This is a genomic window from Collinsella aerofaciens (assembly GCF_015561195.1).
In the GTDB taxonomy this organism is placed as follows: Bacteria; Actinomycetota; Coriobacteriia; order Coriobacteriales; family Coriobacteriaceae; genus Collinsella; species Collinsella aerofaciens_AC.
The window spans coordinates 115,344-172,797 of the sequence record NZ_JADMSU010000001.1 but is presented as its reverse complement, the minus strand read 5'-3'; the positions used below and the strand labels follow the sequence as shown (position 1 = coordinate 172,797).

The window sequence follows — 57,454 nt, the reverse complement described above, 5'->3', positions numbered from 1 at the left end:
TCCCGTCGTTCCACCGCTCTGGGTATCCGCTGGATCGTCAACTTCTCCCGCGCTCGCAAGGAGAAGACCATGGCCGAGCGTCTCGCCAACGAGATCCTCGACGCCTCCAACGGCCTGGGCGCTTCCGTCAAGAAGCGTGAGGACGTCTTCAAGATGGCCGAGGCCAACCGCGCGTTCTCTCACTATCGTTGGTAAGTTAAGGTAAGGAACTAACATGGCTAAGCCTAAGTACAAGCTTTCCGATACCCGTAACATCGGCATCATGGCTCACATCGATGCCGGTAAGACCACCACGACCGAGCGTATTCTTTACTACACCGGTAAGACCCACAAGATCGGTGAGGTCCATGAGGGCGCTGCCACCATGGACTGGATGGTTCAGGAGCAGGAGCGCGGCGTAACCATTACCTCCGCTGCCACCACGTGCTTCTGGAAGAAGGACGGTACCGACTACCGCATCCAGATCATCGACACCCCGGGCCACGTTGACTTCACCGCCGAGGTCGAGCGCTGCCTGCGCGTCCTCGATGGCGCTGTCGCCGTCTTCGACGCCGTTGCCGGCGTTCAGCCCCAGTCTGAGACCGTTTGGCGTCAGGCTTCTACCTTCAACGTCCCCCGTATCGCCTTCATCAACAAGTATGACCGCGTGGGCGCTGACTTCTTCAACGCTATCGAGACCATGAAGGATCGTCTCGACGCCAACGCCGTGGCCGCTCAGGTCCCGATGGGCGCCGAGGACAACTTCTGGGGCGTCATCGACCTGGTCACCATGACTGCATGGGACTTCAAGGCCGACGAGAAGGGCATGACCTACCCCGAGCCGATGGACGAGATCCCGGCTGAGTTCGCCGACATCGCTGCCACCAAGCGCGAGGAGCTCCTCGACGCTGCTGCCAGCTTTGACGACGAGCTCATGGAGAAGATCCTCATGGAGGAGGACTTCACCGTCGAGGAGCTCAAGGCTGCTCTGCGCAAGGGCGTTCTGGCCAACGAGCTCAACCTCGTCTTCGTGGGCTCCGCCTACAAGAACAAGGGCGTTCAGGAGCTGCTCGACGCTGTCGTCGACTACCTGCCCAGCCCGATCGACGTCGAGGCCGTCACCGGTACCGATCCGGACACCGGCGAGGAGATCGAGCGTCATCCCTCCTTCGACGAGCCCTTCTCCGGCCTGGTCTTCAAGATCATGACCGACCCGTTCGTCGGTAAGCTCACCTACGTCCGCGTTTACTCCGGCCGTGCCGAGTCCGGCTCCTACGTGATCAACGCTTCCAACGGTCAGCGCGAGCGTCTCGGCCGCATCCTCGAGATGAACGCTGCCGAGCGTATCGACCGTGACGACGCTGCCGCCGGCGACATCGTCGCTTGCGTCGGCTTCAAGAACTCCACCACCGGTGACACCCTGTGCGCCGAGGGCAAGGAGATCGTCCTCGAGAAGATCGAGTTCGCTAAGCCCGTTATCGACGTTGCCATCGAGCCCAAGACCAAGGCCGAGCAGGACAAGATGTCCCTGGCTCTGACCAAGCTCGCCGAGGAGGACCCGACCTTCACGGTGTCCACCAACCACGAGACCGGCCAGACCATCATTGCCGGCATGGGCGAGCTGCACCTCGAGATCATCGTCGACCGTCTGCTCCGTGAGTTCAAGGTTGACGCTAACGTTGGTAAGCCCCAGGTCGCCTACCGCGAGACCGCTGGTCACGACGTCGAGAAGGCTGAGGGCAAGTTCGTCCGTCAGTCCGGCGGTCGCGGTCAGTACGGCCACGCCGTCATCAAGCTCGAGAAGATGGAGGAGGGCTTCGGCTACGAGTTCGTCAACGCTATCGTCGGCGGCGTCGTGCCCAAGGAGTACATCCCGTCCATCGACAAGGGCATCCAGGAGGCCCTGAACACCGGTGTTATCGCCGGCTTCCCGGTCCTCGACGTTAAGGTCACCCTGTTCGACGGTTCTTACCACGAGGTCGACTCCTCCGAGGCCGCCTTCAAGATCGCCGGTTCCATGGCTATCAAGGACGCCCTCAAGAAGTCCGATCCGCAGCTGCTCGAGCCGATCATGGCTGTCGAGGTCGAGACCCCCGAGCAGTACATGGGCGACGTTATGGGCAACCTCTCCGGTCGCCGCGGCAAGATCGAGGGCATGGAGGATCGCAAGAACACCAAGCTCATCCGTGCCAAGGTGCCGCTGGGCGAGATGTTCGGTTACGCTACCGACCTTCGCTCCCAGACCCAGGGCCGTGCATCCTACACGATGCAGTTCGACTCTTATGAGCCCGCGCCCAAGTCCATCGTGGACGAGGTCATGAGCAAGAACGCCTAAGTTCGAGCTCCCTGTTACGTAATCCGCGAGAACATCTCTCGCACTCTTTGGAGGTTTAAGTTGGCTACCCAGAAGATCCGCATTCGCCTCAAGGGCTATGATCACGAGGTCGTCGATCAGTCCGCGAAGCTCATCGTCGAGACCGCTCAGAAGACCGGCGCTCGCGTTTCCGGTCCTGTCCCCCTGCCCACCGAGCGCAACCTGTACACGGTTATCCGCTCGCCGCACGTGAACAAGGACTCCCGTGAGCAGTTCGAGATGCGCACCCACAAGCGTCTCATCGACATCCTCGACCCCACCTCGGGCACCGTTGATTCGCTCATGCGTCTCGACCTCCCCGCTGGCGTTGACATCGACATCAAGCTCTAAGCGATATCGCTCATAGCTTACAGAGCCCCGCTGCCATGTTGGTAGCGGGGCTCTTTTGTTTTGAATGATGGTTTGGACTGCCGGGTAATGCTGCCGAGCAGGTGCCTGCGGCGCCCTATTCGTTCAAGGGGCGCAGCGATGCCTCCTCAAAATGGAAGGATCGCAAGCCGTCTTCCGTTTCGATACACGCGCGTCCAAAGGCATCGACGGTTTTAAAGATGCCTCGCGCCAGCTCGTCCCGAGCGGGGGAGCGGGCGATAACGTGCTCCCCAATCCAATTGAGGTGAGCGATATATTCGCCTTGGACGGGCGCGAGCGGTCCGGTGTCTTCTTCCATGGCCTTGAGATGCTCTGCCCACGCATCTACGGCGTTCACGACCGCGTGATAGACCTCCTTGAGTAACACATCGACGGCGGGAACGTTCTCGTTGAGATCCGAGAGGCCGATTGCCGGCAGGCCGCCATCGGGAACCTTTGAGGGCACATAGTTCACATTGACGCCAATGCCGCAGACGGCGAAGGGTTTGCCTTCGTTATCGCGTGCCGCCTCGACCAAGATGCCGCCGAGTTTGCACCCTCGCGCGACCAGGTCGTTGGGCCATTTGAGGCCAATCTCGTTTGCAAGACCTTGCGTTTCGAGCGCCTCGAGCACCGCTAGGCCGCTGACGGCGGCAAGACCAGAGTACTTTGCAGGATTAACGCATGGACGCAGGACAATCGAAAGCAATAAGTTGCCGGCGGTTGAATCCCATTTGTGCCCGCGCCGGCCGCGTCCTGCTGTCTGAGCCCGGGCGGCAAGCCCTGTGCCGTGCGGCGCTCCCTGTTTACCTGCTTCGAGCAGGTCATCGTTGGTCGATCCGGTTACGTCGACTATCGTTAATTTGGCATCCATAACGGCTGCTACCTCCTAAGTTGATAAGGCAATCGCGCAATGGTGTCGAGAGATAGACACAATGTGAAGCCTTTGTCGCATTTGGACATTTTAATGTTAACACGTCAACAACGACTAATATGCGCTATCCTCTCTTGGTCGATGTAAACACGTCAACAACTCAAAGGAGGTTAGTGATGGGTTTCACGATTCTTGGAACAGGCTCGGCGCTTCCCAAGCGCAGTGTTTCCAATGACGAGCTGTCCGAGTTCCTCGATACCTCGGATGAGTGGATTTTTACCCGCACAGGCATCAAGAGCCGCCATGTGTGCACCACCGAGTCACTCGACGACCTTGCCGTGGCAGCGAGCGAGCAAGCGCTCCAGACGTCCGGAATCGATGCGAGCCAGCTGGATCTGATCGTCTGCTCGACGACGACGGGTGACCACCTTGTTCCCGCTGAGGCGTGTGCCGTTGCTGAGCGACTAGGCGCGACGTGCCCTGCTTTCGATGTCTCGGCTGCCTGCGCCGGCTTCGTATTTGCGCTCGATGTCGCCGAGGGCTATACCGCCCGAGGACGAGCCAAGCATGTGCTTGTCGTTGCTGCCGAGCAGATGACGCGCGCGCTCGACTGGACCGACCGCGCCACCTGCGTGCTTTTTGGCGATGGTGCAGGCGCCGCAGTGATAGAGACTGGGGGAGACAACCCCCTTGCTGTTGAGCTTTCGACGGCGCCCGACGTCGAGACGTTGCGCGTTCCCGGTCTGGTCGGCACCTCGCCGTTTAAGGCTTCCGCAGATAGCGAGAGCGTGCTGTCCATGAACGGTCGTCGTGTGTTCAAGTTCGGCGTCAATGCCATCTGCGACACGGTCCATAGGCTTGTGAGCGATGCGGGCATTTCGGTCGAAGACATCAATCATTTTGTATTCCATCAGGCTAACGAACGAATCCTGAGTCAGGCGGTCAAGCGCCTCGGTGTGCCAGACGAGCGCGTGGTTCGAACGCTACGCGAGACCGGCAACATTTCGAGCGCCTGCATTCCCTTTGCGCTTGACCGGCTGGCACGCACTGACGTACTGAATGCGGGCGACACCATCGCCCTCGTTGGATTTGGCGCCGGCCTGGATATAGGTGGCTATCTGCTTCGTTGGAAGTAGTCGCACATAGGAAATAAAAACGCCCCTAGGGCACAAACAAAGGAGAACTACCATGGCAGATCAGAAGACCTTCGAGCGCGTTTGCGACGTTATCCGCGAGACCGCTGGCCTTGACGACGTCGAGATGAAGCCCGAGTCCACGCTCGAGGAGATTGGTCTCGACAGTCTGGGCACCGTCGAGATCCTCGTCGCCGTCGAGGACGAGTTTGGCATCCAGCTCGATACCGAGGAGAACCCCAAGACGGTCGGCGAGTTCGCCGATACGGTCGAGGCGGCATTGGAGAAGTAGTGATGCTCAAGTCTCCTCTTTGCGATCTACTCGGCATCGAAAAGCCCGTGTTCCAGGGCGGTATGGCCTGGATTGCCGACGCCTCGCTGGCGTCCGCTGTGTCCGAGGCGGGCGGCTTAGGGATCATCGCGGCCATGAACGCCGACGCCAACTGGCTGCGCGACCAGATTCACGAGCTGCGCGCCAGGACGGATAAGCCCTTTGGTGTCAACGTCATGCTCATGAGCCCGTTTGCCGACGAGGTCGCGCAGGTCGTTATTGACGAGCGAGTGCCGGTCGTCGTGACAGGCGCCGGAAATCCCACCAAGTACATGAAGGCGTGGAACGAGGCGGGCGTCAAGGTCATCCCGGTTGTTGCATCTGTGGCGCTGGCGCGTCTCGTGGCGCGTCGCGGAGCCACTGCCGTGGTTGCCGAGGGCACCGAATCGGGCGGCCATATTGGCGAGACCTCGACGATGGCACTGGTGCCGCAGGTCGTCGATGCAGTCGACATTCCCGTCGTGGCTGCCGGCGGCATCGCCGATGGCCGTGGTGTGGCGGCCGCCTTTATGCTCGGCGCTGCCGGCGTCCAGGTGGGAACACGCTTTCTGGTCGCAAACGAGTGCACCGTATCCGAACAGTACAAAGAGCTGGTGCTCAAGGCAGGCGATACGTCGACGCGTGCGACCGGTCGCTCGACGGGGCATCCGGTTCGCGCCCTCAAGAGCCCCTTCACCAACGCGTATGCCAAGAACGAGGCGGCGGGCGCAAGCCCCGAGGAGCTCGGGGCCATGGGCACGGGCGCGCTTCGTAAAGCCGCAAAGGACGGCAATTACGAAGAGGGCTCGTTTTTGTGTGGACAGATTGCCGGCATGGTCAACGAACGCCAAAGTGCACGTGAAATCGTTGACGACCTGGTCGATGGCGCCGAGCGCGTCCTGAAGGGTGCGTGCGCATGGGTGGCGTAGCGTTTCTGTTTGCCGGCCAGGGCGCCCAGCACCCCGCGATGGGCGTCGACCTGATCGAGGCATCGCCGGCGGCCGCCGAGGTGTTCGCCATTGCCGACGAGGTGCGCCCGGGGACCAGTGAGCAGTGCCGAAGCGCCTCCAAGGAGGAACTCTCGCAGACCGAGAACACGCAGCCGTGCGTGTTCGTTCACGATCTGGCAGCGGCTGCCGCTCTGCGTGAGCGCGGCGTGGTACCTGCCGCCTGTGCGGGATTCTCGCTGGGCGAGGTCGCAGCGCTCACCTTCGCGGGGGCATTCGATACGCGAGCGGGTTTTGAGCTCGTGTGTGAGCGCGCGGCATTGATGGCCACGGCGGCCGAGCGTCACCCCGGCGGCATGCGCGCCGTCATCAAACTCGATGCGGCGCAAGTCGAGGGCCTGGCAAAACAGGCCGGCGAGGACTGCTGGCCAGTCAACTACAACAGTCCGCAGCAGACGGTTGTTGCCGGAGCGCCTGAGGCGCTGCAGGAGCTCGACGTCCTAGTAAAAGAGGCTGGCGGCCGCGCTATGAAAGTCGCGGTGTCGGGTGCATTTCATAGCCCCTATATGGCCGAGGCGACTGAGGGGCTGGCGACGTATATCCAAGACGGCCACGCGCCGTCTCCGCTGCTGATTCCGGTCATGGCAAACATGACGGCGGCGCCCTATCCGGCGGACCCGCGAGCGGCATCGGATGTCTTGGCCAACCAGGTGAGTCATGCCGTTCGCTGGGCCGACACGCTGCATACTCTGCAGGATCAGGGCATCGACACGTTTATTGAGGTCGGTCCTGGCAAAACGCTGTCGGGCCTGGTCAAGCGTACGCTGAGCGACGTTCGCGTGTATTCGTGCGAAACGGCCGAACAGGTCGCAGCTATTGCCGACGAGCTCGCATAGCCCACAGAGCTGTAACCCGAAAGGAATGACATGGGCAACTTGAACAACGGCGCGCTCGAGCGCAACGACTCGCGTCGCGTGGCGCTGGTCACGGGCGGCTCGCGTGGTATCGGCCGCGCTTGTGCCGTGGGCCTGGCGGAGGATGGCTACGATATCGCCGTCGTCTATGCCGGCAGCGTCGATGCGGCACGCGAGACGTGCGAAGCCTGTGAGGCGGCTGGCGCCACGGCGCGTGCATATCAATGTGACGTGGCCGACCCCGATGCCGTCAACGCGTGCGTGGAGACGGTCTTCAACGACTTTGGCTCCATTTGGGCGCTTGTCAACAACGCCGGCATCACCCGCGATGGCCTGCTCATGCGCATGGGCGACGATACCTTCGACCGCGTGCTCGATGTCAATCTCAAGGGCACGTTCAACACGACGCGTGCGCTCACCAAGACCTTTATGCGCCAGCGCGGCGGTTGCGTCATCAACATGAGCTCGGTTGTGGGCCTGATGGGCAATGCCGGGCAGGCCAACTATGCTGCCTCCAAGGCGGGCGTCATCGGCCTGACCAAGGCGGTGGCGCGCGAGCTTGCGCCCCGCGGCGTACGAGTGAACGCGGTCGCTCCTGGGTTTGTCGAGACCGATATGACGGCAAAGCTCTCGGAGAAGGTGCGTGTGGCAACCGAGGAGCAGATTCCCCTTAAGCGCATGGCACGCCCCGAGGAAGTGGCCGGCGTGGTGCGCTTTTTGGCGAGCGATGCGGCTGCCTACATTACGGGCGAGGTCGTGCGCGTCGATGGCGGAATGGCGATGTAGAAACCAGGGCCGAAGAACGGCTTGGATGAGGAGACCATGATGGAACAGAGAGTTGCAATCACCGGCATCGGTGCCGTTTCGCCGCTCGGCAACACCGCGCTTGCCACCTGGGCGGCAATGTGCGCCGGCACGTGCGGCATCGGCCCGATCACGCACTTCGATACGGATGCGTTTGCCGTCAAGGTGGCGGCCGAGGTCAAGGGCTTTGACGGCAACGACTACTTTGGCAAGCACGATGCCAAGCACCTGGACCCCTGCGTTCAGTTTGCACTGGCGGCGTCGGACGAGGCCATGCACGATGCGGGCTTTGATGTCGAAGGCGCCATCGATCGCGAGCGCCTGGGCGTCTACGTGGGTTCAGGTGTGGGCGGCATGCAAACGCTCGTCGACAACGTCCACACGATCGCCGATCGTGGGCCCCGCCGCGCATCGCCATACATGATTGCGATGATGATCCCCAATATGGCTTCGGGCAATATCGCAATCCGCCACAAGGCAAAGGGCCCGACCCTGCCCGTGGTGACCGCGTGCGCGACCTCGGCCCATGCGGTGGGCGAGGCGTTCCGTGCCATCAAGCACGGCTATGCCGACGCGATCCTCGCGGGCGGCGCCGAGGCGGCCATTATCCCCGATGCCGTTGCGGGCTTTACGTCCTGCCGCGCATTGACTACCAACCCCGATCCCGCGACGGCCTGCCGCCCGTTCGACGCAGACCGCGATGGCTTTGTGATGGGTGAGGGCGCCTGCGTGCTCGTGCTCGAGAGCATGGAGCATGCGCAGGCGCGCGGTGCGCACATTTATGCCGAGGTCGTGGGCTACGGCAACACCGATGATGCCTATCACATTACGAGCCCCGACCCCGATGCCGCGGGCATTGCCCGTGCGATATCGCTGGCGGTAGCCGAGGGCGACGTCAAGCCTTCCGAGGGCCTCTACATCAACGCCCACGGTACCTCGACCAAGCTCAACGATTCGTCCGAGACGGCGGGCATTAAGCGGGCGCTCGGCGAGGACGCGGCACGCGCCGCACATGTCTCGTCGACCAAGTCGATGACCGGGCACATGATCGGTGCCACGGGTGCCATCGAGGTCATGGCCTGTGCCATGGCGCTCGAGCAGGGCGTGGTGCCCCCGACCATTAACTACCACACGCCCGATCCCGCCTGCGATCTTGATTACACGCCTAATCGCGCGGTTCGCGCCGACCTTACCTGGGCGCTTTCGACCAACCTGGGCTTTGGCGGGCACAACGCCGCCATCGCGCTGCGTAGATATGCAAGGAGCTAGAGCATGGATTCCAAAAGACTTGCCGAGATAGCCGATGTTATGGAGGACCGCGGCCTCACGCGCGTACGCGTTGAGGAGCCCGATGGCACCGCGGTCGAACTCGAGCGCGCGAGTGCCGCGCAGCCGGTTGCCGTGCCCATGCCTATGCCGGGTGCCGTGACTGCTTCGGCGGTGGCTCCTGTCGCCATGCCTGCCGCCGCACCGGAGCCCAAGGGCACCGAGGTGACCGCTCCCATGGTCGGCGTTTTCTATGCTGCCCCGGCGCCGGGCGACGAGCCGTTTGTGCGCGTGGGCTCCAAGGTCAAGGCCGGCGAGACCCTCTGCATCATCGAGGCCATGAAGGTTCTCAACGAGGTGACGGCCGAGGCAGACGGTGAGGTGCTCGAGATCTGCGTGGCCGACGGCGACCTCGTGGAGTTTGGCAGCTGCCTCATGAGGATCGGATAGGTGATATCCATGAACAAAGAAGAGCTCAAGAAGCTGTTACCGCATCGCGAGCCGATGCTTTTGCTCGACGAAGCCGAGCTGGTGGGCGACGAGGCCCACGGCAAGATCACGATTACAGGCGACGAGTACTTTTTGCAGGGACATTTTCCGGGAAACCCGGTCGTTCCCGGCGTGATTCAGTGCGAGATGCTCGCCCAGAACTGCTGCGTGCTGCTGATGGGCGATGAGGAGGCGCGCGGCGCGACGCCGTTCTACACGAGTCTGGACAAGGTGCGCTTTAAGCGTCCGGTGCGCCCGGGCGACACGGTGGATCTAGTGTGCTCCATCACGCGTGCGCGCGGGCCGTTCCGCTTTGCGACGGGTATTGCGAGCGTCAACGGTGAGGTTTGCTGCCGCGCCGATATGTCTTTTGCACTCATGCACGAAAGTTAAGGAAGGCTCCATGTTCGACAAAGTGCTCATCGCCAACCGCGGCGAAGTCGCGGTCCGTGTTATCCGCGCGTGCCGCGATATGGGCATCAAGACCGTCGCCGTTTATTCCACGGCCGATGCGGACGCGCTACACGTGCAGCTTGCCGACGAGGCGTATTGCATCGGCGGCCCGCGTCTTGCCGAGAGCTACCTCAACGACGATGCCGTGCTCACCTGTGCCGTAAAGTCGGGAGCTAAGGCAATTCATCCCGGCTATGGCTTCTTTTCCGAGAAGGCGAGCTTCGTGCGCGACTGCGACAAGTTCGGTCTGGCGTTTGTCGGTCCTTCGGCCGAGGTGATCGACAGCATGGGCGACAAGGACGCCGCACGCCGAACGGCTGCTGCCGCGGGCGTGCCCATCGTGCCGGGCTGCGATTTGCTCAAAAGCCCCGAGGAGGCGACGGCCGAGGCCGAGCGCATCGGCTGTCCCGTGCTCATCAAGGCGCGTGCCGGCGGTGGCGGTCGCGGTATTCGCAAGGTCGAGCGCGTGGAAGACGCGGCAAAGGCGTTCATCGAGGCGCGTGCCGAGGGCGAGGCCGTTTTTGGCGACGGCGAGTGCTACATGGAGAAGTTCGTCGCGCCGGCGCATCACGTTGAGGTACAGATTATGGCCGATAAGCAGGGCCATGTGTTTTCACTCGGCGAGCGCGAGTGCTCGGTGCAGCGCCGCAACCAAAAGCTGATCGAGGAGAGCCCCGCGCCGTGCCTCGACGGACGCGACGATATTCGTGCCCGTATGCACAAGGCGGCGCGCGACTTGGCTCGTGCCGTCGGTTATGAGGGCGCTGGCACCATCGAGTTTCTGTACTCGGACGACGGCAATTTCTACTTTATGGAAATGAACACGCGCTTGCAGGTGGAGCATCCGGTTACAGAGTTTGTAACCGATACCGACTTGGTCAAGTGGCAGCTGCGCGTGGCAGCCGGCCAGCCTCTGCCCTTTGAGCAGGAGGACATGCCGGTGCGCAACCACGCCATGGAGTGCCGCATCAATGCCGAAACGCCGGACTTTCTGCCGTCGTGCGGAACGGTCACCGCGTTGCGTGTGCCGGGTGGCCCGCGCGTGCGCTGGGATTCCGCCATGTTTACCGGTGCGAAAGTTCCGCCGTACTACGACTCCATGCTCGGCAAGCTCATCGTGTGTGCGCCCACGCGTGACGGCGCCATTCGCAAGATGCGCTCGGCCCTGGGCGAGCTCGTGATTGGGGGCGTGAGCGAAAACAGCGAGCTTCAGCTCGACGTGCTGGCAAACGACGAGTTCTTGTCGGGCATGTATCACACCGATCTGATGGGGCATCTCTATGCTGATGAATAGGAAAGCGAAGACGGTCAACGTCCTCGAGGGGCCGATGACCGAGTCATGCGCCGAGTTTCCCGCGCGCCACGTGTTTATCAAGTGCCCGGAGTGCCGCCGTGTGATCGATGAGGCACGCCTGCACGACAACCTCGAGGTGTGCCCCCGTTGCGGCAAGCACTTTCGCGTGAGTGGGCGCGACCGTATGCGCATGACGGTCGACGAGGGCACGTTTGAGGAATGGGATGCTAATCTGGCGTCGGAGGACTTCCTCTCGTTTCCCGGTTATGCCGACAAACTCAAGAGCGTGAGCGAGCGTTCGGGCGAGCGCGATGCCGTTGTGTGCGGCAGGGGCAAAATCTGCGGTTGCGATACCGCACTCTTCTTTATGGATGCCAACTTTATGATGGGCTCGATGGGCTCCGTGGTGGGCGAGAAGATCTGTCGCACATTTGAGCATGCGACCGAGCTGGGATTGCCAGTTGTCGGCTTTACCGTTTCGGGCGGTGCGCGCATGCAAGAGGGCGTGACATCGCTTATGCAGATGGCCAAGATTTCTGCGGCGGTTAGGCGCCACAGCGAGGCGGGCGGCCTGTATATCACGGTGCTCACCGACCCCACGACCGGCGGCGTAACCGCGAGCTTTGCCATGGAGGGCGACATTATCCTGGCCGAGCCCGATGCCCTGACGGCATTTGCCGGCCCGCGCGTGATCGAGCAGAACATGCACAAGCGCCTGCCCAAGGGATTTCAGCGCTCCGAGTTTTTGCTGGAGCACGGCTTTTGCGATGCCGTTGTTCTGCGTGGCGAGATTGCGCTCACGGTAGGCGAGCTGCTGGCGCTGCACGAAGGGCGCGCGCCCGGCCTAGGGGCTCCGCATGAGATCGTGCATATGGGTCGTCGCGGCAAAAAGCTGGGACACTTGTTTAAGCGCTCGGCGGCACCAAAAACCGCGCTCGAGATTGTCAAGCAGACCCGCTCGGCAGATCGCGCCACGGCAGGCGAGATGATCTCGCTGGGCCTGGATGGATTTGTGGAGCTGCACGGCGACCGTTACTTTGGTGACGACGCCGCCGTGGTGGGTGGCATTGGCTGGAAAGACGGACGTCCCGTGACGGTTATCGCTATCGAGCGCGGCACCACGACCAAAGAGCGCATGCGCCGCAACTTTGGCATGGCGCATCCCGAGGGCTACCGCAAAGCGCGTCGCCTTATTCGCCAGGCCGAAAAGTTTGGTCGACCGGTTCTGTGCCTGGTCGATACTTCGGGCGCGTTTTGCGGCATCGGTGCCGAGGAGCGCGGCCAGGGCGAGGCGATTGCCCAGAATCTCATGGAGATGAGCGGCCTTAAGACGCCGATTGTCTCGGTTGTGACAGGCGAGGGTGGCTCTGGTGGCGCGCTGGCGCTGTCCGTGGCCGACCGCATCCTGATGCTCTCGAGCTCGGCCTATTCGGTCGTGAGCCCCGAGGCCTGTGCGTCGATCCTGTGGAAGGATACCGAGCGCGCGAATGAGGCCGCCGAGGCGCTTAAGCTCACGGCCCCCGATCTGTTGGCGCTCGGCATTATCGATGGCATTGTTGACGATAGGGGCCTGTCGCATGAGGAGATCGCCGGTGCCGTCATGTCCTCGGCATTTGATGCCTTCGATACGCTTGGGCAGCTCGACGACGCGACCCTCACAAACCTCCGCTACGAAAAGTACCGCGCAATCGGTCAGTACCGCACGATGTGACAAAGGGACAGCCCGCATGTCACATTGGGAAAGGCGTTCCATGTCACAAGTTTCTAACACCTCGTTTACAACGACGGTTTCATCAAACGCCATGGCCGTGGTGGACTATCTGTCCAAAAGCATGATGTCGGCGCTGCCGTTTATTGTTTGCGCGGCGTTGTTCCGCACCGCCGCCGTCATTATGGGCGAAGGCATGCTGGGCCTGTGGTCTGCCGATTCCGAAATCTATCGCCTGTTCTACAGTTGGCTCTATAACGCCGGCTACTACTTTTTGCCCATTTATCTTGGTTGGGCGGCCGCCCGCCAGCTCGGTTGCTCGGAGCAGCTGGGCATGATGCTGGGCGGCGTATTGATTGCGCCCGATCTGCTTAAGCTCGTCGATGCCGCATCGACGACGGGGGCAGCGATGACTTTCGTGTATGGTCTGCTTCCCGCGCCGGTCAACGATTACACGACGACTGTTATTCCGGTTCTCATCTCGGTGCCCGTGCTATGGCAGGTGGAGCGTTTCTTTAAGCGCACTATCCCTCAGGCTGTGGCGTTTTCGTTTGTTCCGTTTGCAACCATGCTCGTCATGGTTCCGGTCTCGCTGTGTATTACGGCGCCGGCGGGCAGCTATCTGGGCATGCTGTTGGGACAGCTTATGTTTATGCTTGGCAATTCCGGTGGCATCGTGTCGCTGCTCACGCTTATGGGGCTTGCCGCGGGTTGGGAGTTTCTTAAGATCGCGGGTGTCAGCAACGTTGTCCTATCGCTCGCCTATGCGCAGTTTATGAGTGTGGGAACGGATTCGTGCATTCTGATCGCTGCGACGATGGCGACGTTTGCCGTTTGGGGCATGCCCTTTGGCGCGTCGCTCCGCGTTGTGGATAAGGACGAGAAGGCGCTCATGCTGGGCTATTCGATCTCGGGCGTGCTTGGCGGCGTAAGCGAGCCGGCGCTGTACGGCTGCGGCTTTAAATATGGCAGGTGTCTGACATGCATGGCCATTGGCGGCGCCGTCGGAGGCCTTGTTGCGGCCGTGGGCCACGTTACGGCCTATACCATCGGCATGACGAATGTCCTTATGGTCATTGGCTTTGCCACGGGCGGCATTTCGGACCTGCTGTGGTGCTGCGCTGCCGGTGGCACGGCATTTGCGGTGTCTGCGGCGCTGAGCTGCTGTTTTGGCGTGGTGCCGACAAAGGTGCAGGCGGCAGAAGACGAAGTTGATTCGCTCGAAACAGTGGCGAGCGCTGCTGAAGCAAGCGCATAAATCTGTGCGACAAAAGGACGATTCCTTTGTCATATTCCAAGGCTGCGGCCCGTGTGGGTTGCGGCCTTTTTGTATCTGGGGGACAAAGTGGCTACACTACAATCCGTTTGAGCAATAGATATATAGGTAGTACCGTGGGGGCGGATGCAGATGGTCGAGTGGATTGTTCGTCGTGCGCAGGGCGACCGTGCACGCGTGGGAACGTTGACGGGCATGGTGTGTATTCTCGCCAATGTGGCACTATGCGCTGCGAAGGGTGCAATTGGCGTGCTGTCGGGATCGGTTTCGATTGTGGCGGACGCTATGAACAACCTGTCTGATGCCAGCTCGAACATCGTGAGCGTGCTTGGCTTTAAGCTGGCGGGCAAGCCGGCCGACCCCGAGCATCCTTACGGCCATGGCCGCTACGAGTATCTCTCGGGTCTGGTCGTGGCGGCGCTCGTGCTGCTGATCGGCCTTGAGCTTATCAAGTCCTCGGTTGAGCGCGTCATCCACCCCGAACCTGTCGAGTTCTCGCTTGCCCTGGTGGCAGTCCTTGCGCTTTCGATGGTCGTAAAGCTTTGGATGGCGGCCCTCAACCAAAAACTCGGCGATCGCATTGAGTCCGAGACGCTGCATGCGACCGCGCAGGATTCCAAGAACGATGTTCTAGCCACGGGCGCCGTGTTGGCGTGCGCGATTGTTTCGCAGGTGACGCATATCAATCTAGATGCATGGGTCGGCCTTGCCGTTGGCGCCTATATTGGCTGGAGCGGCTTTGAACTCATCCAGGATACGATGAGCCCGCTTTTGGGCCAGGCGCCCGATCCTAAGCTGGTCAAGCACATTCGAGACAAAATCATGAGCTACCCCGGCGTTTTGGGCGTTCACGATTTGATGGTTCACGACTACGGCCCAGGCAGAAAGTTCGCAAGCGCTCACGCCGAGATGGCAGCCGAGGCCAGCCCGCTGGAAAGTCACGACACGCTCGATAACATCGAGCAGTCGTTTAGGGTCGAAGACGGCATGATCGTCACGCTCCATTACGATCCCATCGTGACCGACGATCCAAAGGTGGCGAGCATGCGTCTGCGCATCAACGCTATGGCTCAAGAGATTGATAGCCGCCTCTCGATCCACGACCTACGCTGTGTTCCGGGCCCCACGCATACCAACGTGATCTTTGACTGCGTACGTCCCTCGGATTTGGCGATGAGCGCCGAGGACCTGAAGCGCGCGCTGGCGAAACGGGTCGAATCGGAATATCCCAAGTCGGTCGCCAAGATCACGATCGACGAAGACTACGTAGGCCATACCCACGAGTAGGGCTGTGCCAGCAAAGCAAGTTATACAGAAGGGGAGAGCATGAAGCGTCTATATCTACTCCGCCACGGTCAGACAGAATTCAACGTTAAAAAGCTCGTCCAGGGCCGCTGCGATTCTCCGTTGACCGACCTGGGTCGTCAGCAAGCCGGGATGGCAGCCGCGTGGCTCAAAGCCCACAACGTCGTTCCCGACAAAGTGGTCTCTTCGCCCTTAGGCCGAGCCATGGACACGGCAAGTCTCGTCGCAACCGAACTCCTCGGCCGGGATGCAGCAGTCGAGCCCTGCGAAGGCATCATCGAGCGCAGCTACGGCACCTTCGAAGAAGGCCCCCACGACGCCCTACCAACCGACGTCTGGGATCCAGGCGAGGACTTGGTCCCCTTCGGAGGAGAAGGAAGCCGCGCGCTGCAAGAGCGCATGGTAGGCACCCTCACCAATCTCATGGGCTCTGAGGGCATCGAAACCCTTCTAGCAGTAAGCCACGGCAGCGCCAGCCGCCAATTCATCAAGGCTGCAGCCCCAGAGGGCTTCGAGCTCCCAACAAAACTCCCCAACTGCGCCATTATGATTTTCGATTTTGATGAGGCGGAGCCACAAGTAGAGGGCGAGCCAATGCAATGCAAGTTCACCCTCCAGCAAATAGTGGACCCCCAACAAAGTCATTAGCCTGAGCGAGCAGAGTTAAGCAGACATCAACGTGTCGTCTCCCGAGCACGGCGGAGGGCCGGAGAAATATATTAAGGTCCCTGCTCTACAGTCCTGCGCAAGACGGAGAGCACATTAAGTGCTCTCCTTTGCGTGCGGAACTCGCGATGACCTTAATATATTTCTCCGGCCCTCCGCCGTGCTCGGGAGCCATCCACGCACTTTACCTGCGTAAACAATGTGAGTGAAATATGAATCTCGATGGATACGCCCGCAGCCGTGTATACTAAACAGCTGTGTGTAACCAGGGGAGTATTCTGGCTGGACAAAATGCCTGCTTAATAGGGTTGTCAGGTAGTCCGGGCGCAATACAAGACTGGGGAGCACGTCGTGTAAGTAGTGGTCCTCTAGGGGCGTACGCTCGGTGGTGTACGCATTGTCCCAAGACCACGCGAGAGTTGGGATCATATCTTGATCAGCATGATTCTCGGCCGCAAGATTGGCATGACCCAGGTTTGGGACGAGGACGATAACGTCGTTCCCGTCACGGTCATCCAGGCTGGCCCCTGCGCTGTCTCGCAGGTTAAAACTCAGGCAACCGACGGCTATGACGCCGTCCAGATCGGTTTCGGCGACATCAAGGCCAAGAACGTGAACAAGCCCATGGCTGGTCACTTCGCCAAGGCTGGCGTCGAGCCTGTCCGCTTCCTTCGTGAGGTCCGCGTCGAGAACGGCGAGGAGCACAAGGTCGGCGAGGTCGTCACCGTCGCTGATTTCGCTGATGTCGAGAAGGTCGACGTCATCGGTACCTCCAAGGGTAAGGGCTTCCAGGGTCGCATCAAGCGCTGGGGTCAGCGCCGCGGTCCTATGACGCATGGTTCTCACTTCCAGCGTCACCCCGGTTCTATCGGTCAGTGCGCCTATCCTGCGCGCGTCCTCAAGGGCGTCAAGATGGCCGGTCACATGGGTAACGAGCGCGTTACCGTCAAGAACCTTTCCGTTGTCCGCATCGATGCCGAGCAGAACCTCATCTTGGTCAAGGGCGCTGTCCCGGGTGCCAAGAATGGTCTCGTCGCCATCCGTATGGCCTAAGGGCCCAGCCCATTTAGCCCAGCGTCATACCAAGGAGAACACTTAAATGGCAAAGTTTGAAGTAAAGAACAGCGAGGGCAAGAAGGTCGCCGAGGCCGAGCTCGCCGCTGAGGTGTACGGCATCGAGCCGAACATCCACGTTATGCACCACATCGTCAAGTGCCAGATGGCCTCTTGGCGTCAGGGCACCCAGTCTGCTAAGGGCCGCTCTGAGGTTTCCGGTGGCGGCAAGAAGCCTTGGCGTCAGAAGGGCACCGGCCGTGCCCGCCAGGGTTCCATCCGTGCTGCCCAGTGGCGTCACGGTGGCGTTGTCTTCGCCCCCAAGCCCCGTTCCTACGCTAAGCGTATGAACAACAAGGAGGTCAAGCTGGCTATGCGCTCCGCGCTGTCCGCCAAGCTGGCCGATGGCGAGCTCGTGCTCGTCGACGACTACGGCTTCGAGAAGCCTTCCACCAAGGCTGCCGTCGCCATGCTCAAGGCTCTCGGCCTTGAGGGCAAGCGTCTGACCATCATCGTTCGCGATGAGGACGTCAACGCCTACCTGTCGTTCCGCAACATTCCCAAGACGTTCATCATCACCGCTGACGAGGCCAACACCTACGATCTCGTCAACAACAACGCTGTGCTGATGCCCGCCGACATCGCCGCTCACTTCGGGGAGGTGCTTGCATAAATGACCGCCCACGAGATCATCATCCGTCCGATCGTGTCCGAGCGTTCCTTCTCCGGCATGGAGCTGAACAAGTACACGTTCGAGGTCGCCAAGGATGCTAACAAGTATCAGATCAAGGACGCTGTCGAGGAGATCTTCGGCGTCAAGGTCGTTCGCGTGAACACCCTGACGGTCAAGCCCAAGACCAAGCGCGTGCGCTATGTCGCCGGCAAGACCCGTTCTTGGAAGAAGGCCATCGTCACGCTGGCCGAGGGCGACACCATCGAGGTCTTTGGCAACCAGGCCTAAGACTCGCTGCTGTTGAGTGAGCTCATGCCTCCCAAATAGGGGAGGCGAGAGCTCAAGGTTTCGGGCGTATAAAATGGACACGCCCGGAACCGTGTATACGTCCGGTGTCATCGCACCCGAGGCAGAACCTCGAATCCCTGTCTGCGATGGCTAACGGATTCCTATTGAAAGGGATTGTAATGGCTGTAAAGCACCTTAAGCCGACCTCCGCTGGTAGGCGTTGGCAGACGATCTCCGATTTCTCCGAGATCACCTGCACCAAGCCCGAGAAGTCTCTTCTCGAGCCCCTGCCCAAGAAGGCCGGTCGTAACAACAACGGCCGCATCACCACCCGCCACCAGGGCGGCGGCGTGAAGCGTCGTTACCGCGTGATCGACTTCAAGCGCAACAAGGACGGCGTGCCCGCCAAGGTTGCCACGATCGAGTACGATCCGAACCGTTCCGCTCGCATCGCTCTGCTGCACTACGCTGACGGTGAGAAGCGCTACATCCTGGCCCCCAAGGGCCTCGAGGTCGGCCAGACCATCATGTCCGGTTCTGACGCCGACATCAAGCCGGGCAACGCTCTGCCCCTCGCCGACATCCCCGTCGGTACGCTCATCCACGCCGTCGAGTTCCAGCCGGGCAAGGGCGCTGCTATCGCCCGTTCCGCCGGTAACTCCTGCCAGCTGATGGGTAAGGAGGGCAAGTACGCTATCGTCCGTATGCCTTCCTCCGAGATGCGCCGCATCCTCGTTACCTGCCGCGCCACCGTCGGTGAGGTCGGCAACGCCGATCACGCCAACATCGTCATCGGCAAGGCCGGCCGTAAGCGTCACATGAACGTGCGCCCGACCGTCCGCGGTACCGTCATGAACCCTGTCGACCACCCGCACGGCGGTGGCGAGGGCAAGAACCACACCTCTGGTCGTCCCTCTGTTACCCCCTGGGGTAAGCCGACGAAGGGCCTTCGTACGCGCAAGAAGAAGAAGGTCTCGAACCAGCACATCATTCGTCGCCGTAAGAAGTAATTTCGGATACCGAGTTTTAGGAGAAAGCACTTATGAGCAGAAGTCTCAAAAAGGGCCCGTTCGTGGAGACTCGCCTTCTCTCGCGTATCACCGCGATGAACGAGGCTGGCAAGAAGGACGTCGTGAAGACCTGGTCTCGCGCGTCCACCATCTTCCCCGAGATGGTTGGTCACACCATCGCCGTCCACGACGGCCGCAAGCATGTGCCCGTGTATGTTACCGAGTCCATGGTTGGTCACAAGCTCGGCGAGTTCGCGCCGACTCGTACGTTCCGTGGCCACAAGGCCAAATAGGGGGTTAACCGTAAATGGCAACTAAGTCTATTGAAACTGAGGCCACCGAGGTTCGCGCCGTCGCTAAGTACGTGCGTGTTTCCCCCAGCAAGGCCCGCCTGGTGGTCGATCTGATCCGCCGCAAGCCTGTCGCTCAGGCCTTCGACATCCTCCACTTCTGCGACCGCGCCGTCGCCGTGGATGTCGAGAAGGTTCTCCGTTCCGCCGTTGCGAACGCCGAGAACAACAACGGTCTGCGTGCCGACAACCTGGTTGTCGCCGCTGCCTATGTTGACGAGGGTCCGACGCTTAAGCGCATCCGTCCCCGCGCCAAGGGTTCCGCTTCTCGCATTCTGAAGCGTACTTCCCACATCACCGTCGTCGTTGCTCCTCGAAAGGAGGCGTAAAGCTGTATGGGTCAGAAAGTCTACCCCACCGGCTTCCGTCTTGGCATCACCGAGAACTGGCGCTCCCGCTGGTTCGCAGAGAAGGATTACGCTAAGACCCTCGGTAACGATCTCGAGATCCGCAAGTACCTCGAGAAGCGTCTTTCCCGCGCAGCTGTCTCCCGCGTCGAGATCGAGCGCGCTGGCGACAAGGTGAAGGTCATCATCCTCACCGCTCGCCCCGGCGTTGTCATCGGTAAGAAGGGTGCCGAGATCGATACCCTCCGCACCGAGCTCGAGAAGGTCGCTGGCGTCTCCAAGGGCCAGCTCTCCGTCGACGTTGTCGAGATCAAGCGCCCCGAGCTCGACGCCAACCTCGTTGCTCAGTCTATCGCCGAGCAGCTCGAGGGCCGCGTTGCCTTCCGTCGCGCTATGCGCAAGGCTGTCCAGTCTGCCCGCAAGGCCGGCGCTAAGGGCATCCGTATCCAGTGCTCCGGTCGTCTCGGCGGTGCCGAGATGGGCCGTCGTGAGTGGTATCGCGAGGGTCGCGTGCCTCTGCACACCCTCCGTGCCAAGATCGACTACGGCACGGCTGTCGCCAGCACCACCATGGGCGCTTGCGGCGTGAAGGTCTGGATCTACCTGGGCGAGAAGCTCCCGGGCCAGCCTGTTCCCAACCCTGCACTCGAGGGCTCTTCCCGTCCTCGTCGTCGTAACTCCGAGAGGAGGGGTCAGTAGTGCTTGCCCCTAAGCGTATTCTTCACCGCAAGGTGCAGCGTGGCTCCATAAAGGGCCAGGCCAAGGGTAATACCGAGCTGCATTTCGGCGAGTTTGGTATCCAGGCTCTCGAGGCCCATTGGATCACCAACCGTCAGATCGAGGCCGCTCGTATTGCCATGACCCGCTACATGAAGCGTGGCGGTCGTGTCTACATCACGATCTTCCCCGATAAGCCCATCACCAAGAAGCCTGCCGAGACTCGCATGGGTTCTGGTAAGGGTAACCCCGAGGAGTGGGTGGCCGTCGTCAAGCCCGGCCGCATCATGTTCGAGGTCAAGGGCGTGCCCGAGGAGGTCGCTCGCGAGGCTCTGCGTCTTGCACAGCACAAGCTTCCCATCAAGACCAAGATTGTTGCTGCTAAGAACGCTGAGCAGCGCATCGAGAAGGAGATGGCTGAGGAGGCCGCTCTCGAGGCCAAGTGGGCTGCTGAGGACGCCGCCGCCGCCAAGGAGGAGAACTAATGAAGCCCGCAGAGATTCGTGAGCTCTCGGACGCTCAGCTCGTTGAGAAGCTGAAGGAAATGCGCGCCGAGCTCTTTAACCTTCGTTTCCAGATGGCCACCAGCCAGCTGGACAACACCGCTCGCGTCAACACCGTGAAGAAGGACATCGCTCGCGTCCTCACGGAGCAGCGCGCCCGCGAGATCGCAGCGGAGAAGTCCGCTGTCGCCGAGTAGGACCTAAGGAGAGAACATGACTGATTCGCGTAACTCGCGTAAGGTCCGTACGGGTGTCGTTACCTCCGTCTCCGGTGCCAAGACCATTGTTGTCACCATCACCGAGCGCAAGCGTCACCCCAAGTACGGCAAGATGATGACCAGCTCCAAGAAGCTGCACGCTCACGACGAGGAGTGCACGGCTGGCGTGGGCGATACCGTCCGCGTTATGGAGACCCGTCCTATGTCCAAGATGAAGCGTTGGCGCCTCATCGAGGTCGTCGAGCGCGCTAAATAAGCAGTCGCTCTTACGACTTGTACGTTTCCGAAGATGTGCGTATGCCTGGCTTGCATACCACGGGCCGTATAAAGGCTGCGCACCTCTCTTCGGTTCTTAGTTCGGAGGAACATCTACCATGATTCAGATGCAAACCATGCTGAACGTCGCCGACAACTCCGGCGCTCGCAAGATTCGCTGCATCAAGGTGCTTGGCGGTTCCAAGCGTCGTTATGCAGGCATCGGCGATGTGTTCATCGGTGCTGTCCAGGAGGCTACCCCTGGCGCCAACGTCAAGAAGAAGGACGTTGTCCGTTGCGTCGTCGTTCGCACCGTTAAGGAGATCCGCCGCAAGGATGGCTCCTACATTCGCTTTGATGAGAACGCCTGCGTTGTCATCAACAACGATGGTTCGCCCGTCGGCACCCGTATCTTCGGGCCCGTCGCTCGCGAGCTTCGTGACAAGAAGTACATGAAGATCGTCTCGCTCGCTCCCGAGACCCTGTAGTTAGGGGAGATATATGTATATCAAGAAGGGCGATAAGGTCCAGGTTCTCTCTGGTAAGGATCGCGGCAAGCAGGGCGTTGTCCTGCGTGCTTTCCCCGCCGAGAACAAGGTCGTTGTCGAGGGCGTTTCGGTCGTCAAGAAGGCCGTCAAGCCCAACGCTGCCAACCAGCAGGGCGGCATCGTTTCGCAGGAGGCTCCCATCGACGCCTCCAACGTCAATCTCGTCTGCCCCGAGTGCGGTAAGGTTACCCGCGTCGGTCACGAGAAGGACGGCAAGAACAAGCTGCGCGTCTGCAAGAAGTGCGGCCACAAGTTCTAAGCTGCCAGCAACATCAAGTTGCTAGCAAAGGCCCGGATGCCACGGCACCCGGGCCTTTTTCTATCCCCACTCGATGGCTTCGGTTCTGCCGTCCTGTCATTCCGGTTGCATCCAGTTTTCGGTGCCGTCTCGAATCGAGTGCCGCCAGGTGACACCCTGTCGCGTTTCGTCGGCTTCGGGGACAAAAGTCGGGACAACTCCAAAAACTATTTTCGAACTCAGGGCTTTGAGTTTTTGTTTTTGTCCCAAAGGGCGCGGCGGGATGCCTTTGGAGGCTCGATAGCGCCGAAAACGCCCGTTTTGAAACTTAAATGCCTTTTCGCGTGCAAGCCGCCAGCTGCAATAGGAAGTGAATCAACGCAGGTGGCTTTCAAGTAGTTTGCAAAACTGCAGGTCGCAGGTCTTCATTGCCAGTAGGAGAAATGAGTAGTCTCAGGTGGCTTGCCCATGAGTTGACGAACGGGATTTGAGATTACGCTGACGTCCGGAAACGCTTCGAGCACGGCGTTACGTTTTTGGGGTTTGGGCGTAGCCCCTGCACCCGCGAGCGCGGGCCTTAAGCCCGCCGAGAGGGTGACGCGTCGAAAACGAAGGGGAAAGAGAGAAGGGGCCGTCCCTATCATTCAGGTTGCGACCGAAGAAGACAAGGAGACCCCCTGAGCCTGAATGATGCCCCACAGACCGCGTCCGACCGAGCTCAAGCCGAGCTTTTCCTGACGTCCGCCTTCGCGAAGATGATGGCTGGATTGGCTATGGATTGGCAACACTTATTTGGACGATTCCGGGAGGGACGGCCCCGCCTCCCTGAACTCGACCGGCGACATGTAGCCCAGCGTTGAGTGGATCCTGAAGTTGTTGTACCAGTGCACGTAATCCAAGAGCTTGGCTCGGAGCTCGCGCGTCCCTCCTCGGTCCTTCGGAGTGGCCGACGATCTCCCCGTTGCAGAGGTCGACGAGCAGGCAGACGTAGTTCCACGACGCCCCGACGCGCACGCAGGCCAAGTCGCTGCATATATGGGTGCACGGCGCCCTGCCGCCGAAGCCGCGCGCGACGACGTTCGACACGTCGGCCTCGTTGACCGCCCCGGGGTGCACCTTGAACCTCTTCCTGCCGTATGCGCCGGCCAGGCCGTTCTCCCTCATGATGCGGCAGACGCGGCGCCGGCTGACGGTAACGCCCGACCTCCCGGGCGACGCCTTGATCTTGCGCGATCCGTTCCGGCCCTTGCTGGCGGCGTGCGCCGCCGCGGCCGCCGTCGCCCCCGACATTAAGGTCCTCAAGGGCCGCGTCGTCTCCGGCGACCAGTTCGTCTCGCCCGCGGAACAGAAGGAGCGAATCCTCGCGACCTTCGGCGACCTGTGCTGCGAGATGGAGGGCTGCACCATCGCGCAGGCCGCTTATCTCAACGGCGTGCCCCTCGTCGTCGTGCGCGCCATCAGCGACAAGCCCTGCGCCGAGGGCCGGGTCGTCGACTACAACACCTTCGAGAAGAAGGCCGCCTGCGACTGCGCCCGCATCGCCGCGCGCATGGTTAAGCTTTAGGCCCTGCGCGCCGGGGCCCTTCTTTATGTTGGGACCCCGGCGCGCCGGGCCCTTTCCAAAGCGAAGTGTCGAGCCGAAGTGTTGAGCGTCGGCCCTGAATGTTCAATGGCCGTTGTTTTCTGCCCCTCAAGTGGTGGACTTTTCCTCGGAGCTGTTGATTCCCCCACGCGCCCCCTTCCGTTCTCTGTTCTCCCCTTATACTCCTTGTACGAGGAGGTAAGAAGTCATGGACAAGACCACACAGGACAGCTTGGCAAAGAAACCCGTCGACATGAGGGACAGGATTCTCGAGCATCTCGAGGCCCTCACCTCTGCCGTCTCGCTCGACGACCTTGCCCGTCTGTCCACCTCCGACATCGCCGAGACGCTCATCATCTCCAGGAGCCTGGCGAGCCAGTACCTCAACGACCTTGTTCGCGCCGGTCTTGTGGTTAAGGTGGCGGGCAGGCCTGTCCGTTATTTTCATCGCCGCGCGTTCCAGAAGCGTTTTCAGGTAAAGCTCTCTGCAAGCGAGTACGCCTCGCTCGCCGACCTCATCCAGGCGACGGGAATCGCCGATCACCGCGACTTCGCGCGTGCCGTGGGCTTCGACATGAGCCTCAGCTCCGTTGTCGAGCAGTGCAAGGCTGCGGTTCAGTACCCTCCGTTTGGCCTGCCCATTCTCTTGAGCGGCGGCGTGGGTGTCGGTAAGTCTTTCCTTTCTCGCCTTGTGTACGAGTACGGCAAGAACCAGGGCTTGCTGTCCCGCGACTCCTCCTATGTGCGCATCGACTGCGCCGGGGTCCCGGACGCCGCCTCGTTCAACGGGCTTCTTGACGAGTCGATCGCGAAAGCGCGCGGGGGTGTGGTCTTTGTCAACGGCATCGAGGCACTCTCTCCCTCTGCGATGGAGCACTGCCTTGCGACGGCCCTCGGGCTCGATGCCTCCCAGGATGCGCCGCGCGCTCGCCTCGTTCTTTCGACGACGCTTTCCGCCGATGACCTGAAGGTTTCCTCGGCCTACAGCAAAATGCCCATCTGTGCCCGCGTCCCCTCACTCAAGGAGCGGACCCCCGAGGAGCGCGAGGATCTCATCTTGAGCTTCCTGCGCAGCGAGGGGTGCCGAATCGGTTCTGATGTGAAGATCAGCCGCGGCGCATACCGTTGCCTCGTGAACGCGGACTTTTCCGATAACATCGCCGGCTTGCGCGCCTGCGTGACGAACTGCTGTGCCAAAGCGTTCCTCAATCGCGAGGGCGACTACGTCGTCGTTCGCCCGTATCTTCTTCCCAGCGGGCTCCTCTCCTCCGCGCAGATCGATCAACAGCCCGACGATGGCGTTCTGATCGACGCGTCTCTGGATGCCGCCGAGAGCACAGGGCCGGTCGAGCAGGCGCTCGATGCCCTGTGCTCCCTCGATGAGCGATTCTGCGCCGGGGAGCTCTCTGTCTCCGAGCTTGTCTCGCAAGCTGTCTCCGCTGTGCGCGGCGTTGAGGATCACTTGATCTTCGACCACGGCGTCGCCTCCTCGAGGTCGCGCGCCTTCGAGCGCGTCGTGGGCGCGGTCCTTGCCGACGCAGGCTCTTCTTATGGCATCGAGCTTTCGAGGAAGGTCGCTTTTCTACTGGCCCAGGAGATTTGCCTGCAGTTGTGGCCGGGTATCGGCCTGGCTAAGCGAAAGTCTGCCTGTGCGGAGCAAATCTCCCATCTCCTCGGTGCCGTGACCTCCGAATTGCCGTTTGCCTCGAGTGTCTCCGATCAGGTCGCCGCAGACGTGGAAGGGGCGCTGGGAATCTCGCTCGATCACTTCACGAAGACGCTTCTGACGCTGTGCGTCGCATCGGAGTCTCGCGATGCGAAGGCCCTTCGGACGCTCTGCGTCATCTTGTCCCACGGCTACTCAACGGCGACGAGCATCGCCGACGCGGCGAACCGTATGCTCGGCATGCATGTGTACGAGGCTGTCGACATGCCCTACGACCAGCAGCTGAAGGACATCGTCGGTCCGCTCCAGCGCCTCGTCGACCGCCATTCCTACTGTACCGGGGTCGTGTTCCTCGTCGACATGGGCTCCTTGGAGGAGGCCTATAAGGCCCTCGAGAACGTTACCGACTCCACTATCGGCGTGGTGAACAACGTCTCTACCGGTCTTGCGCTCGAGATCGGGGTCGGGCTGCTCGGCGGCAAGTCCATCGCCGAGGTTCTTGGCGATGCGACCGCCGCGTGCGTGACGCACTGCAAGGTGATCGAGCGCGTCAACCGTGAGGACGCCATCGTCTTCTGCTCCGAGTCCGGGGTCGACGCCGCGGAGAGGATACGCCAGCTCGTCTCGCAGAGCCTCCCGCGCACCATAGGCGCGCGCCTGCTCACGAGGCCCTTCAAGCAGCTCGTCGCGAACGGGTCGAACGACGCCGTTTTCTCCGAGCACCGCGTCTGCGCCGTCATCGGCACGGGAGACCCCGGGGTCGCCTCCGTCCCCTTCGTCGCCCTCGAGGACATCATGTCGACGGCGTCCGCCTCTAAGGTTGATGCCGTGTTCGGCAGGTGGCTTGACGCTTCCGAGCTCTCTTCTTTCCACGAGAAGCTGCTCTCGAACATGACGCTGCAGAACGTCATCCGCTCCATCACCATCCTCGACCCGGAGCGGCTATTCCATGAGATCGAGAGCGCCGTGCACGAGCTTCAGCGCAGGACAGGCGAGAAGATCGGCAGCAACGCCATCATTGGGCTCTACGTTCACCTCTGCTGTCTCGTCGAGCGCCTTGTTACCAGAAACCCCATTGAGACCTACGTTGGCCAGGACCGCTTCGAGGAGGAACGCGCCGATTTCATCGAGTCCTTCAGGCAGAGCTTCTCGAGCATCTCGACGCGCTATCGCGTAGAGGTTCCCGTAAGCGAGATCGCATATGTCTTCGACTACATAAGCGTGAGCGCCGCCCCGGCGCGAGAAGAGCGCCTCGGCTCCTCGGACCTCCTGCTCGACGAGTGACCTTCCCCGCGCCGCCGCAAGCTGACCGCGCGTCCTCAATAATCCGATAACCCCTTGCCCGGCGCGAATCCGGATAGCGCCGAGGCAGTACCGAACGTAAAACTTCATTTGATAGGAGCAAACATGAGTGTTGTTATGGCACGAATCGACAATCGCCTGCTTCACGGCATCATCGTGACGCAGTGGGCCCCGGTGTCGGGCGCGACCCGAGTCATGGTCATCGACGACAAGGTCGCCGGCGACGAGGTCCTGAAGTCCACCATGAGGATGGCGCGCCCCGCGGGCATGGCCGTTTCGATCATCTCCGAGCAGACCGCGCTCAAGAACTTCGCCGCGGGCAAGTACGACCGCGAGAAGGTCTTCGTCATCGCCAAGGAGCCCGAGACGATGCTTCGCCTGGTCGAGTCGGGCGTCGAGCTCCCGTCGCTGGTCGTCGGCGGCTCGCTCGTCAAGGAGGACGGCATCCAGCTCACCCAGCGCGCCTACGCCTCCGCCGAGAACGTCCAGAGCTACAAGGCGCTCATCGCCCGTGGCGTCAAGGTGACGGCCCAGTTCGTGCCCGCCGACAAGCCCGTCTCCGTCGCAGACCTCATCTAAGGGGGAAATATGGTCAACTTCACTATCCTGCAGGTCGTCCTTTTGACCCTGCTGGCCTTCATCAAGCACGTGGACTACTACGGCATCCCGATGATCTTCGTCAATTACGCCGTTTTCTGGGGCCTCATCACCGGAGTCGTCATGGGCGACTGGAAGACCGGCCTTGTCATCGGCGGCACCATTCAGCTCATGCAGCTCGGCGTCGCGGGCTTCGGCGGCTCCTCCATTCCCGACTACGGCACGATGGCCATCATCGCCACCGCCTACGGCGTGACCCTGGGCTCCGACACGGGCCTCGCCATCGGCCTGCCGGTCGGCATGCTCGGCATCCAGCTCGACGTCGTCGCCAAGATCCTCAACGGCTTTGTCGTCGAGAAGTCCCAGAAGTTCTGCAACGAGGGTAAGTTCAATCAGATGAACGCCATCCTGTGGGTCTGCCCCGCGCTCTTCGGCCTGTGCGCCGCCCTGCCCGTCTTTGTCTCCGTGACGCTCGGCCAGCCCGCCGTCAACTGGCTCCTCGAGGTCATGCCCCAGTGGTTCCTCTCCGGCCTCACCCTCGCCGGCAAGATGCTCCCGGCCGTCGGTATCGCCATGCTGCTCCGCTACATGCCAACCGCCAAGTACTTCCAGTACCTGCTCGCCGGCTTCTTCCTCTCGGCCTTCCTGAACGTGCCCATCATCGGCGCCGCCATCGTCGGCGTTGCCCTCGCGATTGCGTTCTACCAGCGTGCCGAGAGGGACACCGAGCTCGCCGCCCACGCTTCCGCAGACGCCTTCATCGGAGAGGATGAGTAACCATGGAAAACGAGAACATCACCGCCGTCGCCGAGGGCAAGCCCTCCGGCTACAAGGTCACCAAGAAGGACCTGCGCAACGCGAACTGGCGCTGGCTCATGAGCGTGTGCACCTTCAACTACCAGACCCAGCAGGGCGCCTCAGTCGCCTACGCCCTCTCGCCGGTCCTGAGGAAGATCTACACGAACGACGAGGACTATAAGCAAGCGCTCAACAACCACTTCCGCTACTACAACACCCAGCCTTGGCTCGCCGCCATCATCCTTGGCGCCTGCGTGGCCATGGAGGAGCGCGACGGCCTAGCGGCGGCGGACGCCGTCCAAGACCTGAAGATCGGCACCATGGGACCGCTCGCCGGCGTCGGCGACTCCCTGCTCATGACCATGATCCCGACCATCATGGGCTCCATCGCCGCTTACATGGCCATCGAGGGCAACCCCGTGGGAGCCGGCATCTGGTTCGCGCTCATCCTGGCCATCTTCTGGGTCCGCATGCACGCCCTCGAGTTCGGCTACAAGCAGGGCGTGAAGCTCGTCACCGACTTCAGCGAGAAGCTTCCCAACCTCACTGCCGCCGCCTCCGTGCTCGGCCTCACCGTGGTCGGCTGCCTCATCGCCTCGGTCATCGGCGTCACCTGCCCGATTAGCTTCAGCTTCGGCGACGTCGCGATGGAGATTCAGCCGCTGCTCGACAAGATCCTGCCTGCCATGATCCCCGCCGCCATCACGGGAAGCGCGTATTACCTTCTTACCAAGAAGAACGCGAGCATGACGGCCCTCATCCTCGTGGTGATCGTCCTCGCGATGGTCGCCTCCGCCGCCGGCATCCTCGCCTAGCTTCGACCCAAGAGATTGGTGAATCAATGAGAAAGATAGTTGTGGCGAGCCATTCCCTTCTCGCCCAGGGCTTCAAGGACACCCTCGAGTTCCTTACGGGTAAGGGCGACGCCGTCAACGCCGTGTGCGCCTACGTGAACGACAACGGCGAGGGGCTCGACGCGGCGGTCGAGGCGGCTCTTTCGGGCACTGACGAGGTCGTCGTCCTCACCGACGCGTACGGCGGCAGCGTGAACCAGCGCTTTTCCCGCTTCGCCTCCGACCGGATCCACGTGATCGCGGGTGTCAACCTCCCGCTCGCCATGACGGTCGCGCTCGCGCGCCCCGACGAGAAACTCGACTTCGACGCCCTCGTCAACGAGGCGCGCCAGCAGATCATCTACGTGAACGGTGCCAGTTCCGCCGAGTGCGACGACGACGAATAGAGGAGGTCGACGATGAGAGAGTTCCTTAAGGACGTGTGGATGCACGGCGGTGAGGAAAGCCGCGCCATCACCCCCGAGAACATCACGGGCGAGAAGGGCCGCGCCGCCATGTCGGCCAGCCACCTCGGCGTCGGCCGCAAGGGCTCGTGCTGCGTGCCCCTTGAGTCCGGCGAGACCATCACGCTCGCGGACATCGAGGGCCCCGGCATCATCCGCCACATCTGGATGACCGTCCCCGACAAGACCGCCGCCGGCAGCTTCGTCATGCGTGACCTCGTGCTGCGCTTCTACTGGGACGACGAGGAGACCCCCTCGGTCGAGTGCCCTGTCGGCGACTTCTTCTGCAACGGCTTCGGTGAGCGCGCCATCGTCAACTCGATGCCCATCTGCGTGAACCCGACGGGCGGCATGAACTGCTACTTCGAGATGCCCTTCAGGAAGCACGCCAAGGTCACGCTTACGAGCGAGCACCCCGGGTTCATTAAGTACATCTTCTACACGTTCAACTACGCGCTCACCGACGTGCCGGACGACGCCATGTACTTCCACGCCCGCTTTAACCGCGAGCGCAGCACCCGCAGGGGCGTCGACTACACCGTGCTCGACGGCGTGCGCGGCAAGGGCTACTACGTCGGCACCTACATGGCCCTGTGCGCCCTGGAGCGCTATTGGTGGGGCGAGGGCGAGATGAAGTTCTTCCTCGACGGCGACGAGGAGTTCCCCACGGTCACCTCGACGGGAGCCGAGGACTACTTCGGCGGTGCCTGGGCCTTCCTCGACAGGCCGCCCCACGCGCTGCCCGAGGCGCAGTGCTTCAACACGCTGTTCGCCGGCTACCCGTACCGCTCGACGCGCGACGCCACGCGCGACCGCTTCAGCGCGGGCAAGCCGAACCCGAATCCGATGCTCGCGACTAACGACGACGCGCTGCCCAGGCACGGCCTCTACAGGTGGCACCTTCCCGACCCGATCTCGTTCAAGGAGGACCTGCGCGTGACGTTCCAGGACCTCGGCAACGACGACATCAAGCTCTACGAGCGCGAGGACGACATCTCCACCGTCGCCTACTGGTACCAAAGCGAGCCGCACGCCGTGCTCGCCCCGTTTGCCGCAAGGCAGGACCGCGTGCCCAGGTAGGGTCGCCTCGAAACAAGCCAACGTTATGGGCGCCCGCGGTTGACCATGACTGCGGGCGTCCCTTTGTAAGGAGGATCACATGAGCGAAAAGCAAATGAGGCTCGGCGCCCTCGAAGCCGGCGGGACCAAGATGGTCTGTGCCGTGGTGTCCGGCGACGGCGAGGTCCTCGACCGTATGGAGACCCCGACGCTTACGCCCGCCGAGACCGTCCCGCAGATGATCGAGTGGTTCACCGCCCGCGATGTGGACGCGTTGGGCATCGGCGCCTTCGGCCCGACCTGCGTCAACCCCAACGACGAGCGCTACGGCTCCATCCTCCAGACGCCCAAGCTCGCGTGGCGAGGCCATGGTCTTCGCGCCGCGTTCGCCGACGCCCTCGGGATTCCGGTGGCCTACGACACGGACGTGAACGTTGCCTGCCTCGGCGAAGTGGTCTTCGGCTGCTGCAAGGGGCTCGAGGACGCCGTCTACGTGACCATCGGCACCGGCGTGGGCGCGGGCGTCATGTGCGCGGGCAGACTCCTTCACGGCATGCTGCACCCCGAGGCCGGTCACATGCTGGTAAGAACCCGTCCCACCGAGGAGGGACGCTGCGTCTGCCCGAGCCACGCGAGCTGTCTCGAGGGGCTCGCCTCCGGCCCCGCCATCGCCGCGCGCTGGGGAAAGCCCGCGGCCGAGCTCGCGGACAACGATGAGGTGTGGGCGCTCGAGGGGGATTATCTGGGGCAGATGTGCGCGAACCTCGTGCTCATGTACTCGCCTCGCCGCATCGTCCTCGGCGGCGGCGTGATGCACCAGGAGCAGCTCTACGGCATCGTCCGCAAGAAGACCCTCGAATATCTGGGTGGCTACATCCAGACCGCCGAGCTTAAGGACATGGAGAGCTACATCTGCGCCCCGGGCTGCGGCGGCGACCAAGGAATCCTCGGCGCGGCCGAGCTGGCAAGAAGGGCGCTCGCGTAACTTGCGCTCTCTCCGCCATACAACGCGTTAAGAAAAGACGAGCGCTTCTTGCCAATTGAGCGGCAAGAAGTGCTCGTCTTTTGCATTTGTTTTTGGGGCAGGACGCCCCGCCTCCGCTAGAGTCCCTGGACCGCCACACCCACGAGGTTTGGACCGGTGTGGACAAGAAGCGCGGGGCTGATGTCGGAGCGGACGACCTCCACCGCGTTGGCCACGCGCTCGCACAGGGCCTGCTCCATACGGTCGTAGAGGTCGGCGTGGGCCGAGGTGCGGCTCGCGGCAAAGCGCACCTTGGGGTGCTTCTCGACGATGGCGGCGATGAGCTTGACCTCGGTGCGATGCGGTACTTGCACAGCCATTTCGTGTGCGCGAGGCTGTTGGCTTTCTGGGCCACAGCAATCACCTTCCCCCTAGTATGATGACCTGAACAATCCTCATGCTAGGGGGAAGGTTTTTGTCGCGTAGCGGAAATTGGCCTCCACCCGCTGAGCGGGTGGCTTTCTATGCCGCGCGTGCCGCGCGGCACGGACTAAAGTCCATGAATAAAAACGAGGAAGGCCACGTCCGGCCTCCCTCGCAAAGGGTCTCTGATTACTCCCACTCATTGGGGACAGACTTACACTCATTGGGGACAGACTTAAATGAGTGCTCTTGAAATGCCGGCGCCTGGGGACGTTCTTTTTCTGTCTGCAGTTTGGAACGTTCCTTTTCTGTCGGCAGTTTGGGACGGTCCTTAGAGCTGCAGCGCGCCATGAGTGACGAGGCTAAGCGGATCATCCTGTCTTTTGAGTTCTAAGCATAAGCCCCTGTCTCTGAGCAATGACTGGTTCGCATTTGTGCGTATTTGCGTGCGTGGGATTGCGTGAATATGCGTATAGATGCGCCGTTTACGGGACAAAAATGACCGTTTAGCGGTGAGATACGCAAAAACGAGCACAGACGCGCGTGTTTGTGCGAATATAGAGCTATCCGAAATGCAAGACGTTCTATGACACAGGAGGCACATATGGTAGATTCCAAGCAGGCTCCACTCGACTCCGCGGCAGCCGCAAAAGCAGCGTTCGCTTCGGTCCAGGACAAGCCATTCCCCGATGATATCTTTACGGCTCCCGAGCTTCGTTGGGCTGTGATCGGGTGCGGCGTTATCGCCAACCAGATGGCCCAGTCTCTCGCTCTTGCCGGCCGCAAGCTTGCGGGCGTCGCCAACCGTACGCTGTCCAAGGCTCAGGCTTTTGCTGAGCAGTATGGCATCGAGAAGGTCTATGAAACGGTCGAGGACCTCTACGCCGATCCGGACATCGACGCCGTCTATATCACCACGCCGCACAACACGCATATCACCTATCTGCGTGCCGCGCTGGCCGCCGGCAAGCACGTGCTCTGCGAGAAGGCCATTACCCTCAACTCTGCCGAGCTCGACGAGGCCCGCGCCATCGCCGACGAGCACAACGTGGTCCTTATGGATGCCACCACGGTGCTCCACATGCCGCTGTATCAGGAGCTGCGCCGTCGCATGGATGCGGGCGACTTTGGCCACATGAACCTCGCCCAGCTCAACTTTGGCAGCTATAAGGAGTACGGCGACCTGACCAACCGCTTCTACAACCGCAGTCTTGCCGGCGGCGCCATGCTCGACATTGGCGTGTATGCCCTGTCCGTCATGCGCCTCTTTATGGCAAGCCAGCCCGCTGAGGTCGTGTCTCTGGGCAACACCTGTGAGACTGGCGTTGACGTCGCGGGCGGCATTGTCTGCCGAAACGCCGAGCAGCAGCTGGGCGTCGTGAGCCTTACGCTCCACTCGAAGCAGCCCAAGCGCTCGGTCATCAGCTTTGACAAGTGCTATATCGAGGTCAACGAGTATCCGCGTGCCGACCATGCGGTCATCGTGTGGACTGCAGACGGTCACCGTGAGGAGGTCCACGCCGGCACCGAGGCCTACGCGCTGTGCTACGAGATGGCTGACCTCGAGAAGGCCGTCGCCGGCGATGATTCCAAGCGTGAGCTTCTGGATTATGCTTCTGATGTTATGGAGCTGATGACCAAGCTCCGTGCCGATTGGGGAGTCGTCTACCTCGAGGAGGAGTAAGCGATGCTCGCGGAAGATAGGCTCAATGCGATCGTCTCGATGGTGCAGCAGGCTGGTTCAGTAACGGTGCCAGAGCTTGCCGATGCCCTGGGTGTGACGGCTTCTACCATTCGGCGCGACCTGCAGACGCTCGACCGAGCGCACCGCATCGCCAAGGTGCACGGTGGCGCGACAAGCCTTGAGCGCGCGCACGTGACGCGCGACTTAACGATCAGTGAGCGCAGTGATCTCCATAACGACGACAAGGAGCGCATCTGCGCTCGCGCCGCGGCACTCGTGGAGCCCGAGAGCTTTGTGTACATCGATTCGGGTTCGACGACGCTCGGGCTCATCGAGCATCTTCCGCGCCTTGACGGCGTCACCTATGTGACCGACTCCGTGCTCCATGCTCAGCATCTCGCCCTGCGCGGCATGCGCACCGTGGTGCTGGGTGGCGAGCTCAAGCCCGAGACTGAGGCGCTCGTTGGCCCCGATGCCTTGGCAACTCTAGACCGCTACAACTTCAACTGCGGCTTTTGGGGTTCCAATGGCATTGCTGCCGAGCAGGGCTTTACGACGCCCGATATCGAGGAGGCACAGGTCAAGCGCATCTCGATGCGCCATACGGCCAAACGCTTCGTAATCTCGGATGCCAGCAAATTTGGCATGGTGGCGCCCGTCAAGTTTGCGGACTTTCGCGACGCAACGATTATCACCGCGGGTGAGGTGCCCGCCAAGTACCAGGCGATGGAAAACGTCATCACGGTCTAGCAACGGGGCGAAGTAAGGCCAAAACCATTTAGTTTTCTCAATAGAAAAGCGGCAACATCCATTACGGGCGTTGCCGCTTTCGTTGTCTGCCGGTTTGTCTAAATCTGTAACAACCAGACCGTTAAAAGCAGGCTAGATGTTACAGATTGAGATTGTTTGGGGCGACGCTGGTGGTTTGTCTAAATCTATAACATATGAGGCTGATTTTGCCGAGTTACTGTTACAGATTGAGATTTTCCCTTAAGGGGGATTTGAATGTCTCGATCTGCAACAGATAGACCGGAAAACGGGCTCTAACTGTTACAGATCGAGACGTTTTGGGACTGCGGCTGAGCCATTGCGGCAAAACCACCACAAAGGTGCCTGTCCCCATTGCGGTGGTTTAGGGCTCCCAGGGGCAGGGGGCTTCGATGTGGATGTGCTCGCCGGTTACGGGATGCGTAAAGGACACGCTGTGGGCATGGAGCATGAGGCCGCAGGGGCGCGGCGTTCCGTACAGGTCGTCGCCAACCAGGGGATGATGCTCGCTTGCCAGGTGCACGCGGATCTGGTGCTTGCGGCCGGTGAGCAGCTCGACATCAATATACGAGCGCGTGGGCAGGCCGCGGCGGCTCTTAAGGCGCTTGAGTACCTTGACGCGCGTCTGAGACGGCTTGCCGCTGGCGCCAACGCGCATCTTGCGGCTATCGTGGCGGTCGCGGGCGATAGGCTTGTCGATGAGCTTCTCGTTCCAGTCGATTTTGCCCTCGGCGAGCGCCAGATAGTGCTTTTCGAATGCGTGGTCGATGACCATCTGGTCAAAGGCGGGCTGCGTCTGCTTGTCGAGCGAGAACAGCACCACGCCGGTGGTGTTGCGGTCCAGGCGATTGAGCGGCTGCATGTCGGTCGCGGCAAAGCCGTCGCCCATCGCCAGCAGCAGGTCGCTGGCGTAGTCGGTAAGTGTGCGCTCGCCGGTGCCGTCACCGTGGACGATCATGCCGGCGGGCTTGTCGATGGCCATGAGCCAGGCGTCGCAGTAGAGGACTTGAGGTTCTTCGTTCACGTGTAAGCCTTTCGGTTAGCTAATTCCCACAAACATGCAGCCCGAGGTAGCGCCGCGCAGGCGGGCAGCGGGCTTGCGGCCGGCTTGCGCGGCCTCGACGGCGCGACGGACGCGAGCGACGGCACGGCCAATCTCATCGGCCTCGAGCAAGGTTCCGTCGACCATAAGACGGCGCACGCCGGCGTCGAGCAGCTGTGGAACCTGCGGTGTGAGGTCGATGGGGTAGGCGTCGTACAGGCGAGAGCGGCCGTGGATGTCGGTGCGGACGGGCATGACCTTTCCGTCGATATTCTTGAGCGAGAGCTTGCGGGCACGCAGGCGGCAGTTGGCACAATCGTGGATGCAGCCGTTGGCAACCTGCAGAATGCAATGCTCGCTTGTCATGACGCGCGGGCGGCCAAAGACGGTGATGCCTAGAGCCACGGGCGCGGCGGCGCCGAGCGAGACAATCTCGTCGAGCGTGATCTCGGGCGAGAGCCAAAACGCACCGGCTCCGCGCTCGGCAAGCGCCTCCATGCAGGGCGTGTTGTGCACCGGCAGGCAAGAGCGAATCTCGGCCGTGGCGCCAACCTGGGCGGCCAGGGCAAGCTCAGAGATGTTGCCAATAGCGACCGTGGCGCCGGCAACAACCCATGGGTCAACGCGGACGTGGTCAACGGCGCGGCAGACCTCATCGAGCACGGGTACGATGCCCTGCTCAAACGTATCGGCGGGGGAGAGCTTGGCCGCATCGAGCGCGTCGGTGGTCATGTAGATGCGCGTTGCACCCTCCGCCCGCGCTGCCACGGCGGCCTCGAGCGAGGTGACGGTGGCGCAGATCTGCGGCTCGTCGCGGTAGTGCTCGGGCGCGGGGCGGGAATCACTGGTGACAATCGCCGGCAGCTCGAGCGTTTTCGCGTGCTCCGCGTACGGCGCCAGAATGGCCTCTTCCAGCGCCTTGCAAGCGGCGGCGCGCACCTTATGTACGGCGGAGAAACCCATGCCACAGCCCTCATCGAGTGCCACCTCAAAGCTCGCAGCCTCAAAGGGAGAGGAACCCATGCGGCCGACGTGTTCAACCAGATCGGACGCCTCGACCGCACGGGTCTTGGCGGCTTCGACGGTAAAGCCCGTGGCCCTGGCCGTAAGCGAAGGGTCGTCGCAGCAGGTGAGCGTAACGGTAAGCGGCTCGCCCAGACGCGCCACGACGGACACATCAACAGCTCGGCGGCGCAGCACATCGCGCTTGAGCGCGGCGCCGGCGGCGTCGATGGCACGCTGACTACGAATCACGCGGACGCGGCAGCCCTCGGGCATGCTGCGGGGTACGCGACATTCGATGACCTCACCGGCTGCGGCATCATCGGCGGCAATGGTGGTCAGGAACTGGTCAAACTCGTTATCGTGGCGAAGCTCCAGCAGGTCGCCCTTGCCCACGGGCTCAAACAGCTCAATGCGGGCGATGGCGGCGCGGCGACGGCGGTCGTCGGGCTTGAGGCCGCGCACATCGCGGTTGGCCGGGCGGCTGCCCAGCACCGTGCCCACGATCTGGCCGCGGTTGTTGGAACGCTCATAGCTCATCATCTCGTCGCCCGAGGTGCCGTCCTGATAGGCGTGCGTAAAGTCGCGGTTAAAGCAGCGCTTGAGCTGGCGCTGGCGGGCGGCTTTCTCGTCCTTGGCAACGGTGGTTCCGGCCAGCATGTCATCAATCTGATGACGATACACGTCGACGATGGAATACACGTAATCGGGGGCCTTCATGCGGCCCTCGAGCTTGAGCGATGCGGCGCCGGCGTCATACAGACGGCGAACAAGCTGCGACGTGTTGGTGTCGCGCGGGCACAGCGCGCGCTCGCGACCGGCAGGGGAGAGCGAGCGGCCGTTCTCGTCAATTAGCTCGTAGGGCAGGCGACAGGGCTGGGCGCACATGCCACGGTTGGCCGATCGTCCCGCCATGGCAAAGCTCGAAAGCAGACACAGGCCAGAGTAGCAAAAGCAGATGGCGCCATGGCTAAAGACCTCAAGGTCCACATCGGGCGCGGCATCGTGAATGGCGGCAATCTCGTCGATGGAAAGCTCGCGCGAGAGGGTCACGCGGTCGGCGCCCTGCTCGCGGCACCAAAGGGTTCCGCGGTCGTCGTGGATGTTCGCCTGGGTCGAGATATGCGTCTCGATGCTGGGCATCGTGCGCTTGACCTCAAAGAACAGGCCCCAGTCCTGGATGATGAAGGCGTCGGCGCCCAGCGTGGAGCAGCGATGGATGAGCTGCAGCGCATCGCTCATCTCGGATTCCTTGATGACGATGTTGACCGTGACGTAGACGCGCGAGCCGGCCAGATGCGCGGCGCGGCAGGCCTGCTCAAAGGCCTCGTCGGTAAAGTTGGTGGCCTTGCGGCGTGCGTTGAAGCTGCCCATGCCGCAGTAGATGGCGTCTGCCCCGGCGGCGAGTGCGGCGGCAAAGGGCTCGGGCCCTCCGGCGGGCGCCAAAAGCTCAGGTCTGCGGTTGGTGGTTCGACTGGCGGTTGCGGTCATATCCTGCCTTTCAAAATGCTCAGATACTCAAAAGTATAGTGGTGCTGTTGCGGCGGACGAGGCCCGTGCTCTAAGCGGGATAAAGTCTTCAGCAGCTTGGACTGGCTGCTCCACATGAGAACCGTTCAGCGGTCCGGGGAAACCGTTGGGCGATAAAATATTCTCGCAACGTGATAATAATCTTGCATCGCGCGGAAACCTTGAGTACTATCCCAATCAAGCGCGGTGTTCAGACCGAACTGTGCCTCCCGGTGTGAACGCCGCGCTCCCGTTCCCTTTTACTTGCAAGGAGAAAAACATGAGCAAGACCGTCGTGTCTTCCGATAACGCACCCGCAGCCATCGGCCCGTATTCCCCTGGTATCCAGACCGGCAACATGGTGTTCCTGTCCGGCCAGCTGGGCATCGATCCCGCAACTGGCAAGATGCCCGAGGGCGTCGAGGCCCAGGCCAAGCAGTCCCTTGCTAACGTCGAGGCCCTGCTGACTGCTGCCGGCGCCACCTTTGCCGATGTCGTCAAGACCACGGTCTACCTGGCCGACATCGCCGACTTTGCCGCCGTGAACGAGATTTACGCCTCCAAGTTCGAGGCCCCGTTCCCCGCGCGCAGCGCTTTCCAGGTTGCCGCTCTTCCGGCTGGCGGTCTGGTCGAGATCGAGGTCGTCGCCGCTCTCTAAGGCGTTGACCACAACTAAACATGACATGCAAAAAGACCCTGCAGCGCGTGCGAGCTGCAGGGTCTTTTGTCAAGTGACGAATCGCTTGTGGAGCCGCGCTCCATTTTGCTCGTTAGCCCTCCTTGCGGACTTTTTGCAGGTAGCGGTACACGCTGGGCTCCGAGATGCCCAACGCGGTGGCAGCGCAGGCCACGGCGCCCTTGAGCATGAACACCCCGTTGCCGTTGAGGTGGCGAATGACGTCCACGCGGTCGCTCTGACCAAGCGACGCTACATCCAGCCCGCGCGCGCTCAGCAACTCGGCAATGCTGCGGTCGATGAGCTCCTGGGTGGACTCCGAAAGGCTTTCGACCTCGATAGGGGCGGGCTCCGTGCGCGTCGGCGCTGCGTCGAAGCACGCCATGAGCTGCTGCGCCATGGCGTTGATGGAGCGTACGGTCGAGAGGTCGGTGTTGACGCAGAGCATACCGACGATCTCGTCATCCTCGCGGATAAAGAACGTCGCGGACTCCAGCGTCTTGCCTCCGGCGCCGCGGCCCTCGTAGCCCGTAATAAACGGCAGGTCGCGATACTTGGGGTCGTGCATGATCTTGAGCGCCAGATCGGTGGCGGGACCGCCGACCTTGCGGCCACTCACGATGCCGTTGCGAATATCGACGATGGCGTGGTCGGGATCCGAGAAATCGTGCAGCACGATCTCGCTGTTCTTGCCGAGTATCTGCTCCAGAAAATCGACCATCGGCAAAAAGCGACGTACGGTCTCGTTCACGGGCAACTCCTTTGGGTGAAATCGGAAATGTTCATAACAATTTTTTCTCATGGTAACACGCTGCCCATCATCTCGTATATCCGCAGGTACATTGCGTAATGCAGACGAACGGTAGGAATTTAGCGGTAAACGGTTGACCAAAAGAAAAGTAAGATGTTGTTTAGACCAGACACATTCCTGACCTGCGGAAACGAGTTATTTCAGCTGAAGAATAGTCTGATAACAAAAAATTATTATTGAGAATGAGAATCATCTTTAATACGATATGCAATGAAGGCACAACCTCAACCCCGCACTGCGTCACAATAGAGCGTTAGATGCGAAAACAACTACTTCGAGGATTGGTGGTCAAATGACCCAGGAGACGGTTACGAACGGCACTGAAGCCCTGTTCACTCGCGAAGGCATGCCTCCCGTTAAGGAAATGATCCCGTGTGCCCTTCAGCACGTACTGGCATCGTTTGCCGGCATCATTACCCCGGCGGTCATCATGGCCGGCGTCTACGGCTTTAATAGCCAGCAGAGCACCGACATCATCCAAGTCGCGCTCATTCTTTCGGCGATCGATACGGCCCTTCAGGCCTTCGCTCCCTTCCGTCGCATCGGCGGCGGCCTACCCATCGTCATGGGCGTTTCGTTCGCGTTCCTGCCGGCCCTGCAGGCCATGGGTGCCTCGGGCTTTAGCTTTGGTGCGCTGCTGGGCGGCGAGATCGTCGGCGGCGCCGTCGCGGTCCTCTTTGGTCTGGCCTACAGCAAGATCAAGTGGCTGTTCCCGCCCGTCGTGACCGGTACGGTCATCTTCTCCATCGGCGTTTCGCTGTATCCCACGGCCGTCAAGTATATGGCCGGCGGTATGGGTACGCCGCTGTGGGGTACCCCGCAGGCCTGGTGCGTCGCTCTTATCACCTTCGCCGTGGTCTTTGCGCTCGCCAACTTTGGCAAGGGCACGCTCAAGCTGGGATCCGTGTTCTTTGGCATGATCGTTGGCATGATCGTTTCGATTCCCTTTGGCATGATCGACTTCTCCAGCGTCGCCACCGCTCAGGTCTTCGCCCTTCCCAAGCTCATGCCCTACGCGCTCGAGTTTGATCCCGAGGTCTGCATTACCCTCGCCGTCGTGTTCCCCATGGTCGCCATTCAGGTTATCGGCGACGTCTCCGCCGCCTGCCTGGGCTCCATCGACCGTATGCCCACCGAGCGCGAGCTCTCCGGCGCTATCGTGTCCCAGGGCCTCACCTCTATGGTCGGCGGCCTGCTGGGCGGTCTTCCCACCAGCGCCCTTGGCCAGAACGTGGGCATCATCTGCTCCAACAAGGTCGTCAACAAGTGGGTCTTTGTGATCATCGCGGCCGTCTTTGCCATCGCTGGTTTGTTCCCGCAGCTCTCTGCCGTCCTTTCCGCTATTCCGCAGCCCGTCATCGGCGGCGCGACCGTCGGCGTCTTTGGCACCATCACCATGAACGGCGTGCGCATGTTCACCCGCGAGGGTCTCACGCAGCGCACTACCACCATCGTCGGTACCTCCGTCGTCTTTGGCCTGGGTATCTGGATGGCCAGCGGTTGCCTTGCCGGCGAGGGTATGCCCGCCTGGGTGTCCACCGTCATCGGCTCCAATGCCGTAACCCCCACCGCCATCATGGCCATTGTCCTTAACCTGATCCTTCCGCAGACGCCGGTCGTGGCTCAGCACATCGATGCTGCCAAGGACGCTGCCGTGGATCTGGTCCTGCCCGAGAGCAAGAAGTAACCAATTCGGTGCTATTCGTCGGCGGACGCATCGCCTCGTCCGCCGACGTCATGCGGCGCCAAGCCGCACTTCAAAGGGTTTGTCCCTTTGGTGAAGCGTTGACGGGAGAGGGCCCGTTTCCGGTGTAGGCCGGCGCTTCGCACTCCGCCATGTCAGAGGTGTCAAACCCCGCCCCTGATGTTGAAGGGAGCATTCATGCTTCTGGTCGCTAACGGTTCCGTCTTTACCCGCAACGCTCAGACCCCGTTCATTCCCAACGGTGCGGTCGCCATTGACGGAGATACGATCGTCGAAGTGGGCCCCGAGTGCGAGCTCAAGGCCAAGTACCCGGATGCCGAGTACGTCGATGCCCAGGGCAACCTCATCATGCCCGGACTCATCAACTGCCACACCCACATCTACTCGGGTCTGGCCCGCGGCCTTGCCATTAAGGGTTGCAACCCCACCAATTTCCTAGAGAATCTTGAGCAGCAGTGGTGGAAGATCGACGACAACCTGACGCTCGACGGCACCAAGGCCAGCGCCTATGCCACGATTCTGGACTCCATCCGCGATGGCGTCACCACGATCTTCGATCACCACGCGAGCTTCTACGAGATTCCGGGCAGCCTCTTTACCATTAAGGACGCCGCGCAGGAGCTGGGCATGCGTTCGTGCCTGTGCTACGAGGTCTCCGATCGCCGCGGTCAGGAAAAATGCGACCAGGCCATTGCCGAGAACGCCGAATTTGCCCAATGGGCCGCCAAGGAGCGTCGCGATAACGACAACCACATGATCGCCGCCATGTTTGGCGGACATGCCACCTTTACGCTTTCGGACGAGACCATGGATAAGATGGCCGAGGCCAACAACGGCCTGACCGGCTTCCACATCCACGTGTGCGAGGGCATGAACGATGTGTGGGACTCCCGCCTCAACCGCGGCGGCATCAGCCCCGTCGAGCGCCTGCTGCAGCACAATCTGCTGGGTCCCGACACCATGCTCGGCCACTGCATCCACGTGACGCCTGCCGAGATGGATATCGTCAAGGAGTCCGGTACCTGGCTCGTCAACAACCCCGAATCCAATATGGGCAACGCCGTGGGCTGCGCCCCCGTGCTCGAGTTCTTCCGCCGCGGCATCCCCGTGTGCATGGGCACCGACGCCTACACCCACGATATGCTCGAGAGCCTTAAGGTCTTCCTGATCATTCAGCGCCACAACGCCGCCATGCCCAACGTGGGCTGGTGCGAGGCCATGACGATGCTGTTCGAGAACAACGCCAAGATGGCGAGCAAGTACTTCGATCGCAAGCTCGGTGTGCTCGAGGCCGGCGCTGCCGCCGACGTCATCGTCATGGACTACAAGCCCTTTACGCCGCTGAGCGAGGAGAACATCGACGGTCACATGCTCTTTGGCATGATGGGCAAAAACTGCCGCACCACCATCATCAACGGCCGCGTCCTGTACAAGGATCGCGAGTTTGTCGGTATCGATGAGGAAAAGATCAACGCGTGGACCATGGCTGAGTCCAAGAAGCTCTGGAGCACGCTCAACGATCGCGCCTACTAATTCCAATTGGAGATTCGCGCGCGTCGGATGTTTCGCCGCATCCGACGCGCGCATAGGCGGCCTCCGCGGGGTCGCCGGCGCTGTGCTAGCGCTACACCGTATTTGCGCCCGCCGCGCGGTCTCGCCGGGCGTTACAGAGAGGAGCTCATTATGAGCGACATCATGAGGCCGATCCCGTTTTCGCAGCTGATGAACTGGATCATCGAGGAGCACAAGACCCAGGACGCCATCTTTGGCGTGCGCAAGATGGTCACGACCAACCAGGAGGGTGCGCTTCCCATTTTTGACGAGCGCATCGAGACTCCGTTTGGCCCGGCCGCCGGTCCCAATACGCAGCTGGCCCAGAACATCGTGGCATCCTACGTGGCCGGCTCCCGCTTCTTTGAGCTCAAGACCGTTCAGGTTATGGACGGCGAGGAGCTTTCCCGTTGCGTCAACAAGCCCTGCATTGTGGCGCAGGACGAGTGCTACAACTGCGAGTGGTCGACCGAGCTCGAGGTTCCGCAGGCCTTTGCCGAGTACGTGAAGGCATGGTTTGCCTGCCACCTGATCGCTCGCGAGTACGGTCTGGGCAGCCCGGACGGCTTTGTCTTCAACATGTCGGTGGGCTATGACCTGGAGGGCATTAAGAGCCCCAAGGTCGACGCGTACATCGAGGGCATGAAGGACGCCAGCAGCTCCGACGTCTGGAACGAGTGCCGCGCATGGGCACTCGCCAACCTGGACAAGTTTGAGCATGTCGACGCCGCGTTTGTCGAGTCCATCCCGGCACGCGTCTCCAACTCCATCACCGAGTCTACCCTGCACGGCTGCCCGCCGGCGGAGATCGAGCGCATCGCGACCTATCTGATCACCGAGAAGGGCCTCAACACCTACATCAAGTGCAACCCCACGCTGCTGGGCTATGAGTTTGCCCGTCAGCGCCTCAATGAGCTGGGCTTTGACTACATCGTCTTCGATGACACACACTTCCGCGAGGACCTGCAGTGGGTCGACGCCGTGCCCATGTTCGAGCGCCTGATTGCCCTGTGCGCCGAGCGCGGCCTGGAGTTTGGCGTCAAGCTGACCAACACGTTCCCCGTCGACGTGACGAGGAACGAGCTGCCCTCCACCGAGATGTACATGTCCGGTCGTTCGCTGTTCTCGCTGACCATCGAGGCTGCCCGCCGCATTACCGAGCAGTTCGATGGCAAGCTGCGCATCAGCTACTCCGGCGGTGCTACGGTCTACAACATCCGTGCCCTGTATGACGCCGGTATTTGGCCCGTCACCCTGGCGACTGACGTGCTCAAGCCCGGTGGCTACGAGCGCTTTAGCCAGATGGCCGGCGAGTTTACCGACCTGGACGGCAAGCCGTTCGCGGGCGTCTCTCTCGAGGCCGTGACTGCGATCCAGACCGACTCGCTCACTAACCCGCTCTACAAGAAGCCGCTGCGCCCGCTGCCCGACCGCAAGGTCGCCGGTAAGAGCCCGCTTTCCGACTGCTTTACCACGCCTTGCCGTACGAGCTGCCCCATCCAGCAGGATATTCCCGCCTACCTGGCGGCTGTTGACGAGGGCCGCTACGAGGACGCGCTCAACATCATCATCGAGCACAACGCCCTGCCGTTCATTACCGGTACCATCTGCCCGCATCCCTGCGGCCGTGCCTGCGAGCGTGCCTTCTACGAGCCCGAGGGCGCCCAGATTCGCGCCAGCAAGCTCAAGGCCGCCCGCGAGGCCATGACCGCCGTGCTGCCCAAGCTGCGCGCCCAGGCCATCGCCAGCGACGGTGAGCGCAACGTTGCCGTTATCGGCGGCGGCCCGGCCGGCCTGGCGACGGCGTTCTTCCTGACACGTGCCGGCGTGCCTGTCACCATCTTTGAGGCCCGCGACTCGCTCGGCGGCGTGGTCCGTCACGTGATCCCCGAGTTCCGTATCGCCAGCGACGATATCTCGCACGACGCCGAGCTCTGCCTGGCCTTTGGTGCCAAGGTTCAGCTTAACGCCCGCGTGGAGTCCATTGACGAGCTCAAGGCCCAGGGCTTTACCGACGTGGTCGTTGCCACCGGTGCCTGGATGCCCGGTTCCGCAGGCCTGGGCGAGGGTGCCGAGCTCGACGTGCTGGAGTTCCTCGAGGCCGCCAAGAAGGGCGAGAAGCTCGAGCTGGGCGAGGACGTCGTGGTCATTGGCGCCGGCAACACCGCCATGGACGCCGCCCGCGTGGCCAAGCGCCTGGCTGGCGTGAAGAACGTGCGCCTGGTGTATCGCCGCACCAAGAAGCAGATGCCCGCCGACGAGGAAGAGCTCGATCTTGCTCTTGCCGATGGCGTTGAGTTCTGCGAGCTGCTGGCGCCCAAGGCGCTCAACGGCGCCGTGCTGATCTGCGATGTTATGGAGCTTGGCGAGCCGGACGCAAGCGGCCGTCGCAGCCCTGTCGCCACGGGCGAGACCGACGAGCTTTCCGCCACCACGGTGATCTGTGCCGTGGGCGAGGGCATCGATGCCAGCCTGTACGATGCTGCGGGCGTCGAGCACGACCGTCGCGGCCGCCTTGCCGCCACCTCCACCGGCGTCGAGGGCGTCTGGGCTGCCGGTGACTGCCGTCGCGGTCCGGCCACCGTGGTCGAGGCTATCGCCGACGCCGCCGAGGTCGCCCGTGCCATTGCCGGTGTGGACTTTAACAAGTACGCCGACTGCAACGAGCAGGCCGGCCGCGAGGACACCAGCTACGAGCGCAAGGGGTCGCTGTGCCGCGACAAGCGCAACTGCACCAAGACCCGCTGCCTGGGCTGCGGCTCGGTGTGCGAGGTCTGCTGCGACGTGTGCCCCAACCGCGCCAACGTGGCAATTAAGGTGCCGGGCCTGGCCAAGCATCAGGTGGTACATGTCGACGGCATGTGCAACGAGTGCGGCAACTGCGCCGTGTTCTGCCCCTACCAGGAGGGTCGTCCCTACAAGGACAAGCTCACCCTGTTCTGGAGCGAGGAGGACATGGAGAACTCCGAGAACGAGGGCTTCCTGGCCGTGGACGAGGATCACTTTAAGGTCCGTGTTGCCGGCACGGTCCGTACCGTCTCGGTCGATGCCCTCAACACCGGTCTGCCCGAGGCCGTCCGCCTGACCATCAAGGCCGTGCGCGACAGCTATCCGTACCTTCTTAAGAAATAGGCGAGTCTCTTATGGCCAAATCCATTCAACATAACGTGGCCTACGTTGCCTGCGGAAGCGGTTGTGCTTCCGCGGGCGGCGATGCCCGCTGCAGCGAAGGCTGCATTGGCTGTGGCGCCTGCGTCACGGCCTGCCCCCACGGCGCCATTGCGCTGGCCGATGGCATCGCCCGCGTGGATCGCTCCAAGTGCACGGGCTGTGGCCTGTGCGGCATGGCGTGCCCGCAGCGCGTGATTGCCTTCGTTCCCGGCTACCAGAACATCCTGGTGCGCTGCAACAACACCGATAAGGGCGCCATCGCCCGCAAGATTTGCGACACGAGCTGCATCGGTTGCGGCATGTGCGCCAAAAAGTGCCCCGCCGGCGCTATCCGCATCGAGGACAACTGCGCCCATATCGATGGTACGGACTGCCTGTCGTGTGGCATGTGCGCTGTCGTCTGCCCGCATGGCGCCATCCACGACCGCACCGGCATCGCCGCCGGCGTGTAGAAGGGAATCACCATGGCACAGGAATTCACTTTTACCGTTAACGGCGTCGAGCGCACAACGACCCAAAATAAACCGCTGCTGCGCTACCTGCGCGACGACCTGCACATCCATTCCGCCAAGGACGGCTGCTCCGAGGGCGCCTGCGGCACCTGCACCATCCATGTGGACGGCGCGGCCGTCAAGGCCTGCGTACTGACCACCGCCCTTGCCGCCGGCCGCAACATCGTGACCGTCGAGGGCCTGCCCCAGGACGTGCGCGAGGCCTTTGTGTACGCCTTTGGCGCCGTGGGCGCCGTGCAGTGCGGTTTTTGCATCCCCGGCATGGTCATGGCGGGTGCAGCGCTCATCGCCGAGGACCCCGAGCCCACCGAGGAGCAGATCAAGTACGCCATTCGCGGCAACGTCTGCCGTTGTACCGGCTACAAGAAGATCATCGAGGGCATCGCACTCGCCGCTGCGGTGCTCCGCGGCGAAAAGCAGATTGACGAGGACCTGGAGCGCGGTGACGACTACGGCGTGGGCAAGCGCGCCTTCCGTATCGACGTGCGCAAGAAGGTGCTCGGCGAGGGTAAGTACCCCGATGACATCGACGAGCTCGATCAGCCGGGCCTGACCTACGCCAGCGCCGTGCGCTCCAAGTATCCGCGCGCCCGCGTGCTCTCCATCGATACCTCCAAGGCCGAGGCCCTGCCCGGCGTGGTGGGGATCCTGCGCGCCGAGGACGTGCCGGTCAACCAGGTCGGCCACCTTATCCAGGACTGGGACGTCATGATCGCCCAGGGCGATATCACCCGCTGCGTGGGCGACGCCATCGTGCTGGTGGTTGCCGAGGACGAGGCGACGCTCGAGAAGGCCAAGAAGCTCGTAAAGATCGATTACGAGCCGCTGGAGCCCGTGCGCAACATTGTCGAGGCCAGGGCTGCCGACGCCCCGCGCCTGCACGACAGCTTCTTTGCCTTTGGCAACACGGTGGAGCTCAAGGACAACGTGTGCCAGAGTCGCCATGTGACGCGCGGCGACGCCGCCAAGGCGCTGGCGGAGAGCGCGTTCACCGTGACGCAGCGCTTTACCACGCCCTTTACCGAGCATGCCTTCTTGGAGCCCGAGTGCGCCGTCGCCTTCCCGTACAAGAACGGCGTCAAGGTGCAGTCGACCGACCAGGGCGCCTACGATACGCGCAAAGAGTGCGCCCACATGTTTGGCTGGGATAGCGAGCCCGAGCGTGTGGTCGTCGAGACCATGCTCGTGGGTGGCGGCTTTGGCGGCAAGGAGGACGTGTCTATCCAGCACCTGGCCGCGCTCGCCGCATATAAGTTCCAGCGTCCTGTGAAGTGCAAGCTCACGCGCGCCGAGTCGCTCGCTTTCCATCCCAAGCGCCATGCCATGGATGGCACCTTTACGCTGGGTTGCGACGCCGAGGGCAACTTTACCGGCCTGGACTGCGAGATCAACTTTGATACCGGCGCCTACGCGTCGCTGTGCGGCCCGGTGCTCGAGCGCGCCTGCACGCATGCCGTTGGCCCCTATAAGTACCAGAACACTGACATTCGCGGTTTTGGCTACTACACCAACAACCCGCCCGCCGGCGCGTACCGCGGCTTTGGCGTTTGTCAGTCCGAGTTTGCGCTCGAGAGCCTGATCGACTTGCTGGCAGAGAAGGTCGGCCTGGATCCGTGGGAGATCCGCTACCGTAACGCCATCGAGCCGGGCGAGGTTTTGCCCAACGGCCAGATCGCCGATTGCTCCACGGCGCTGAAGGAGACGCTGCTCGCGGTAAAGGATGCCTACTATGCGCATCCCGGACACGCCGGTATCGCCTGCGCCATGAAGAACGCCGGCGTGGGCGTGGGCCTGCCCGATGCCGGCCGCTGCAAGATTCGCGTCGAGAACGGCGTCGCTGTGGTCTATGCCGCCACGTCCGACATCGGCCAGGGCTGCAACACCGTCTTTTTGCAGGACGTTGCCGAGGCGTGCGGTCTGCCGCTGAGCTGCATCGCCAACGGCGAGTGCTCCACCGAGAACGCTCCCGACTCCGGCACCACGTCTGGCTCGCGTCAGACGGTCGTGACCGGCGAGGCCGTGCGCGGCGCCGCCTTCCTGCTGCGCGATGCCATGGTTGGCATCGAGGCCGGCAAGCCTGCACCCGATGCTCCCGTGAGTGCGCATGGCGACGGCGTCAAGATCGAGTACGACGACGGTCGCGCCTATCAGCTGCGCACGCAGGAACTCGTCGCCGGTCAGGGCATGCATCCTCAGGATCCTGCGGCCGCCATCAAGGCGCTCGAGGGATGCGAGTTTGGCTACGTGTATCTGGAGCCGACCGACAAGCTGGGTGCGGATGTTCCCAACCCCAAGAGCCACATCTGCTACGGCTTTGCCACGCATGTGGTCATTCTGGATGATGACGGCCGCGTGAGCGAGGTCTATGCCGCACACGATTCCGGCAAGGTGGTCAACCCCATCTCCATCCAGGGTCAGATCGAAGGCGGCGTGCTCATGGGCATGGGCTATGCGCTTACCGAGGACTGGCCGCTCAAGGACTGCGTACCCCAGGCAAGGTACGGCACGCTCGGGCTGTTCCGTGCGCCCGAGATTCCGGATATTCACGCCATTTACGTGGAGAAGGACGAGCTGCTGCCCGTGGCATACGGCGGCAAGGGCATCGGCGAGATCGCCACTATCCCGACGGCGCCCGCCGTGCAGAACGCCTACCGCGCATTTGACGGCAAGCTGCGTCCGGATCTGCCCGTGGTGGATACGCCGTATAGCCGCGCCCGCAACCGCGGTTAGGGTAGGGCGCGGACGGCCATTGCTGACGGGCTGTTCGCGCTCACCATCAACTGCATATGCTGCGCCTTTGGCCCCGGCTCCATCGCGAGCCGGGACCTTTTGTTTGGAGCGGAAGCTGCGTCCCGGAATCGATGCTCAGAATGGGATGCGCTTTCCGGAACGGCTATGAAGCGGAAACTGCATCCCAGAATCAGGTCTCAGAATGGGACACGCTTTCCGGATCAACCCTCAAGCGGAAACTGCATCCCGGAATCCGCGCCTGGAATGGGACGCGCTTTCCCTTTGGCATGGGTTTCGGAAAGTATGTCCCGGAATTCGGCTTCAGAATGGGACGCGCTTTCCGGACAAGCCCTCAACCGGAAACTGCGTCCTGGATTCGGACCTCAGACCGGGACCCGCTTTCCGGAGCGCTTTTGCGGAGGTTGTTTTGCCTCCAAGGCTCTCCTCAATCGCCAACCTTAATGCGAACTTTAACCTACATATGTTTGATAACTAACTGATGTGGAATAATTAGAGCGAACTACCAGCTGAGCGTTATGGAGGATTGAGGTTGAAAGAGAAGCTATTTCGATGGGTCGTAAAGCACCGCAAGCCCATCATCGCGTTTTATGCGATGGCGGCGCTGGTGTGCCTGTTCCTGCGCCAGTTTGTGGGCGTGAACTACGACATTACGAGCTATCTGCCCGACGAGGCGGCGTCGACCGTTGCTCTCAATACCATGGGCGACGAGTTTAAGGGCGACATTCCCAACTGCCGTGTCATGGTGCCCAATGTCTCGATTACCCAGGCACTCAAATACAAGGACAAGATCAAAAAGGTCGACGGTGTCGAAGAGGTCTTGTGGCTCGACGATGCGGCCGACATCGATCAGCCGCTTGCCACGCAGGATAAGAATACCGTCGAGACGTATTACAAAAAGAATAATGCCCTGTTTACGGTGACGGTCGATTCCGAGAAGGAAATCGAGGCCACCGATGCCATCCGCGATATCGTGGGCGACGAGGGCGCTATTACGGGCTCGGCCATGTCCAACGCGCTTGCGACCACGTCGACCGAGCAACAGATCAGCATCATTACGGTCGCCGTAATAGCGATCATCTTTGTGATTCTGGTTATCACGACCACCAGCTGGGCCGAGCCCATTCTGGTGCTGCTGGGCCTGGGCGTCTCGGTGTTTATCAACTGGGGCACAAACCTCATCTTTGGCGAGATCAGCTTTGTCACCAACTCCGCTGGCTCGATTTTGCAGGTTGCCATCGCACTGGACTTCTCGGTCTTTTTGCTGCACCGCTTTAACGAGGAACACGGCCATCACGGCAGCGTTGCCGAAGACATGGTGCAGTCGTGCTGCAAGTCCTCGGTCGCTGTGTTCTCGAGCGGCTGCACGGTCTGCATGGGCTTTATCGCGCTGACCGCCATGCAGTTTAAGATCGGCCCCGATCTTGGCCTTGCCCTCGCAAAGGGTATCGCCATCAGCTTGGTATCGGTCTTTACCTTTGTGCCCTCCATGTTCGTTCAGTTTGACGGCTTTGTGCAAAAGACGCAGCATAAGCCGTTTGTTCCGCCGCTGGGCAAGTTTGCCCGCTTGGTACTTAAGGTCTGCATTCCCGCTGCCGTCGTGATCCTTGCTGTGGTCTATCCCGCGCGCGTGGCATCGACCTCCAGCGACATCACGTACTACTACGGCACCTCGCATATTTTTGGTTCGGATACGCGCCTTGGCCAGGATATGGACAAGGTCAAGGAGATCTTTGGCAACTCCGATACCTACGTTGTGCTCGTTCCCCGCGGTGAGGTGAGCGAGGAGCAGGCACTCTCCAACGAGCTCAAGGCACTCCCCGAGGTCAAGTCTATCCAGAGCTACGTTGACGTCGCGAGCCCCTATATCCCCACGGGCATGGCCGAGAAGAACGTGCTCGATCTGGTGGAGGGAGAGCATTACAGCCGCTTGGTGCTCACGGTTAGCGTGCCCTACGAGGGCCCGAGTACGTTCAAGTTGGTCAAGAAGATCCGCGGTATCGCTGATAAGCATTACCCGGGCAAGGCAATGCTCGCCGGCGAGGGCGTGAGCACCACCGACCTTAAGGACACCATCACCGTCGATAAGGGTAAGGTCGATCTTATCGCCGTCGTGGCTGTGTTCGTGGTGCTGCTGCTTGCCACCAAGTCCATCAGCCTGCCGGTCATCTTGGTGCTTGTGATTGAGACCTCGATCTGGGTCAACTTTGCCGCACCGCTCTACACCGGAATGCATGAGTTCTTTCTTGCCTATCTAATCGAGAGTTCCATCCAGTTGGGTGTCGCCGTCGACTACGGCATCCTGATCGCCGACCGTTATCGCGAGGACCGCAAGATTATGCACAAGCGCGAGGCGTTGCTCGAGACCATGGAGGCTTGCACGATTCCTGTCCTGACGTCTGGATCGGTCCTGCTCATTAGCGGTTTCTTGATCCATGCGATTTCGAGCCACGGCGTGCTCAAGCAAATCGGCTGGTTCTTGGGTGTCGGTGTGAGCATCTCGCTGGTCGCCGTGCTCTTTGCGCTGCCGGGCTTCCTGTATGTGCTCGACGGTCTTATTGGCAAGACCACGCTCAAAGCGCACTTTTTGCCTAAAGGTGCCCAGGCTCCGGTTTCGGATAGCGCCGAGGCACCCGTTGCGGACGGCTCCGCTCAGTAACGTTTAACAAAGTAGTTGGAAGGAATACCGCAATGCATACCCATACCACTGATACCGCTTCGAAAGAGCTCGACGCTCAGCGCGATCTTGTGCGCCGTCCGCGTAAGCGCATTGCCGCACTCGCTCTTGCCGCCGGTTTGACCGTGGCCCTTACCGTGCCCGGCGCCGTTGTATTCGCTGATGGCTTGGGGTCGACAAACGGGGCTTCGGCTGCGACCGAACAGGTCGCGACGAGCTCCAATAGCGCCGCGCCGGGTTACAAGAAAAACCAGGTCGTGTACGTTAAGACCGATGCCGATGGTAATCGCACGGGCGTTTACGTGGTCAACAGCTTCGAGGCCAACAAGGGCGTCAAGATTGACGACTCCGGCACCTATGACAAGGTGACCAATCTGTCGACGACTCAAAAGCTAACGGATGACAACGGGTCGGTTGCCGTTACAGGCCAGGGCGCGCAGGACTTTGTCTACCAGGGCGATCTGGACAAGAACACCCAGATGCCGTGGAACGTGACCGTGACATATCAGCTTGACGGTAAGGATATCGACGCCAAGGATCTGGCGGGCAAGAGCGGCAAGCTCACCATGAGGCTCAAGGTCGAAAAGAACGCGGACTATACCGGCGGCGATTATGCCGATAACTATCTGGTCCAGATTGCCGGCCAGCTTAAGGATACCGAAGCACACGATATTGAGGCCGAGGGCGCCACGGTTGCAGCCAACGGCTCCAACACGCAGCTCACCTACATGGTGATTCCCGGTACCACCGGTGACTACACCATTACGACCGATGTCGAGGACTTTGAGTTCGACGGCTGGCAGATTGTCGGCGTGCCGCTGAGCCTTGCCATCGATGTGGACTCAAGCAGCATGGATACGAGCCAGCTCGTGGAACTCTCTAACGGCATTGCCACGGCCAACAGCGGTGCGGGCCAGGTCGCCGACGGCGCCAAGACCCTCGCAGCCTCGCTCGCCACTGCCAATACCGGTGCCGGCACGCTGTCCAGTGGCGCTGCCACGCTTGCGGCGGGCACGAGCCAACTCAATGCGCAGGTTCCCACGCTGGTCGAAGGCGTGAGCAGCCTTAATACCGGTGCCGAGGGCGTTAATGCCGGCGCTGCAAAGCTCAAAGGCGGCGCGTCCGATCTTTCGACGGGCCTGACCAAGCTGCAGGGGAGTGCGCAGGAGATTTCGGGCGGCATCAGCGGAATTGCCGCCGGCTCTGATACGTTTGTTAATGCGCTGACGCTGGGCAAGCAGGCTCAGGAGGAAAACCTTGCCAAGGCGCAGGTTGCAACCAAGACGGCGCAGGACGCCGTAACCGCTACGTCCGGTAACGCCTACGGCGCGCTGTACGGGCCGCAGGGCCTTACGGCGGCGCTCAATGGTGAGGGACAGTACCTTGCCGGCGCTCAGCAGGCGCTCGGCGGGGCGAAGCAGGTTGCAAGCGCCATGGGCAACGATGCCGCCAAGACCAACGCTGTAAGCGCTAAGGACGGCGCAGAGAGTGCCGCTGCGTCTATTGCTGCTGCCAAGGCAGCGGTCGCCGAGGCTCAGAACGCACTGGAGAATGCAGCCGACCTCGATGCCGCCAAGGCTGCGGCTGCCAAGCTAAGCGAGGCCACGGCGCAGCTGGATGCTGCCACCGCGAGCGCCGGTAGCGCTGCTGCCAGCGCGGGAGCGGCCGCCACAGCGGCTTCGGGTGCCGATGCGACGGGCCTTACCGCATATCTCGATGCCGCGTCCAGCGCCGTTACGGGAGCCCAGGGCCTTAACGGCCAGGCGTCTCAGGGTCTAAAGGACGCCGAGCCCATGTTTGGCAAGCTTACCGACCAGGTTACGACGTTGGCTCAAGCGGCCGGCGCCCAGGGCGGCGCCCAGGGTGCCGTCGGCGCGCTCGATAGCGCCATTCAGGGCTACACTACCGTCCAGGATGGTCAGCAGCTGAGCCTGGCCAGGGCCATCGCCTATATGAACAGCGCGATCAACCCTGCAAGCCCCACGGCCGAGAACCCCGGTCTTGTCGCCGGCGTCGACTCTGCAGCCACGGGCGCGCGCCAGTTGAGCGACGGCGCCACGGCCCTTGCCGCGGGCACCGATCAGCTTGCCGCGGGCACGCAGCAGCTTAACGGTGCCACGCCCGCTCTCGCTAACGGCGTCTCGCAGCTTAATGGCGGTGCGGCGCAGCTCAAGGCGGGAGCAGCCACTCTTGCCAGCGGCATGAACCTCCTCTCGTCGGGTGCGGGTACGCTCGCCAGCGGCGCATCCGAGCTCGGCAGCGGTATGCAGGAGCTTACCGACCGTACGAGCGACCTCGATACCCAGGTCATCAACACCGTTAAGGACAAGATCGAGGAAATGCTCAACCCCAGCTTTACGCCGACGGACTTTGTTAACGGCGAGCAGGGCGGGCACATGAACCGCGTGCAGTTTGTCTATATGACGGGCGCCATTAGCAAGTAGGCAGCCATGCCCTTGTGGCGATTGGCATCGATAGCAAGTTTTGAGGGGTCGTCGGGCAGCGTCTCGACGGCCCCTCTTTGCTGCCGGCAGCTCCTACTGCCTCTCTGCGGAAAGTGCGTCCCGGAATTTGGCTCCAGAGTGGGACACGCTTTCCGGAACGGTTCTCAAGCGGAAGCTGCGACCCGGAATCCAGCTTCAGAGTGGGATGCGCTTTCCGGAACGGTTCTCATCCGGAAGCTGCGACCCGGAATCGACGCCCAGAATGGGACGCAGTTTCCGCCAGTCGCTCGTTTGGAAAATGCATCCCAGTTTGAGCGTCTATTCCGGGATGCCGTTTCCGCCGAAGGCCTCAACCGGAAAGCCCGTCCCACTCTGAACCCCGATTCCGGGACGCGCTTTCCGCCGAAGGCCTCAAGCGGAAAGCGTGTCCCAGATTGGCGGGCGTGAGGGCGCAGGTGTGGACGACTTGTCGCTCAACAGCCCTACAGGTCCACCTCGTTGAGCCATGTTGGCAGCGCGGTTTGCCTGACGCCTGCTGTCTGCAGCTTTTTCGCGAGCACTCCTGCCGAGCGCACCTCGTTCATGGTAAAGCGCAGCAGAGGGTGACCGTAGAGCGATAGGTGCGCCTCGCGCTGACGTTCGGCAACGAGCGCCTCGGCGGTGGTGCGTCCGGCCAGCATGGTCTGGTCGGTATATTTGACAAGCCCGTCGAGCTCACCCAGCGTGAGCTCCTTGGCTTGACGCTCCCAGGCAAAGTCCGTTCGCATGCTCTCAGACGAATCGAAGGGGTCCGTCAGCTCGTATTGAAGTTGGTCGGGTGCAAAACCGGTCTCGATCATGACGGCTCGAGCGACCGATTCTCCGCCGCTCTCGGCGCGCGCGTCAGCATATTGGAGCGTAGTGAGGGCCGTGCGCACCGCGCGACCGTTGCGGGCGCCCACTCGTTTTTCGACTGCTCCCATCAGCTGTTCCCGCACAAGGCCGAGCTTTGAGATCGCCGAATCGGCAATGGGCATGCCATTGGTAAAACCAGTTTGCAGCAGGCAATCTGTGACAGTTTGGATGGGTGGCGTTACCGATATGCCGGATAGACGGATTGCTCCGGCCGGCTCGATCTGATGCCGCTGAATATGCGCGCCCGGACGAGCCGACGGCTTTGTCGAGCTGCAGACATGCACGACATTCAGGTGTCGCCACGAGACCTCGAGCCCCAGCAGGCAGGCGGCCGAAAACGAGCAGAACGTCCAATCGGGGTGGATGATCGCAAGGGCGCGAATAATCTCGCAATGACGCTGCGCTCGGTTGAGCTCATCCCAGCGCATTTTGCGCGCGAACAATCCCGGCATGGGGGAGATGACCATGCTGCCGATGCGCCGAAGGAGCGCTTTTCGGATCGCCGCGCTCGGGGGAATCAGACAGCGCCCCTCTTGTTCGGCTTGGTTCAACAGCTGGTCGATGAGCTGGTCATTGCAATGGGTCATGAGCTACCGCCTCCTTTTGGGTAGCAAAAACGTATCAGCTGGAACTTGCCGCTCAGCTGACCAAAAGCTGACCAAAATCTAACCATGCAGATAGATGGCCTGGTTTTGACGTCATTTTTTGAAGCCGAATCGGTGGGCGGTAATCGGCTCCCGTGAACGGCAACAAGTTATGAAGACCTGGTAAGTTTAGGGACGTGTACTTTTTCGAAAAACGGTAGTCTCTCCGCGGAAAGTGCATCCCAGAATTAAGCCTCGGAACGGGATGCATTTTCCAGTAGATGCTTCAGTGGAAAGTTCATCCCAGAATTCAGGCTCAGAACGAGACGCGCTTTCCGGATGACATGCTTGGCGGAAACTACGGCTCAGTTTTTGGCTCCAGAACGGGATGCATTTTCCGGAGCGGTCCACGTGCGGTGGTGTACTGCCCCTTTTGCGTGCGCCGTTTGTCGAATTACGTTATAGCTAACTATATTATAGGAAGGTATAATATAGCTAGCTATAACGTAAAGGAAGGACGGCCTATGTTTATCGGAAGAACAGTGGAAATGTCCGAGCTCAATCGACTGTATGGCTCGGACTCCTTTGAGATGCCTGTGATTTACGGCCGCCGTCGCGTGGGTAAAACGCGCCTTATTACAGAGTTCATCCAAGGCAAGAAGGCTATTTACTTTCAAGCTCGTCGTACCAATGCAGAGGCAAATCTGCACGGCTTTAGCCAGGCGATACTTGCGGGTTCGGTTGGTGCTGCAGGCGTGTCGTTTCGTAGTTTTGACGAGGCGTTCGATGCATTGGCCACCATGGCTCGCACGGAACGTCTGGTTGTCGTGATTGACGAGTATCCCTATCTCGCCCAATCGAATCCCGAGATCAGCTCGTTGCTGCAAGACAAGATTGATCACCTGTACAAAGAGACCAAGCTCATGCTGATTCTATGCGGCTCGTCTCTTTCGTTTATGGAGGAGCGGGTGCTGGGCTACGAGAGCCCACTATACGGTAGGCGTACGGCCCAGTTTAAGATCATGCCGCTCGATTTTACGACGACCCTCGGCCTGTGGCAGAGCATGGGTCGCGAAGACGCAGCGGTTTGCTATGGCATGACGGGCGGCATTCCTGCATATATCGAGAAAGTCGATCCTGCCGCACCGCTCAAGGACAACATCAAACGTCTTTTTCTTACTCCTACGGGCTATCTCTTTGAGGAGCCGAGTAACCTGCTGTTGCAAGAGTGCCGCAATCCCGAGCAATATGATGCGATCGTCCAGGCAATTGCCCAGGGACGCTCGAAAATCTCGGAGATTGCGAGCTCTACGGGAATTCCTGCGAGCAACGTAAAGAGCTATGTGGATAAGCTGACGTCGCTTGGGATTGTCGAGCGCGAGCTGCCCCTAAACGAGACGAGCAATAAGCGGGCCGTGTATCTGCTGAGCGACCAGATGTTTAGGTTCTGGTACAAGTTTGTGCCGCAGAACATCGGGCTGATTCAAAACGATATGGCCGAGATGGCGTATAAGCGCATTGAGCCGCACATATCGGATTACATGGGCACGGTCTTTGAGCTTATATGCAGGCAATACGTGTACGAACTCGCGCGCGCGGGCCAGCTCGATGTGGTCCCGGCGAGCGTCGGGCGCTGGTGGGGGACGGA

Annotated in this window: 53 protein-coding genes and 2 pseudogenes (2 of these 55 only partly in view); 47 read left to right on the top strand and 8 right to left on the bottom strand. The window is 61.5% G+C overall.

The genetic code is table 11. The annotated features are described in order from the left end of the window. The 3 genes in view from rpsG to rpsJ are tightly spaced (at most 60 nt apart) and all read left to right on the top strand, a layout consistent with a single transcriptional unit that may run on beyond the window. Positions 1-195: the final stretch of a 30S ribosomal protein S7 gene (gene rpsG, locus I2H81_RS00765; RefSeq protein WP_006235013.1), read on the top strand. It extends 279 nt beyond the left edge of the window; only the last 195 of its 474 coding nucleotides appear in the window; its start codon lies off the left edge, out of view; it ends in the stop codon at positions 193-195. A gap of 19 nt (positions 196-214) precedes the next feature. Beyond that, the gene (gene fusA, locus I2H81_RS00760; protein WP_195644167.1) at positions 215-2,314 is read left to right on the top strand and encodes an elongation factor G; all 2,100 of its coding nucleotides are present in this window, start codon (positions 215-217) and stop codon (positions 2,312-2,314) included. A gap of 60 nt (positions 2,315-2,374) precedes the next feature. After that, positions 2,375-2,683, top strand: coding sequence for a 30S ribosomal protein S10 (rpsJ, locus tag I2H81_RS00755; RefSeq protein ID WP_022094184.1), 309 nt, complete (start codon positions 2,375-2,377; stop codon positions 2,681-2,683). A gap of 115 nt (positions 2,684-2,798) precedes the next feature. Here the strand turns inward: rpsJ and I2H81_RS00750 are convergent, their stop codons facing one another. Next, positions 2,799-3,575, bottom strand: coding sequence for a biotin--[acetyl-CoA-carboxylase] ligase (locus I2H81_RS00750; protein WP_195644165.1), 777 nt, complete (start codon positions 3,573-3,575; stop codon positions 2,799-2,801). Between the two features lie 176 nt (positions 3,576-3,751). On the opposite strand from I2H81_RS00750, the gene I2H81_RS00745 reads away from it, so the two are divergent. The 25 genes and pseudogenes from I2H81_RS00745 to rplX all read left to right on the top strand — a co-directional run bounded on the left by I2H81_RS00745 (position 3,752) and on the right by rplX (position 22,361). Then, positions 3,752-4,711: a 3-oxoacyl-ACP synthase III family protein gene (locus I2H81_RS00745; protein WP_195644164.1), complete on the top strand. Its 960-nt coding sequence runs from the start codon at positions 3,752-3,754 to the stop codon at positions 4,709-4,711. Positions 4,712-4,763: 52 nt separating this feature from the next. Continuing rightward, positions 4,764-5,000 carry an acyl carrier protein gene (locus I2H81_RS00740; protein ID WP_006235019.1) on the top strand — a complete coding sequence of 79 codons (237 nt, stop codon included), beginning with the start codon at positions 4,764-4,766 and terminating at the stop codon, positions 4,998-5,000. 2 nt (positions 5,001-5,002) lie between these two features. Continuing rightward, on the top strand, positions 5,003-5,947 hold the full coding sequence (fabK, locus tag I2H81_RS00735; protein ID WP_195644163.1) for an enoyl-[acyl-carrier-protein] reductase FabK: 945 nt from the start codon (positions 5,003-5,005) through the stop codon (positions 5,945-5,947). Next, positions 5,935-6,861, top strand: a complete 927-nt coding sequence (locus I2H81_RS00730) for an ACP S-malonyltransferase (RefSeq protein WP_195644159.1) — start codon at positions 5,935-5,937, stop codon at positions 6,859-6,861. Before fabK ends, I2H81_RS00730 begins: the two co-directional genes overlap by 13 nt. A 30-nt stretch (positions 6,862-6,891) precedes the next feature. Further along, positions 6,892-7,665 carry a 3-oxoacyl-[acyl-carrier-protein] reductase gene (gene fabG, locus I2H81_RS00725; protein WP_195644157.1) on the top strand — a complete coding sequence of 258 codons (774 nt, stop codon included), beginning with the start codon at positions 6,892-6,894 and terminating at the stop codon, positions 7,663-7,665. A gap of 39 nt (positions 7,666-7,704) precedes the next feature. Then, entirely contained in the window at positions 7,705-8,952 is a 1,248-nt protein-coding gene (fabF, locus tag I2H81_RS00720) for a beta-ketoacyl-ACP synthase II (protein ID WP_195644155.1), read from the top strand. Between the two features lie 3 nt (positions 8,953-8,955). Then, positions 8,956-9,399, top strand: coding sequence for an acetyl-CoA carboxylase biotin carboxyl carrier protein (gene accB / locus I2H81_RS00715; protein WP_195644153.1), 444 nt, complete (start codon positions 8,956-8,958; stop codon positions 9,397-9,399). A gap of 9 nt (positions 9,400-9,408) precedes the next feature. After that, positions 9,409-9,831 carry a 3-hydroxyacyl-ACP dehydratase FabZ gene (fabZ, locus tag I2H81_RS00710; protein WP_195644150.1) on the top strand — a complete coding sequence of 141 codons (423 nt, stop codon included), beginning with the start codon at positions 9,409-9,411 and terminating at the stop codon, positions 9,829-9,831. 10 nt (positions 9,832-9,841) lie between these two features. Next, positions 9,842-11,185, top strand: coding sequence for an acetyl-CoA carboxylase biotin carboxylase subunit (locus tag I2H81_RS00705; RefSeq protein ID WP_195644148.1), 1,344 nt, complete (start codon positions 9,842-9,844; stop codon positions 11,183-11,185). Continuing rightward, positions 11,178-12,896, top strand: a complete 1,719-nt coding sequence (gene accD / locus I2H81_RS00700) for an acetyl-CoA carboxylase, carboxyltransferase subunit beta (RefSeq protein ID WP_229107985.1) — start codon at positions 11,178-11,180, stop codon at positions 12,894-12,896. Before I2H81_RS00705 ends, accD begins: the two co-directional genes overlap by 8 nt. 40 nt (positions 12,897-12,936) lie before the next feature. Next, entirely contained in the window at positions 12,937-14,151 is a 1,215-nt protein-coding gene (locus I2H81_RS00695) for a PTS fructose transporter subunit IIB (protein WP_195644147.1), read from the top strand. Between the two features lie 150 nt (positions 14,152-14,301). Then, positions 14,302-15,456, top strand: a complete 1,155-nt coding sequence (locus I2H81_RS00690) for a cation diffusion facilitator family transporter (RefSeq protein WP_229107984.1) — start codon at positions 14,302-14,304, stop codon at positions 15,454-15,456. Positions 15,457-15,495: 39 nt separating this feature from the next. Further along, the gene (locus I2H81_RS00685) at positions 15,496-16,122 is read left to right on the top strand and encodes a histidine phosphatase family protein (protein WP_195644144.1); all 627 of its coding nucleotides are present in this window, start codon (positions 15,496-15,498) and stop codon (positions 16,120-16,122) included. A gap of 450 nt (positions 16,123-16,572) precedes the next feature. Next, the gene (gene rplC, locus I2H81_RS00680; RefSeq protein WP_035137484.1) at positions 16,573-17,193 is read left to right on the top strand and encodes a 50S ribosomal protein L3; all 621 of its coding nucleotides are present in this window, start codon (positions 16,573-16,575) and stop codon (positions 17,191-17,193) included. Positions 17,194-17,239: 46 nt separating this feature from the next. Then, positions 17,240-17,866, top strand: a complete 627-nt coding sequence (rplD, locus tag I2H81_RS00675) for a 50S ribosomal protein L4 (RefSeq protein ID WP_006235032.1) — start codon at positions 17,240-17,242, stop codon at positions 17,864-17,866. Further along, the gene (gene rplW / locus I2H81_RS00670; RefSeq protein ID WP_022094197.1) at positions 17,867-18,154 is read left to right on the top strand and encodes a 50S ribosomal protein L23; all 288 of its coding nucleotides are present in this window, start codon (positions 17,867-17,869) and stop codon (positions 18,152-18,154) included. A 179-nt stretch (positions 18,155-18,333) separates the two neighbouring features. Further along, positions 18,334-19,164: a 50S ribosomal protein L2 gene (gene rplB, locus I2H81_RS00665; RefSeq protein WP_055250219.1), complete on the top strand. Its 831-nt coding sequence runs from the start codon at positions 18,334-18,336 to the stop codon at positions 19,162-19,164. 32 nt (positions 19,165-19,196) lie between these two features. After that, the gene (rpsS, locus tag I2H81_RS00660; RefSeq protein ID WP_006235035.1) at positions 19,197-19,457 is read left to right on the top strand and encodes a 30S ribosomal protein S19; all 261 of its coding nucleotides are present in this window, start codon (positions 19,197-19,199) and stop codon (positions 19,455-19,457) included. Positions 19,458-19,471: 14 nt separating this feature from the next. After that, on the top strand, positions 19,472-19,843 hold the full coding sequence (gene rplV, locus I2H81_RS00655) for a 50S ribosomal protein L22 (protein ID WP_006235036.1): 372 nt from the start codon (positions 19,472-19,474) through the stop codon (positions 19,841-19,843). A gap of 6 nt (positions 19,844-19,849) precedes the next feature. After that, positions 19,850-20,560: a 30S ribosomal protein S3 gene (gene rpsC, locus I2H81_RS00650; protein WP_006235037.1), complete on the top strand. Its 711-nt coding sequence runs from the start codon at positions 19,850-19,852 to the stop codon at positions 20,558-20,560. Further along, positions 20,560-20,976, top strand: a pseudogene (gene rplP / locus I2H81_RS00645) (50S ribosomal protein L16); the annotation flags it as partial. The gene rpsC and the pseudogene rplP, both read left to right, overlap by 1 nt. Before the next feature lie 86 nt (positions 20,977-21,062). Then, positions 21,063-21,278: a 50S ribosomal protein L29 gene (gene rpmC, locus I2H81_RS00640; protein ID WP_006235039.1), complete on the top strand. Its 216-nt coding sequence runs from the start codon at positions 21,063-21,065 to the stop codon at positions 21,276-21,278. Between the two features lie 16 nt (positions 21,279-21,294). After that, the gene (gene rpsQ, locus I2H81_RS00635; protein WP_006235040.1) at positions 21,295-21,555 is read left to right on the top strand and encodes a 30S ribosomal protein S17; all 261 of its coding nucleotides are present in this window, start codon (positions 21,295-21,297) and stop codon (positions 21,553-21,555) included. A 118-nt stretch (positions 21,556-21,673) separates the two neighbouring features. Then, positions 21,674-22,042, top strand: coding sequence for a 50S ribosomal protein L14 (gene rplN, locus I2H81_RS00630; RefSeq protein ID WP_006235041.1), 369 nt, complete (start codon positions 21,674-21,676; stop codon positions 22,040-22,042). Positions 22,043-22,055: 13 nt separating this feature from the next. After that, positions 22,056-22,361 carry a 50S ribosomal protein L24 gene (gene rplX / locus I2H81_RS00625; RefSeq protein ID WP_161115950.1) on the top strand — a complete coding sequence of 102 codons (306 nt, stop codon included), beginning with the start codon at positions 22,056-22,058 and terminating at the stop codon, positions 22,359-22,361. A gap of 767 nt (positions 22,362-23,128) precedes the next feature. Here rplX and I2H81_RS10335 read toward each other — a convergent pair. Both I2H81_RS10335 and I2H81_RS10330 read right to left on the bottom strand, forming a co-directional pair. Further along, on the bottom strand, positions 23,129-23,230 hold the full coding sequence (locus I2H81_RS10335; protein WP_231501554.1) for an IS3 family transposase: 102 nt from the start codon (positions 23,228-23,230) through the stop codon (positions 23,129-23,131). Between the two features lie 292 nt (positions 23,231-23,522). Beyond that, positions 23,523-23,630, bottom strand: a pseudogene (locus I2H81_RS10330) (hypothetical protein); the annotation flags it as partial. On the opposite strand from I2H81_RS10330, the gene I2H81_RS00615 reads away from it, so the two are divergent. The 8 genes from I2H81_RS00615 (at position 23,587) to I2H81_RS00580 (ending at position 31,626) form a co-directional block, all read left to right on the top strand. Next, on the top strand, positions 23,587-23,904 hold the full coding sequence (locus I2H81_RS00615) for a 5'-methylthioadenosine/S-adenosylhomocysteine nucleosidase (protein ID WP_229026325.1): 318 nt from the start codon (positions 23,587-23,589) through the stop codon (positions 23,902-23,904). The pseudogene I2H81_RS10330 and the gene I2H81_RS00615 overlap by 44 nt on opposite strands. A 226-nt stretch (positions 23,905-24,130) precedes the next feature. Further along, on the top strand, positions 24,131-26,872 hold the full coding sequence (locus I2H81_RS00610; protein WP_117736585.1) for a PRD domain-containing protein: 2,742 nt from the start codon (positions 24,131-24,133) through the stop codon (positions 26,870-26,872). A 123-nt stretch (positions 26,873-26,995) separates the two neighbouring features. Then, on the top strand, positions 26,996-27,469 hold the full coding sequence (locus I2H81_RS00605; protein ID WP_089572478.1) for a PTS system mannose/fructose/N-acetylgalactosamine-transporter subunit IIB: 474 nt from the start codon (positions 26,996-26,998) through the stop codon (positions 27,467-27,469). A 9-nt stretch (positions 27,470-27,478) separates the two neighbouring features. After that, a complete protein-coding gene (locus I2H81_RS00600) occupies positions 27,479-28,264 on the top strand; it encodes a PTS mannose/fructose/sorbose/N-acetylgalactosamine transporter subunit IIC (RefSeq protein ID WP_089572477.1) in 786 nt (261 codons plus the stop codon). 2 nt (positions 28,265-28,266) lie between these two features. Continuing rightward, a complete protein-coding gene (locus I2H81_RS00595) occupies positions 28,267-29,100 on the top strand; it encodes a PTS system mannose/fructose/sorbose family transporter subunit IID (RefSeq protein ID WP_089572476.1) in 834 nt (277 codons plus the stop codon). 26 nt (positions 29,101-29,126) lie between these two features. Then, a complete protein-coding gene (locus I2H81_RS00590) occupies positions 29,127-29,525 on the top strand; it encodes a PTS sugar transporter subunit IIA (protein ID WP_089572475.1) in 399 nt (132 codons plus the stop codon). A gap of 12 nt (positions 29,526-29,537) precedes the next feature. Further along, entirely contained in the window at positions 29,538-30,662 is a 1,125-nt protein-coding gene (locus tag I2H81_RS00585; protein WP_172676343.1) for a glycoside hydrolase family 172 protein, read from the top strand. A gap of 79 nt (positions 30,663-30,741) precedes the next feature. Continuing rightward, a complete protein-coding gene (locus I2H81_RS00580) occupies positions 30,742-31,626 on the top strand; it encodes an ROK family protein (protein WP_199410693.1) in 885 nt (294 codons plus the stop codon). A 116-nt stretch (positions 31,627-31,742) separates the two neighbouring features. Here I2H81_RS00580 and I2H81_RS00575 read toward each other — a convergent pair whose 3' ends face one another. Continuing rightward, positions 31,743-31,985 (bottom strand): hypothetical protein, encoded by a 243-nt coding sequence (locus I2H81_RS00575; protein WP_117843679.1) that lies wholly within the window; start codon positions 31,983-31,985, stop codon positions 31,743-31,745. 647 nt (positions 31,986-32,632) lie between these two features. Between I2H81_RS00575 and I2H81_RS00570 the strand changes: the two genes are divergently transcribed. Together I2H81_RS00570 and I2H81_RS00565 are read left to right on the top strand one after the other, a co-directional pair. Beyond that, positions 32,633-33,712: a Gfo/Idh/MocA family protein gene (locus I2H81_RS00570; RefSeq protein ID WP_195644142.1), complete on the top strand. Its 1,080-nt coding sequence runs from the start codon at positions 32,633-32,635 to the stop codon at positions 33,710-33,712. A gap of 3 nt (positions 33,713-33,715) precedes the next feature. Further along, positions 33,716-34,462 (top strand): DeoR/GlpR family DNA-binding transcription regulator, encoded by a 747-nt coding sequence (locus tag I2H81_RS00565; protein WP_195644141.1) that lies wholly within the window; start codon positions 33,716-33,718, stop codon positions 34,460-34,462. 382 nt (positions 34,463-34,844) lie between these two features. Here the strand turns inward: I2H81_RS00565 and I2H81_RS00560 are convergent, their stop codons facing one another. Together I2H81_RS00560 and I2H81_RS00555 are read right to left on the bottom strand one after the other, a co-directional pair. Next, positions 34,845-35,504 (bottom strand): RluA family pseudouridine synthase, encoded by a 660-nt coding sequence (locus tag I2H81_RS00560; RefSeq protein WP_233508892.1) that lies wholly within the window; start codon positions 35,502-35,504, stop codon positions 34,845-34,847. A gap of 15 nt (positions 35,505-35,519) precedes the next feature. Then, complete coding sequence (locus I2H81_RS00555; protein WP_195644140.1) at positions 35,520-38,015, bottom strand: U32 family peptidase; 2,496 nt, start codon at positions 38,013-38,015, stop codon at positions 35,520-35,522. A gap of 298 nt (positions 38,016-38,313) precedes the next feature. Here I2H81_RS00555 and I2H81_RS00550 point away from each other — a divergent pair, with 298 nt between their 5' ends. Then, positions 38,314-38,691, top strand: coding sequence for a RidA family protein (locus tag I2H81_RS00550; protein WP_035137477.1), 378 nt, complete (start codon positions 38,314-38,316; stop codon positions 38,689-38,691). A 112-nt stretch (positions 38,692-38,803) separates the two neighbouring features. On the opposite strand, the gene I2H81_RS00545 is transcribed toward I2H81_RS00550, so the two are convergent. Then, positions 38,804-39,460 carry a helix-turn-helix transcriptional regulator gene (locus I2H81_RS00545; protein ID WP_232049564.1) on the bottom strand — a complete coding sequence of 219 codons (657 nt, stop codon included), beginning with the start codon at positions 39,458-39,460 and terminating at the stop codon, positions 38,804-38,806. Positions 39,461-39,812: 352 nt separating this feature from the next. Here I2H81_RS00545 and I2H81_RS00540 point away from each other — a divergent pair, with 352 nt between their 5' ends. From I2H81_RS00540 to I2H81_RS00510, 7 genes are all read left to right on the top strand, one after another. Then, positions 39,813-41,207: a uracil-xanthine permease family protein gene (locus I2H81_RS00540; RefSeq protein WP_055285183.1), complete on the top strand. Its 1,395-nt coding sequence runs from the start codon at positions 39,813-39,815 to the stop codon at positions 41,205-41,207. Between the two features lie 195 nt (positions 41,208-41,402). After that, entirely contained in the window at positions 41,403-42,758 is a 1,356-nt protein-coding gene (ssnA, locus tag I2H81_RS00535) for a putative aminohydrolase SsnA (RefSeq protein WP_195644139.1), read from the top strand. A gap of 150 nt (positions 42,759-42,908) precedes the next feature. After that, entirely contained in the window at positions 42,909-45,908 is a 3,000-nt protein-coding gene (gene ygfK / locus I2H81_RS00530) for a putative selenate reductase subunit YgfK (protein WP_195644138.1), read from the top strand. An 11-nt stretch (positions 45,909-45,919) separates the two neighbouring features. After that, positions 45,920-46,399: a 4Fe-4S binding protein gene (locus I2H81_RS00525; RefSeq protein WP_195644137.1), complete on the top strand. Its 480-nt coding sequence runs from the start codon at positions 45,920-45,922 to the stop codon at positions 46,397-46,399. Positions 46,400-46,411: 12 nt separating this feature from the next. After that, positions 46,412-49,189, top strand: a complete 2,778-nt coding sequence (xdh, locus tag I2H81_RS00520) for a selenium-dependent xanthine dehydrogenase (RefSeq protein ID WP_195644136.1) — start codon at positions 46,412-46,414, stop codon at positions 49,187-49,189. A gap of 550 nt (positions 49,190-49,739) precedes the next feature. Then, positions 49,740-51,866 carry an efflux RND transporter permease subunit gene (locus tag I2H81_RS00515; RefSeq protein ID WP_229107983.1) on the top strand — a complete coding sequence of 709 codons (2,127 nt, stop codon included), beginning with the start codon at positions 49,740-49,742 and terminating at the stop codon, positions 51,864-51,866. Between the two features lie 32 nt (positions 51,867-51,898). Continuing rightward, positions 51,899-54,328: a YhgE/Pip domain-containing protein gene (locus I2H81_RS00510; protein WP_195644134.1), complete on the top strand. Its 2,430-nt coding sequence runs from the start codon at positions 51,899-51,901 to the stop codon at positions 54,326-54,328. A gap of 482 nt (positions 54,329-54,810) precedes the next feature. On the opposite strand, the gene I2H81_RS00505 is transcribed toward I2H81_RS00510, so the two are convergent. Next, positions 54,811-55,809: a hypothetical protein gene (locus I2H81_RS00505; protein ID WP_195644132.1), complete on the bottom strand. Its 999-nt coding sequence runs from the start codon at positions 55,807-55,809 to the stop codon at positions 54,811-54,813. Between the two features lie 521 nt (positions 55,810-56,330). Between I2H81_RS00505 and I2H81_RS00500 the strand changes: the two genes are divergently transcribed. Beyond that, a protein-coding gene (locus I2H81_RS00500; RefSeq protein ID WP_195644129.1) for an ATP-binding protein crosses the window boundary here: on the top strand, positions 56,331-57,454 show its 5' portion. 256 nt of this gene lie beyond the right edge of the window; only the first 1,124 of its 1,380 coding nucleotides appear in the window; the start codon lies at positions 56,331-56,333; the stop codon falls past the right edge of the window.

Coding starts and splice junctions, on each gene's coding strand:
- fusA (WP_195644167.1), top strand. CDS start 215: ATGGCTAAGCCTAAGTACAAGCTTTCCGATACCCGTAACATCGGCATC.
- I2H81_RS00540 (WP_055285183.1), top strand. CDS start 39,813: ATGACCCAGGAGACGGTTACGAACGGCACTGAAGCCCTGTTCACTCGC.
- I2H81_RS00510 (WP_195644134.1), top strand. CDS start 51,899: ATGCATACCCATACCACTGATACCGCTTCGAAAGAGCTCGACGCTCAG.
- rpsQ (WP_006235040.1), top strand. CDS start 21,295: ATGACTGATTCGCGTAACTCGCGTAAGGTCCGTACGGGTGTCGTTACC.
- rplD (WP_006235032.1), top strand. CDS start 17,240: ATGGCAAAGTTTGAAGTAAAGAACAGCGAGGGCAAGAAGGTCGCCGAG.
- ygfK (WP_195644138.1), top strand. CDS start 42,909: ATGAGCGACATCATGAGGCCGATCCCGTTTTCGCAGCTGATGAACTGG.
- I2H81_RS00555 (WP_195644140.1), bottom strand. CDS start 38,015: ATGACCGCAACCGCCAGTCGAACCACCAACCGCAGACCTGAGCTTTTG.
- rpsS (WP_006235035.1), top strand. CDS start 19,197: ATGAGCAGAAGTCTCAAAAAGGGCCCGTTCGTGGAGACTCGCCTTCTC.
- I2H81_RS00690 (WP_229107984.1), top strand. CDS start 14,302: ATGGTCGAGTGGATTGTTCGTCGTGCGCAGGGCGACCGTGCACGCGTG.
- rplX (WP_161115950.1), top strand. CDS start 22,056: ATGTATATCAAGAAGGGCGATAAGGTCCAGGTTCTCTCTGGTAAGGAT.
- I2H81_RS00695 (WP_195644147.1), top strand. CDS start 12,937: ATGTCACAAGTTTCTAACACCTCGTTTACAACGACGGTTTCATCAAAC.
- xdh (WP_195644136.1), top strand. CDS start 46,412: ATGGCACAGGAATTCACTTTTACCGTTAACGGCGTCGAGCGCACAACG.
- accB (WP_195644153.1), top strand. CDS start 8,956: ATGGATTCCAAAAGACTTGCCGAGATAGCCGATGTTATGGAGGACCGC.
- I2H81_RS00565 (WP_195644141.1), top strand. CDS start 33,716: ATGCTCGCGGAAGATAGGCTCAATGCGATCGTCTCGATGGTGCAGCAG.
- I2H81_RS00610 (WP_117736585.1), top strand. CDS start 24,131: ATGGACAAGACCACACAGGACAGCTTGGCAAAGAAACCCGTCGACATG.
- I2H81_RS00575 (WP_117843679.1), bottom strand. CDS start 31,985: ATGGCTGTGCAAGTACCGCATCGCACCGAGGTCAAGCTCATCGCCGCC.
- fabK (WP_195644163.1), top strand. CDS start 5,003: ATGCTCAAGTCTCCTCTTTGCGATCTACTCGGCATCGAAAAGCCCGTG.
- rpsC (WP_006235037.1), top strand. CDS start 19,850: ATGGGTCAGAAAGTCTACCCCACCGGCTTCCGTCTTGGCATCACCGAG.
- I2H81_RS00730 (WP_195644159.1), top strand. CDS start 5,935: ATGGGTGGCGTAGCGTTTCTGTTTGCCGGCCAGGGCGCCCAGCACCCC.
- rplB (WP_055250219.1), top strand. CDS start 18,334: ATGGCTGTAAAGCACCTTAAGCCGACCTCCGCTGGTAGGCGTTGGCAG.
- I2H81_RS00685 (WP_195644144.1), top strand. CDS start 15,496: ATGAAGCGTCTATATCTACTCCGCCACGGTCAGACAGAATTCAACGTT.
- I2H81_RS00525 (WP_195644137.1), top strand. CDS start 45,920: ATGGCCAAATCCATTCAACATAACGTGGCCTACGTTGCCTGCGGAAGC.
- fabF (WP_195644155.1), top strand. CDS start 7,705: ATGGAACAGAGAGTTGCAATCACCGGCATCGGTGCCGTTTCGCCGCTC.
- I2H81_RS00590 (WP_089572475.1), top strand. CDS start 29,127: ATGAGAAAGATAGTTGTGGCGAGCCATTCCCTTCTCGCCCAGGGCTTC.
- I2H81_RS00550 (WP_035137477.1), top strand. CDS start 38,314: ATGAGCAAGACCGTCGTGTCTTCCGATAACGCACCCGCAGCCATCGGC.
- I2H81_RS00605 (WP_089572478.1), top strand. CDS start 26,996: ATGAGTGTTGTTATGGCACGAATCGACAATCGCCTGCTTCACGGCATC.
- I2H81_RS00570 (WP_195644142.1), top strand. CDS start 32,633: ATGGTAGATTCCAAGCAGGCTCCACTCGACTCCGCGGCAGCCGCAAAA.
- fabZ (WP_195644150.1), top strand. CDS start 9,409: ATGAACAAAGAAGAGCTCAAGAAGCTGTTACCGCATCGCGAGCCGATG.
- I2H81_RS00750 (WP_195644165.1), bottom strand. CDS start 3,575: ATGGATGCCAAATTAACGATAGTCGACGTAACCGGATCGACCAACGAT.
- accD (WP_229107985.1), top strand. CDS start 11,178: ATGAATAGGAAAGCGAAGACGGTCAACGTCCTCGAGGGGCCGATGACC.
- I2H81_RS00505 (WP_195644132.1), bottom strand. CDS start 55,809: ATGACCCATTGCAATGACCAGCTCATCGACCAGCTGTTGAACCAAGCC.
- I2H81_RS00740 (WP_006235019.1), top strand. CDS start 4,764: ATGGCAGATCAGAAGACCTTCGAGCGCGTTTGCGACGTTATCCGCGAG.
- I2H81_RS00585 (WP_172676343.1), top strand. CDS start 29,538: ATGAGAGAGTTCCTTAAGGACGTGTGGATGCACGGCGGTGAGGAAAGC.
- rplW (WP_022094197.1), top strand. CDS start 17,867: ATGACCGCCCACGAGATCATCATCCGTCCGATCGTGTCCGAGCGTTCC.
- rpmC (WP_006235039.1), top strand. CDS start 21,063: ATGAAGCCCGCAGAGATTCGTGAGCTCTCGGACGCTCAGCTCGTTGAG.
- I2H81_RS00745 (WP_195644164.1), top strand. CDS start 3,752: ATGGGTTTCACGATTCTTGGAACAGGCTCGGCGCTTCCCAAGCGCAGT.
- I2H81_RS00595 (WP_089572476.1), top strand. CDS start 28,267: ATGGAAAACGAGAACATCACCGCCGTCGCCGAGGGCAAGCCCTCCGGC.
- I2H81_RS00705 (WP_195644148.1), top strand. CDS start 9,842: ATGTTCGACAAAGTGCTCATCGCCAACCGCGGCGAAGTCGCGGTCCGT.
- rplV (WP_006235036.1), top strand. CDS start 19,472: ATGGCAACTAAGTCTATTGAAACTGAGGCCACCGAGGTTCGCGCCGTC.
- ssnA (WP_195644139.1), top strand. CDS start 41,403: ATGCTTCTGGTCGCTAACGGTTCCGTCTTTACCCGCAACGCTCAGACC.
- fabG (WP_195644157.1), top strand. CDS start 6,892: ATGGGCAACTTGAACAACGGCGCGCTCGAGCGCAACGACTCGCGTCGC.
- I2H81_RS00580 (WP_199410693.1), top strand. CDS start 30,742: ATGAGCGAAAAGCAAATGAGGCTCGGCGCCCTCGAAGCCGGCGGGACC.
- rplN (WP_006235041.1), top strand. CDS start 21,674: ATGATTCAGATGCAAACCATGCTGAACGTCGCCGACAACTCCGGCGCT.
- I2H81_RS00600 (WP_089572477.1), top strand. CDS start 27,479: ATGGTCAACTTCACTATCCTGCAGGTCGTCCTTTTGACCCTGCTGGCC.